This window comes from Azohydromonas australica DSM 1124 (assembly GCF_000430725.1).
Lineage (GTDB): Bacteria > Pseudomonadota > Gammaproteobacteria > Burkholderiales > Burkholderiaceae_C > Azohydromonas > Azohydromonas australica.
In genome coordinates, this window is sequence record NZ_KE387208.1 from 262,614 (window position 1) to 308,183 (window position 45,570).

Consider the following 45,570-nt stretch of genomic DNA (forward strand, 5'->3'; position numbering starts at 1 on the left):
GGCAGCAGCGAGGTGGCCGCGGCGAGCTTGTTCTGCACCTGCACCTGCGCGATGTCGGCGTTGGTGCCGGCCTGGAAGGTCAGCGTGATGGCCACGTTGCCCTGCGAGTCGCTGGTCGAGGACATGTAGGTCAGGCCATCGAGCCCCTTCATGCGCTGCTCGATGATCTGCGTGACCGTGTCCTCCAGCGTCTTGGCCGAGGCGCCGGGGTAGGTCGCGTTGATGGTGATCTGCGGCGGCGCGATCGGCGGGTACTGCTCGATGGCCAGCGTGCGGATGGCCAGCGCGCCGGCCAGCATGATGATGATGGCGATCACCCACGCGAAGATGGGCCGATCGATGAAGAAGCGTGACATGGGGAAGCGCCTCGCGTGATCAGTTGGCGGCGGTCGGCGCGACGCCGGAGGCCGAGGAGGCGGCGGGCGCCACGGCGGCGCCACCGGCCGGGGCCGAGGCGGAAGCCGCCGCGCCGGCCGGCGCGCCCGGAACGCCCGGGGCCGGCGCCGAGGCCGACACGGGCACCGGCATCACGGTCGCGCCGGGGCGCACCTTCTGCAGCCCGTCCACGATCAGCTGGTCGCCGGGCTTGAGGCCCTCGCTGACCAGCCACTGGCCGTCCACCACGCGGTCCACCTTGAGCGGGCGCGGCGTGACCTTGTTGCCTTCGCCCAGCACCATCGCCAGCGCGTTGCCCTTGGGGTCGCGCGTGACGGCGCGCTGCGGCACCAGGATGGCCTGCTGCGTCGAGCCCTCGTCCAGCAGCGCGCGCACGTACATGCCCGGCAGCAGCGTGCCCTTGGGGTTGGGGAACACGGCGCGCAGCGTGACGTTGCCGGTGCTCGGGTCCACGGTTGCCTCGGCGAACTTGAGCGTGCCTTCCACCGCGTAGTCGCTGCCGTCCTCGAGCTGCAGCTTCACGCGGGCGCGGCCGGCGTCGATGCGCTGCAGCTTGCCGGCGGCGAAGGCCTTCTGCAGCTGCAGCAGCTCGGCGCTGGCGCGCTGGATGTCCACGTAGATCGGGTCGAGCTGCTGCACCGTCACCAGCGCCGCGGCCTGGCTGGCCGTGACCAGCGCACCGGGCGTGACGGTGGAGCGGCCGGCGATGCCGGAGATGGGCGCGCTCACGCGGGCGTAGTCCACGCGGATCTGCGCATTGCGCACCGCCGCACCCGCGGTGGCGACGTCGGCGCGGGCCTGCAGCAAGGCGGCCTGCGCGTCGTCGCGCGTCTGCTTGCTCACCGCGTCAATCGTCACCAGCTCGTCGTAGCGGCGGGCGCGCAGCTCGGCCACGGCCAGGTTGGCTTGCGCCTTCGCCAGCGAGGCGCGGACGCTTTCCAGGTCGGCCTGCAGCGTGGCGGGGTCGATCTGGTAGAGCGTCTGCCCGGCCTTGACGAAGCTTCCCTCCTCGAACAGCCGCTTCTGGATGAGCCCGCCCACCTGCGGCCGCACCTCCGCCACCAGGTAGGGCGAGGTCCGACCCGCCAGCTCGGTGCGCAGCGTCAGCGGCTGCGCCTGCACCGTCAGCACGCCCACCTGCGCGGGCGGCGGCGCGGCCGGCGCCTGCTGGCCCTGTTCCTTGGAACAGCCCGCCAGCATGAACGTGGCGCAGGCCAGCGCCAGCAAGGTGGTGGAGAAGGTGAGGCGGTAAGGCGGGCGCAGCAGTGGCATGGGAGGAAGCAGGCGGGAGGAACGCCTGGTAACGTTTACTGAATGAACGTTCATTCTACGGGTTTTTCCGGAATGCTGCGTCGCAGCAGCACGGCCCGAGACGAAGCCGCGGAAAAGCCTTCCGCCGGCCCGCGCAAGCGGGCAGGGGTGCGGCGGGGACGCCCGGCGCGCGCAGCAAGCGGGCGGCCTTGCCGGCCCGCCCTCAGGGCGCGGGCGCGTCGAAGACCTGGCGCAGGTAGGCCAGGAAGGTGGTGTCGTCCACCAGCGTCTTGCCCGGCGAGTCGGAAAGCTTGGCCACCGGCTGCCCGTTGCAGTGCACCAGCTTCATGACGATGTTCAGCGGCGCCAGGCCCAGGTCGTTGGTCAGGTTCGTGCCGATGCCGAAACCGCACTGCGTGCGGTCGGCGAAGTGGTGGTAGAGCGCCAGCGCCTTGTCCACGTTGAGCGCGTCGGAGAACACCAGCCGCTTGGTGTGCGCGTCGATGCGCAGCTTCTCGTAGTGCGCCAGCGCCAGCTCGCCCCACCAGATCGGGTCGCCCGAGTCGTGGCGCAGGCCGTCGAAGAGCTTGGCGAAGTAGAGGTCGAAGTCGGCCAGGAAGGCGCGCATGCCCACCACGTCCGTCAGCGCCGTGCCCAGGTCGCCGCGGTACTCCTGCACCCAGTCCTCCAGCGCCGCCTTCTGGTGGTCGCGCAGACGCACGCCGCCGACCGCCTGGTACATCTGCAGGTACTCGTGGGCCATGGTGCCGATGGGCACCAGCCCCAGCTCGGCAGCCAGGAACACGTTGGAGGTGCCCTTGAAGTACTGCGGCAGCGCCTGCCGCAAGCGGTCCACCACCTCGCGCTGCCAGGCGCCGCTGAAGCGGCGGCGGATGCCGAAGTCGAACATCTCGAACGGGTGGCGCCGCCGCGGCCCGGCCTCCAGCGCCTGCAGCCGCGCGATCTTGTCCTGCAGCCGCCGCCGTCCCTCGGCCAGCGCGGGCTCGGCGTCGAAGCGGCGGTAGTGCAGCTCGCTGACGATGGCCAGCACGTAGATCTCGAAGCCCATCACGTGCACCTGCGGCCCCTCGGCCACGACGTGCAGTTCCTCTCCCTCGGCCCAGGCGCGGATGAACTCGCGCTGGAACTGGAAGATGCGCAGGAAGTCGACGAAGTCCGGGCTGATGAAGCGCAGCGAGCGCAGGTAGGCCAGCTCCGGCTTGGTGAAGCGCAGGCCGCACAACGCATCGAGCTCGCGCTCCACGTCCGGCAGCAGCGCGCCCAGGTTCAGCCCCTTGGGATTGCGGCACACGAAGCGGTACTGCGCCTGCGTGCGCGGATGCCGGTGCAGCATCGCCTGCCACATCGTGAACTTGTAGAGATCGGTCTCCAGAAGGCTGTGGATGACGGGGGGCATGTCGTGAAGCTCCTGCGAGGCCGGACGGCGCGTGGTCAAGGTCATGGATGAAGCGGCAAGCGGAAGGCCATCAGGACGTTTTCAATTTTACATAACCTTCATTGACGAGCAATGCAAGGCCGACAGCCTCCTGATGGCCCGCATGAGTTGGGCTGACGTCAATCGATGCCGCATGATGCAACGAACCGTTTCAAGGAGCCCACCATGCCGCTGCCGGCCGAGCTGTTGATCATCGACGCGCAGAACGATTTCTGCGACCTGCCGCCGTCGCATCGGCCACTGGACCCGCTGACGGGCCAGGCCCTGGAGCCCGCACTGCCCGTGCCGGGCGCGCACGCCGACTTGCAGCGGCTGGCCGGCTTCATCCGGGCGGCGGGCGCGGGGCTGACCGGCATCACCGCCACGCTGGACTCGCACCACCGCGTGGACATCGCGCACCCGACGTTCTGGGTACACGGCGACGGCGAGGCGGTGGCGCCGTTCACGGAGATCACGGCGGCGCAAGTGCGCAGCGGCGCCTACCGGCCGCGCGACGCGCAGGTGCTGCCGCGGGCGCTGGCCTACCTGGACGAACTGGAGGCTCGGGGCCGCTACAAGCTGATGGTGTGGCCGGTGCACTGCGAGATCGGCACCTGGGGCCACAACCTGCACGCCGACGTGCAGGCGGCCTGCGCCGCGTGGGAGGAGCGCACGCTGCAGGCGGTGCGCTACGCCATCAAGGGCACCAACCCGTGGACCGAGCACTACAGCGCGCTGCAGGCCGAGGTGCCCGATCCGCAGGACCCCGAGACCGGGCTGAACGAGCCGCTGCTGCGGCACCTGGACCGCGACGGCGCCTTGCTGATCGCCGGCCAGGCCTCCAGCCACTGCGTGCGGGCGACGACGGAGCACCTGGTCCAGCACATGAGCCGGCGGCGGCCGGAAGACATCGTGCTGCTGTCCGACTGCATGAGCCCGGTGAACGGGTTCGCGGCGCAGCAGCAGGCCTTCTTCGACGCGATGCGGGCGCGCGGGGTGCAGGTGGCGCGATCGACCGAATTGCTCTGAGTCTGCCGGGCCGGCAGGCCGGGCTCACAAATGCGCCAGCGCCTCCACGATCGGCTTGCGCACCGTGCGCCGGGCCACCCAGGCCGAGGCCAGCGTGGCCAGCAGCGCCATCAGCAGCACGGTGTGGAGCACGGGCAGGAAGTCCAGGTCGATCTGCAGCGGGTAGCCCACGCTGCGCCCGGGCGGCGGCGGCATCTGCACCGGGAACACCTTCAGCAGCCCTGACACCGTCATCGCCGCCACCGCGCCCAGCAGCGCGCCGCCGCCGCCCAGGATGAAACCTTCCAGCGCCAGCGCGCGCAGCAGTTGCCCGGGCAGCGTGCCCAGCGCGCGCAGCGTGCCGATCTCGCGCGTGCGCTCCACCACCGCCGAGGCCATGGCGCTGGCGACCACCACGACCACGATCACGCCGATCACCAGCCCCATCACGCCGAAGATGCGGTGGTAGAGCGCGCGCACGCTCTCGTAGAAGCCGGCCTGCGCCTCCCAGGTGCGCACCACCAGCCCCGGCAGCTGCGCCTGCAGCCGCGCCTGCGCCGGCGCCACGTCGTCCATGCCGTCCAGGAACACCTGCAGCGTGGACACGCGCTCGCTGCCCAGCAGCCGCTGCGCGCCGCGCAGGTCGGTGTAGAGCTGGCGCCGGTCCAGCTCTGGCACGCCGGTGGAGATGACGCCCCGCACCCGCACCGGCAGCGTGCGCAGCGCGCCGCGGGTATCGGTGGCCAGCAGCGTCAGCCGGCTGCCGGGCGAGGCCTTGAGGCTGCGCGCCAGGTCCGCGCCCAGCAGCACCCAGGCACCCTCGCCGCTGGCCTCGCTCGTGGCGCCGGCCGGCATCGCACCCTCGGTCAGGTTCAGGAACGGCCCCTTGGCCCGCAACTCGGCCGCGGCGTCGATGCCCAGCGCCATCATCGCGGTCGACTTCTCGCCGTTGCTCACCAGGCCGCTGAACTCCACGCGCGACAGCACGTGGCGCACGGCGGGGTCGGCGGCCAGCCGCGCCTGCAGCGCCGCCGCGTCGTCCAGGCCGTGCTGCAGCGGCACGTCCTCGTCCTGCTCGAAATGCTGGCGCGTCCCGACCACGAGGTGCCCGCTGTCGCGCACGGTGACGCGCTCCAGCGCGTCGTAGGTGTAGAGCGCGAAGCCCCCGGCCAGCAGCAACGCGGCGGTGCCCAGCGCGGTGATGAAGACCGCCACCAGCGAGCGGCGGCGGTTGCGCATCACGTTGAGCGCGGCGAACTTCAGCCACCTCATGCGGCGCTCCGGGCGGAGGCGGCCACCGCGGCGGGCACCGTCGCCGCGGGCGGCGCGGCCGGTGCGCCTTCGACGCGCCCATCGCGCAGGCGCACGACGCGGTCGCAGCGGCTGCTCAGGCGCTCGTCGTGGGTGGCGAAGACGAAGGTGACGCCCTCCTCGCGGCTGCGCTCGCGCATGAGCTCCAGCACGGCCTCGGCCGTCTGAGAGTCCAGGCTGGCGGTGGGCTCGTCGGCGATCACCAGCGCCGGCCGCTTCACCAGCGCCCGCGCGATGGCCACGCGCTGGCGCTGCCCGCCCGAGAGCTCGTCGGGCCGGTGCGCGGCGTGCGAGGCCAGGCCCACGTGCTCCAGCGCCTGCGCCACGCGGCGGCGGCGCTCGGCCGGGGCGACGCCGGCGAGAAACAGCGGGTATTCCACGTTCTCCGCCGCCGTCATCACCGGCACCAGGTTGAACTGCTGGAACACGAAGCCCAGCGCGTCGCGGCGCAGCCGCGTGCGGTGGCGCTCATCGAGCCGGTGCACGGGCTCGCCGCGCAGCAGGATCGCGCCGGCATCGGGCACGTCGATGAGCCCGCACAGGTTCAGCAGCGTGGTCTTGCCGCTGCCCGAGGGGCCGGCCAGCGCCAGCATCTCGCCGGCGCGCACGTCCAGGTCCACGCCCTGCAGGGCGGGCACGGCGTGGCGGCCCAGGCGGTAGCTCTTGCGCACGCCGCGCAACGTCATCACCAAAGGTGCAGTCAATGGCGGTCCTTCCTCGTGGCGTTACCCTGGCGGGCCCAGGGCAGTCGTCTTGCCCAGACCACCTTGTACCCCCGCACGCCGATGCTTCCGAACGCCGCCATCGTCCTGTTCACCGTCGTCGCCATGGAGGCCGTGGCCTGGCTGGTGCACAAGTACCTGATGCACGGCCCGGGCTGGGGCTGGCATGCCTCTCACCATGCGCCGCGCCAAGGATGGTTCGAGAAGAACGACCTCTATGCGCTGGTGTCGGCGAGCGTGTCGATCCTGCTGATCTGGCTCGGCCTGAACGGTCATCCGCCGCTGCTGTGGATCGGCATCGGCATGACGGTGTACGGCGTGCTGTATTTCATCGCCCACGACGGGCTGGTGCACCAGCGCTGGCCGCTGCGCATCACGCCGCGCAGCGGCTACCTCAAGCGGCTGTACCAGGCGCACCGGCTGCACCACGCGGTGCACGGGCGCGACGGGGCGGTGTCCTTCGGCTTCCTGTGGGCGCCTTCGCCGCAGAAGCTGCGGGAGGAGCTTCAGCGGCTGCGGGCGCAGCGGGATGCCGAGGGGGATGCGGCTGCCGCGCGCCGCGCCGGGCCGCGCTGAAACATCGAAACAGGGCCGTCAGCCCTTCCTGCCTGTCCCCTCACCCCACCTGCGGCCGCTGCCACAGCCCCGCCGCGCGCGGGCGCGCCGGCAGGGCCCGGGCGGCCAGCGCCACCGCCATGCCGCGCGCCACCAGCCAGGCCTTCTCGGCGCCGCTGGTGCGCGTGCGCGTGTCCCAGGCCTGCGCGCCGCGCTGGTGCACCTTGCGGCCGATCTCGCGGTAGACGCCGCGCGCCGTCGCCACCGACCATGCCGAGCGCACCGGCAGCGCCGCGATGCCGGACAGCGCCGAGGCGTAGTACGGGTCGGCCGCGGCCACGACGCGCGCCGCCACCTGCGCCAGCGCGGCGCGGTGCCGCGGCTCGGCCACCTCGTGCGCCGGGATGCCGGCCGTGTGCAGCCACTGCAGCGGCACGTAGATGCGGCCGACGCAGGCGTCCTCCACGATGTCGCGCGCGATGTTGGTGAGCTGGAAGGCCAGCCCCAGGTCGCAGGCGCGGTCCAGCACCGCCGGGTCGCGCGCACCCATCACGCGCGCCATCATCAGCCCCACCACCCCGGCGACGCGGTAGCAGTAGAGCAGCGTGTCGGCCAGCGTCTCGTAGCGCGTCTCCTCCACGTCCATGCGGAAGCCGCTCAGGTGCTCCAGCGGCAGGCTGGTCGGGATGGCGTGGCGGCGCACCACCTCGGCCAGCCCGTCGAAGGCCACGTGCTGGCAGGGCTGGCCGGCGCAGGCACGCCAGGTCAGCGCCTCCAGCTCGGCCAGGCGTCGCAGGCTGTCCTCGCGCCGGCTCGCGCGCTGGCCGTGGCCCAGCTCCTGGCCGTCGATCACGTCGTCGCAGTGGCGGCACCAGGCGTAGAGCATCACGGTGCTGCGGCGCGTCTCGGCGTCGAAGAGCCGGGCCGCGGCGGCGAAGCTGCTGGAGCCGGCCTGGATGGTCTCGCTGCCGTGGCGGGCGGCCTCGGCCTCGGCTTCGGCGCGCGCCCGGGAGCCGCCCGTCAGGCGCAGCAGCGCCCGGCGGGCTCGGGCCGCGGTGGCCGTATCTCGGATCACACTCATCGCAGGTCCTCCAGCATCAGCCGCGCAGTGGCCTTGGCCGACCCCACCACGCCCGGCACCCCAGCGCCCGGATGCGTGCCCGCTCCGGCGATGTAGAGGTTGGGAATGACGGCGTCGCGGTTGTGCGGCCGGAACCACGCGCTTTGGGTCAACACCGGCTCCAGCGAGAAGGCCGAGCCGAGATGGGCGCCGAGCTCGTCGCGAAAGTCGGCGGGCGTGAACAGTCTGCAAGTCACGAGGTCCGCGCGCAGTGACGGGATGTGCCGCGCCTCCAGGTACTCCAGGATGCGGTCGCGCAGCCGCGGCCCCTCCACGCTCCAGTCCACCGGCGCGTGGCCCAGGTGCGGCACCGGCGCCAGCACGTAGTGGCTGCCGCAGCCCGGCGGCGCCAGCGAGGGGTCCGTGACGCAGGGCGAGTGCAGGTAGAGCGAGAAGTCCTGCGGCAGCGGGCCGGCGAAGATTTCATTGATCAGCTCCCGGTAGCGCTGCCCGAAGCACACCATGTGGTGGCGCAGGTGCGCGTGCTGCCGGCGCAGCCCGAAATGGATCACCAGCAGCGACATGCTGAAGCGCTTGGCCTTGAGCGCCCTCGCCTGCGCCTCGCCGCGCGCCGAGTGGCCCAGCAGCCGCTCGTAGGTGTGGACCACGTCGGCGTTGGAGGCCACGCGGTCCGCCTCCAGCCGCTCGCCCCCGCGCAGCGTCACGCCGCAGGCGCGGCCGTCCCGCAGCTCGATGCGCTCCACCGGCGCGTTCAGCCGCAGCGTGCCGCCCAGGTCCTGGAACAGCTTCACCAGCGCCCGCACCAGCGCGCCCGTGCCCCCGCGCGGAAACCACACGCCCCACTGCCGCTCCAGCGCGTGGATCAGCGCGTAGATGGACGAGGTGGCGAAGGGGTTGCCGCCCACCAGCAGCGAGTGGAAGGAGAAGGCCTGGCGCAGCTGCTCGTCGCGGATGAAGCGCGAGACCATGGCGTACACGCTGCGCCAGGCCTGCAGCCGCGCCAGCTGCGGCCCCGCCGCCACCATGCTGCGGAAGGAGAGGAAGGGCACCGTGCCGAGCTTGAGGTAGCCCTCCTCGAACACCGCGCGCGAGTAGCGCAGGAAGCGCTGGTAGCCCTCCACGTCCTCCGGGCAGCGCGCGCGGATCTGCCGGTCCAGCAGCGCCTGGTCGTTGTCGTAGTCGAAGACGGAACCGTCCTCCCAGCACAGCCGGTAAAAAGGTGACACCGGCAGCAGCTCCACGTAGTCGGCCATGCGCCGCCCGCTGAGCGCGAAGAGCTCTTCCAGCGCGCTGGGGTCGGTGATGACGGTCGGCCCGGCGTCGAAAGTGAAGCCCTGGTCCTCGTAGACGTAGGCGCGGCCGCCGGGCTTGTCGCGCGCTTCCACCAGCGTGGTGGCGATACCGGCGGACTGCAGCCGGATCGCCAGCGCGATGCCGCCAAAGCCGGCACCGACGACGACGGCGCGGCGCTCGGCGCTCATCGAGGGGCCTCCGTGCTCGAGGCCGGCCGGTCCAGCACGGCGCGCAGCGCCGCGCCCAGCGGCACGGGCGGCTTGCCCGAGACGATGCGCAGCTTGTCCAGCGGCCCTAGCCGCGCGGCATAGAAGCGGGCGATCAGCCCCTCGGGCAGTCCGTAGAAGCGTTGCATGACCTTCCAGCGCAGGTGGGGTGGAGCGGATCGGAACAGCATCCGGTTGAGCAATCTGAAGAAGCCCCGCGCCTGCCAGCGCTCGATGGCGTGGCGGCGGATGGCCTCGAACAGCGCGGTGGCGGAGAGATCGGGTTGCGCTGCCACCAGTTCCGCCAGCGCCACGGCATCGGGCAGGGAATAACCCGTGGTCGGATGGAACAGCCCGGCCGACAGGCCCGACGCCGGCACGCCGCCGGCCTCGCGCCAGAAGCCTTCGACGTCGCCGGAGAGCACGATGGGCAGCACGCCCTGCTCCTCGCGCAGCACGCGGCGCACGCGCCAGCCGCGCGCCGCCGCGTACTGCGCGATGCGCCCGCGCAGCGCCTCGGCGTCGAGGTCGCCGGCGTCGGCGTAGTAGGTGTCCTCCACCAGCAGCGTGTCGGCGCTGAAGGGCAGCACGTAGACGAAGCGGTAGCCGTCGAGCTGGTCCACGGTGGCGTCCATCAGCAGCGGCGCGTCCAGGCCGTGCGGGGCGTCGAGCTGCAGCTCCTGGCCGAGAAACTTCTGGTGGCCCAGCGCCAGGTGGGCGCTGCGGCGCAGGCCGCGGCCGTCGATCACCGCCCTCGCCCGCAGCACGCGGCCATCGTCCAGCCGCACCTGCGTGGGCATGACGGACTGCACCCCCACGCCGCAGCGCGCGCGCGGGCCCAGCAGCGCGGACAGCAGCGCGTGGAAGCGCTCGGAGGTGAGGCTGGCGTAGCCGCCGCGCAGGCGCCGCTGCCGCTGCGCGAAGCGCACCTCGTGGCCGGACCAGCGGTGCGCCACCAGCGGCGCGAGCCACGCGTGCTGCGCCTCGCTCAGGTCCGTGGGATGGAAGGACCAGGTGTGGTTGCCGCCCAGCGTGGGGCCGGCCTCCAGCAGCAGCAGCCGCAGCGCCGGGCGCTCGGCGGCCAAGCACCAGGCGATCAGGCCGTTGGCCAGCCCGCCGCCGACCAGGATCAGGTCGGCGTCCAGGGCGCCGTCGCCGGGCGGGGACGCGTCGGCGGCATGCGTCACGGGCACGGCCGCGTGAACAGAGAAGAACCGATCTTCACGACTGCCATCGGATGTAGTCCTCGTCCTTGGGGTTGGAGGCGAAACGCGTCGCCGGAACCGGGGGAGGCAAACGGCTCGCCACGTGCTGTGCAGCGCTGCCATTCCCGAATCAACTCTAGGCGGTGGCCGAACCGGGCCTGGGAATGTGGCGCAACCCACGTTGAAGGCCCGGGGACTTTCGTCCGCCCGCCACCGTCCGTCATGAAGACCTCGCCCAATGCACCGATGGAAGCCATGGCCCACCTGACCCTCCTGGAGGCGGACCCGGCGCTGGCCGGTCTGCGCGCACGTTTCGAAGACCACCTGGCCGCGGTGCTGCCGCAGCCGCTGGACGACGCCGACGTGGTCGTGGTCGCGCTGCGCGAGGCGGCGCTGTCGCCGGGCAAGCGCGTGCGTCCGCTGCTGCTGCTGGGTGCGGCGCGCTCGCTGGGCTGCCCGGAGCGGGCGGTGCTGGACGCGGCCTGCGCGCTGGAGCTGCTGCACGCGGCCTCGCTGGTGATGGACGACTTGCCGTGCATGGACGACGCGAGCCTGCGCCGCGGCCGGCCGACGCTGCACCGGCAGTTCGGCGAGGACGTGGCGGCACTGGCCGTCATCGCGCTGATGAGCCAGGCCTTCCGGCTGGCGGCAGCGTCCGGGCCGCTGGGGGCGGCTGCGCGCGCGCGCATCACGGTGACGCTGGCCGACGCGGTGGGCTGCCGCGGGCTGGTGGGCGGCCAGCTGCGCGACCTGCGCTCGGCGCACGGCACCGCCGAGGACGCGGCCAGCGTGAACGGCTGCAAGACGGGCGCGCTGTTCCGCGCCGCGCTGGAGATCGCCGCGCTGGCCGCCGGCGCCGGCGAGGCGATGCGCGAGCGGCTGGGCTGCTGCGGCGACGAGATCGGGCAGGCGTTCCAGCTGCTGGACGACCTCAAGGACAGCGGCGAGCTCGCGCCCACGGGCAAGGACCTGCACCAGGACGCGGGCAAGACCACGCTGCTTTCGCTGCTGGGCCATGAGCCGGCGCGGCGGCGGCTGCAGGCGCACCTGCGGCGGGTGGAGGGGCTGCTGCGGGAGGCGTTCCCGCAGGACGACCTGGTGCTGCGGCTGTTGCGGCAGGCGTGCGGGTTTCAGGCGATAGGGCCGCCGACGCCGCAGAGCGCGCGCAAGGCCGCCCCATCCAAGCTCACGCTCCGCTGACGCCCTCCGGCCCCACCGTCCCCGCCTCGATCGCCGCCACCGCGCGCGCCAGCGCCACACCCGCCGCCTCGTCCGCTTCCGCCCGCTCCGTCAGGTGCTGCGGCAGTTGCCGCGCGGGCTTGATGCCCAGCTCCTTGAGCATCTCGGCCTGGCGAATGACGTTGCCGCGCCCGCTGGCGAGCTTCTTCTCGGCATCGTCGAAGCACCGCTGCGCCGCGCGCAGCGCCTCGCCCGCGCGCTTGAGCTCCGTGGCGAAGCCGCACAGGCGGTCGTAGAGCTCGGCGCCGCGGCGCGCGATCTCCTGCGCATTGCGGTTCTGCGCCTCCTGGCGCCACAGGTGCGACACCGTGCGCAGCACGAACAGCAGCGTGGACGGGCTCACCAGCAGCACGTTGCGCCGCCACGCATCCATGAACAGCTCGCCGTCGTGCGTCACGGCCAGCATGAAGGCCGGCTCCACCGGCATGAACATCAGCACGAAGTCCAGCGACTGCAGCCCGTAGAGGTGCTGGTAGTGCTTGTCCGACAGGCCGCGCAGGTGGGCGCGCACCGAGTCCAGGTGCTGGCGCAGGGCGGCCGAGCGCCCGGCTTCGCCGTCGGCGTTGGCATAGCGCTCGTAGGCCACCAGCGACACCTTGGCGTCCACCACCAGCCGCCGCTCCTCGGGCAGGTGGATCACCACGTCGGGCTGCAGGCGCTGGCCGTCGGCGCCGATGCGGCTGTCCTGCGTCACGTACTCGTGCCCCTTGCGCAGCCCGGCGGCCTCCAGCACGCGCTCCAGGACCAGCTCGCCCCAGTTGCCCTGGCTCTTGGCCGAGCCCTTGAGCGCGGAGGTGAGGTTCTTCGCCTCCTCGCTCAGCACCTGGTTCAGCTCGGCGAGTTGGCGCACCTGCTGCGCCAGCGCCGAGCGCTCCTTGCCCTCGGTGACGTAGACCTCCTCCACCTTGCGCTGGAACTCCGCCAGCCGCGTGCGCAGCGGGTCCAGAAGCTGGCCGAGGTTCACCTGGTTCTGCTCGGCGAAGCGCCTGGACTTCTCTTCCAGGATGTCGGCCGCCAGCGCCTTGAACTGGTCCGTCAGCGCCTCGCGCGCGGAGGTGAGCAGCGCCAGCTTCTCGGCCGTGCCGCGGCGCTCGGCATCGAGCTGCTCGGCCAGGCCACGCGCGTCAGCGGCGCAGCGGCGGGCCTCGGCGTCGGCACGCTCGTGGGCGGCCTTGGTTTCCTGGAGCTGCGCGTCGAGCTGCAGCGCGCGCTGCGCCTGCTCGGCCTCGGCGGCGGCCAGGCGCTGGCGGGTGTCCTGCTCGTCCTGGAGCTGCAGGCGCAGGTCCTGCAGGTCTGCCTCCAGCCGCTCCACGCGCATGGCGCGCTCGCGCAGTTGCGCGGCCTCGCCACGGAGCTGGTCGAGCACGCCCTGCAGCGCATCGGCGCGGGCTCGCAACACGCGCAGCTCTTCGCCCTGCTGGCGCTGCGCGCCCTCGGCATGCTCGGCGCGGGCGGTGAGCGCGGTGAGCTGCGCCTGGGCCTCGGCGCGGGCATGCGCCAGCGCCAGCTCCACCGCGGCGTGCTGGCGCGAGCGCATCAGCAGCCACGCCCCTAGGGCGCCGGCGAGCACGCCCGCCAACAGCATCGCCAGCTCCATCCCCGACTCCCGTGTTTTGGAGGGCGGGATTATCGCGAGGGCTCTCGGGGCTCCGGCCATGCCGCGCCACACCATGCCGCGCGGGTGGGCACACCGTGGGACCGAGAGACGGGAATGGCAGCAGGTTCTGAGCCGCTGGGCCACTTCGGTACCGCCTGCACCAGCCTGCTACCTCGGCGCTCGCCGTCGAGCCTTGGGAAGACCTGAAGCCGGATCTGCAGGGGGTAGTTCCTTCTTCGTGAATTCGCCCCCCAGACAGCGGCAGGCGCGGCGGAAGACTGAAACGATGCACCAGTCATGTGCGAAATGCGAACACAGCGGGCCTACAAGCACGCTTTCGGTGCTCACACTGGAAGACCGTGACTTATCACTCTCTAAAATGCCCCAGCCAGGTGCTTGACTGCACCCGCGATGTGCACCTTCCGGGTGCGTTGTCTGTTCCCTGCCGCGGAGACGCTGTTGAAATTCCCGACCCTTTCCGACTTCCTGGGTGCCGTGAAGGCACGCGACCCCCATCAGCCCGAGTTCCTGCAAGCGGTCAAGGAAGTCTTGGCGAGCCTGTGGCCGTTCATCGAGAAGCATCCGCAGTACGCCAGCCAGGCGCTGCTGGAGCGCCTGGTGGAGCCCGACCGCGTCATCCAGTTCCGCGTGTCGTGGGTGGACGACCGGGGTGAAGTGCAGGTCAACCGGGCCTGGCGCGTGCAGCACAGCAACGCCATCGGCCCGTACAAGGGCGGCATGCGCTTCCACCCGTCGGTGAACCTGTCCATCCTGAAGTTCCTGGGCTTCGAGCAGACCTTCAAGAACGCGCTGACCACGCTGCCCATGGGCGGCGGCAAGGGCGGCTCGGACTTCGACCCCAAGGGCAAGAGCGACGGCGAGGTGATGCGCTTCTGCCAGGCGCTGATCTTCGAGCTGTTCCGCCACATCGGCCCGGACACCGACGTGCCCGCCGGCGACATCGGCGTGGGCGCGCGCGAAGTCGGCTTCATGGCCGGCATGATGAAGCGGCTGAGCAACGACGCCTCGTGCGTGTTCACCGGCAAGGGCGTGGCCTACGGCGGCAGCGCCATGCGCCCGGAGGCCACCGGCTACGGCACGGTCTACTTCGCCCAGGAGATGCTGCGCCGCCAGCACCGCGATTTCGACGGCCTGCGGGTGTCCATCTCCGGCTCGGGCAACGTGGCGCAGTTCGCGGCCGAGAAGGCGCTGGAGCTGGGCGCGCGCGTCGTCACGCTCTCGGACTCCGAAGGCACGCTGGTGGTGGACGAGGGCCTGCGCGCGGAACAGCTGGCCGACGTGATGCAGTGGAAGAACGTGCAGCGCGGCCGCCTCTCGGCCTTCGCCGCCCAGCACGGGCTGCATTTCGAAGCCGGCCGCCGGCCCTGGCACGTGCCCGTGGACGTGGCGCTGCCCTGTGCCACCCAGAACGAGCTCGACGCCAATGACGCGCAGCAGCTGGTGAACAACGGCGTGCTGTGCGTGGCCGAAGGCGCCAACATGCCTTCGACGCTGGAGGCGGTGGACGTGTTCCTGGCGGCGCGCACGCTGTACGCGCCGGGCAAGGCCAGCAACGCCGGCGGCGTGGCCACCTCGGGCTTGGAGATGACGCAGAACTCGCAGCGCCTGGCCTGGCTGCCGGCCGAGGTGGACGAGCGCCTGCACTCGATCATGAAAGACATCCACGCCAACTGCGTGCGCCACGGCACGCGCCCGGACGGCTCGGTGAACTACGTGGACGGCGCCAACGTCGCCGGCTTCGTCAAGGTCGCCGACGCCATGCTGGCCCAGGGCGTGGTCTGACGCGCCGCCTCGGGGCTGCCCGGCCCGGAGCCGGGCGCCCTGGGGCCATGCATCGATGAGTGCACGCCGTCCCTCCCCGGGACGGCCATGCACCCGAGGCGGATCACTTCACGATCAGCCCGGGCTGCAGCGAGCGGATGCGGCGGTCCTCGTAGTAGCCGCCGTACTCCGTGTAGCGCAGGAAGCCGTGGCCGCAGTGGCGGCAGCGCCAGACCTCGCAACGGTTGGCCGGGAAGTACGCCAGCGCGATGGGCGCATCGGGCGACCAGTAATCCGTGCCCCCGGGGTGGTGCTCGTCCAGCGTGGGCTCGTCCTCCTCGCCCGCGAGCCACAGCGCCCCGGCCTTCTCCAGCCCCGCGTCGCTCTTGTCGCCGGGAAAGGACTCCCAGCCGCGGAAGGCCAGCGGCGCGCATTCGGCGCAAGGCTCGGGTTGCTCGCGCGCGATGCGCTCGACCTCGTCGGGGCTGAGTTTCAGGGTCACGGCCATGCGGTATGGAAGCTCAAGGGCGCGCCAGTATCCGCGGCCGCGGCAAGCCGCCTTCCCGCGGCATGGGACGCGTGGCGCGGCGCCGCGTTGCCGCTGGCGCCCGGCGGATTTCCCGCCCGGTCACGCTGCGCGAAAAGACCCCTCCAACCGCTTCCCAAGGCGGTTTGCAGCTTGAGCCATGTCAGGAGCCTGCATGGGTTGCGGGCGCAGACTAGGGTTAACGCCAACAAATCACGGCTTCTTAAAGCCGGCTTACAGGAGACTTCGTTGCTCGCCGCTTACATCACCCACCCCGACTGCGTTCGCCACGAAATGGGACCCGGCCACCCCGAATGCCCGGAGCGCCTGGGCGCCATCCAGGACCAGCTGCTCATCAAGGGCCTGCTGGACTACATGGTTCCGTATGACGCGCCGCTGGCCACCGACGAGCAGCTGTGCCGCGCACACTCGTCGCTGCACGTGCGCGGGATCGTGGACAACGCACCCACCGAGGGCTACCACCACGTCGACCCCGACACCAACATGAACCCGTTCACGCTGCAGGCCGCGCGCCGTGCCGCCGGGGCGGCGGTGCACGCGACCGACCTGGTGCTGGACGGCAAGGTGAGCTCGGCCTTCTGCGCGGTGCGCCCGCCCGGCCACCACGCCGAGCACGACGCGGCGATGGGCTTCTGCTTCTTCAACAACGTGGCCGTGGGCATCCGCCACGCGCTGGACGTGCACGGGCTGGAGCGCGTGGCGCTGATCGACTTCGACGTGCACCACGGCAACGGCAGCGAAAACATCTTCAAGGACGACGACCGCGTGCTGATGTGCTCGATCTTCGAGCGCGGCCTCTATCCCTTCCCCGAGGAGACGGGCCACACCACCACCATGGTCAACGTCGGGCTGCCCACGCGCTCGGGCGGCAAGGAGTTCCGCGAGGCGGTGACGCAGCACTGGATCCCCGCGCTGGACGAGTTCAAGCCCCAGCTCATCTACATCTCCGCCGGCTTCGACGCGCACCGCGAGGACGACATGGGCAACCTGGCCCTGGTCGAGGCCGACTACGAATGGGTGACGCAACAGCTCATGGCCGTGGCCAACCGCCATTGCAAGGGCCGCGTCGTCTCCTGCCTGGAGGGCGGCTACGTGCTCAGCCCCCTGGCGCGCAGCGCCACCGCGCATGTGAAGGTGCTCATCGGCGCCGATTAAGAGAAACCGGGCCGGGCCCGACCCCGCCGGCCCGGCTCAACAAAGCTCATGGACAAGCACTACCTCACCCCCCTCTTCGCCCCGCGCTCGATCATCGCCTTCGTCGGCGACCCCGAGGCCCCGGACACCTGGACCGACCACGCCCGCACGGTGCACGCCGCGCTGACGGCCGAGCCCTTCAAGGGCGAGCTCAAGTTCGTGGACATCCGCGGCAGCGCGACGCTGGCGGACCTGGCGCAGGCGCGGGCCGACCTGGCCCTGATCGCCCTGCCGGGCCCGGACGTGGCGGCGGCGCTGGAGGTGGCCGGGCGCATGCGCTGCCGCGCGGCGATGGTGCTCACCGGGGGGCTGGACGCCGCGGAAGCCGCGGAGCTGCACCGCATCGCGCGGCGCGAGCGCATCCAGCTGCTGGGCCCCAACTGCCTGGGCTTCCTGCGACCGCACCACAAGCTCAACGCCAGCGCGCTGGGCATGCCGGCGCGCCCGGGCCCGCTGGCGCTGGTGTCGCAGTCGGGGTCGCTGACGGCCTCGATGCTGGACTGGGCCGACCGCAACGGCGTGGGCTTCTCCACCGTCGTCTCGCTGGGCCCGCACACCTCGCTGGGCATCGCCGACGTGCTGGACTTCCTGGCCAACGACGCGCAGACGCACTCCATCGTGGTGTACCTGGAGGGCATCTCGGACGCGCGCCGCTTCATGAGCGCGCTGCGCACCGCGGCCAACGCCAAGCCGGTGGTGGTGCTCAAGTCCGGGCGCAAGCTCGCGGGCAACCTGGCGGCGCAGACGCACAGCAGCTCCATCGTCGGCAGCGACGAGGTGTTCGACGCCGCGCTGCGCCGCGCCGGCGCGGTGCGGGTGCGCTCCTTTGTGGAGCTGTTCTCGGCCGCCAAGTGCCTGGCCTCGCGCTACCGCCCGGTGGGCAAGCGCCTGGCCATCGTCACCAATGGCGGCGGCCCCGGCGTGCTGGCGGCGGACTGGATCGGCGAGATCGGGCTGCTGCTGGGCCGCCTGTCCAACGCCAGCAAGTCGGCGCTGGCGCCGCAGCTGCTGCCGCACGCCTCGCTGTCGGACCTGATCGACCTGGGCGAGCACGCCAGCCCGGCGCATTTCCGTGCCGCGATCCAGGCCGCGGACAAGGACCGCGAGATCGACGGCGTGCTCGCCATCTTCTCGCCCAAGGCCGGCACCAATCCCGAGGACATCGCCAAGGCGCTGGTGGACATCAAGCGCCAGATGGCCAAGCCGCTGCTGGCCTGCTGGATGGGTGACGCCTCGGTGGGCCAGGCGCGCGAGCTGCTCGGCACGGTGGCCATCCCGAGCTTCCGCACGCCCGAGGCGGCGGTGGGGGCCTTCGGCAACATCGCCAGCTTCTATCAGAACCAGATGCTGCTGCAGCAGACGCCGGCGCCGCTGTCCTCGCTGGCCAAGCCTGACATCGAGGGCGCGCGGCTGGTGATCGAGAGCGTGCTGGCCGAGCGGCGCAAGGTGCTCACCGAGATGGAGAGCAAGACGCTGCTGTCGGCCTTCCACATCGGCGTGACCGAGACGGTGCTGGCCCGCAGCGCGCACGAGGCGATGATGATCGCCACGCAGATGGGCTTCCCGGTGGCGCTGAAGATCGACTCGCCGGACATCACGCACAAGTCGGACGTGCACGGCGTGGCGCTGGGCATCATGACCGCCACCGCGGCGCGCGACACCTACAACGACATGGTCGAGCGCGTGCGCCGCATGGAGCCCGACGCGCGCATCAACGGCGTGACGGTGCAGCGTATGGCGCGCGCGCGGCGCGGGCGCGAGATCCACGTCGGGCTGATGACGGACGAGCCCTTCGGCCGCGTGATCGTCTTCGGCGGCGGCGGCACGATGGTGGAGCTGATCAACGACCGGGCGATGGAGCTGCCCCCGCTCAACCGCTTCCTGGCGCGGCGGCTGATCGAGCGCTCGCGCGTGGCCGAGACGCTGGGCGAGTGGCACGGTGCCGAGGCGGTGGACTTCGACGCGCTGGAGCAGGTGCTGCTGCGGGTGTCGGAGATGGTGTGCGCCCTGCCGCAGCTGCGCGAGATGGACATCAACCCGATCATCGTGGACGCCAGCGGCGCGGTGGCGGTGGACGCGCGCATCGTGATCGACAACGCGCCCAGCCCGTCCACGGGCGGGCGCGGCGGCGACTACCCGCACCTCTGCATCTCGCCCTACCCGGCGCGCTACGAGCAGGTGTGGCCGCTGCGCGGCGGCGGCGAATACCTGGTGCGGCCGATCCGCCCGGACGACGCCCAGAAACTGCAGGACCTGGTGCACAGCGTCTCGGCCGAGAGCCGGTATTTCCGTTTCGTCTCGTCGATGACGGAATTGCCGCCCTCGATGCTGGCGCGGCTGACCATGATCGACTACGACCGCGAAATGGCGCTGGTGGCGGTGGTGAAGCAGCGCAACGCCAATACGGAAGGCGACATGGTGGAAACCGAGCGCGTGATCGGCGTGTCGCGCTACATCACGAACCCGGACCAGTCGAGCTGCGAGTTCTCGCTGCTGGTGGCGGACGATTTCGCTGGCAAGGGCATCGGCTCGCGCATGATGGAAAGCATCATGGAAGTCGCACGCGACAAGGGGCTGGCGGAAATCGACGGCCTGGTGCTCGCCAACAATCCCAACATGCTGAAACTCATGCGCAGCCTGGGATTCACCGTCAAGGCCTTTGACGAGGACCCGGATTTCAAGCTGGTGACGCACGTGTTGTGAGACGTGATGGGAGGATCGGCATAAAAGCCGATTCCTCGAATATTCACGACCCTTGAAGGCCTGGATGCGACTCCGCATCCAGGCTTTTTTGCGATTGATACGGATCTCAATTCCATGGCTTCCCCATAAGAAGCATCGACCTGCCTCTACTCGCCTGCCAATTTCGCCTGCCTTTTTCTCCTCGCACGGTCTCCCGAACAGATCCCAATCCAGACAAAAATTGCGTATGCCGCAAAAAAGGGCGCCAGAATGATCCCAAGCCCTGATGTTCCCAGGACGAAGGGAATCCATATCATCAATGCTGCCAATAGAGCAGCAACAAGCATGCAAGGCATACCCTCAAGTCCGGAACGCAGCCCAAAAAATCTGCCCAGCATGAATCCAATGACATAGGCTCCCGGCCCGATCTTTCCGACAAAGATGGCAAGCAAAAAGATGCTTCCAGCAAACACCTGAAAGCCTCGCTTGATATTGACTGGAGTTTTCACAAATTCCCCGCCATCAATGGAATATTCTATTTATGTTCAAACCGTTCGCCGCGTGCGTTTCGTTGCGAGCCAAGCACCTTCAGCAGCCCTTTGTGCCTGATCGGCACGTTGACGGTTTTCTTGAACCCAGCGAGCCAGCGCGGCAACGGTCGATGCACGGCCCGGGCTGTCCCTGTCACCGCCCCTTCACACGCCCCACTCAAAGTACCCACTCCAATTCATTCATCGAGAGGGAGCAGGAACATGAGAACGACCCGCAAAGCCGCCGCCCTGGCGCTGGCCCTGTGCGTTACCGCCCAGGTTGCCCTGGCCGGACCGCAGCCTGAAGTGGAAGGCCGCGAATACAAGCTGATGCTGGACCCGGCCCAGTTCAGCGGCAGCGGCAGCACGCTGCAGACCAAGGTCAGCAATTACTGGAACGCGCTCAGGGCCGTCATCCAGGCTGCGCCGCTGTCGCGCACGCCCTCGGGCAGCATGGCCTTCGACCAGCAGCGCACGGTGATGTTCTACGACGTGCCCAGCACCTGCGAGCTGAACAATTCGGGCTACATCCTGCGCGAGCGCGTCAACGCCGGCGGCACGCGCGAGCTGACCCTGAAATACCGCTCGGTGGACCGCTACGTTGCCGGCGCCAAGAACGTGGCGGGCAACCAGGCGGGCGCGGAAACCAAGTTCGAGGACGACATCACCGCGCCGTTCAAGGCCGTTTTCTCCCATTCGTCCAAGCAGGCCATTTCCGCCGGCAAGAACATCAATCTCGTGCAGGACATCATCGATCTGTACCCGGGATTCAGCGCCGAGGGTTTCTGGAACCAGCTTCCGCTGGCGAAGGTCGGCAACCTCACGGTGTACGAGAAAACCTACAAAGGCGGCCTGGTGGACCTGGGCAGCAAGAACGGCGAGTTCTCGTTGACGCTCTGGTACACGGCCTCGGCCTCCATCACGCCGACACTGGTGGAAGTTTCGTTCTCCTACGGTGACAGTGACGAGCAGTACACCGGCAAGGTGGCCGGCAATGCCAAGCTGCTGCTGGAGAAAATGTCGGCCATGCCGACTTGGCCGCAGCCCAATGGGGCCACCAAGACCGCCTGGGCCTATGCGTACCAGCCGGGGTTCTGCCAGTAAGAACCACGCGCAACCGGCTGTCGGGTCGTGGCTTCAGCGACCCAGCAGGCCCCTGAGCCACGCCCGCCAGCGGCCTGCCGGCGGTTTCTCGTTGTCTTCCTGGAGCTGAGCCTGGACCGGGACATGCTCGCCAGGCTCGTGGATTCCAGCAGCCCAGCCTTCCAGCCAATCCCGGGCGGGCGGGGAGCCCGCCGGGTAGGGACAACGGCTGTTCAGCGATTTTCCCGCTTCGAACCCTTCCTTCCAGAATTTGCTGTTGCCGTCATTGGAATCCATGTCGTCCAAGGCAGAAAAAACATGCATACCAAATGCCCAGCATTGAAATGGACGGAGAAAGCGGCACGAATTCCTCGCCCAGCCGTCGCAAGAGCGGCCTGGGCTGAAAATACACAAAGCCATGACGATTCGGCGGACGGCAAGGGCCAGCAACCCATTCGTGAAATGGAGCCGTTATTCCTCGGACGTTCTTTCAATGCTTATCGGCTTTCGGTAGCCGCATTGAAGGACCGAATCTTTTTTGTTTGTAACCACTTCCATCACTGCTGCAGCATCCGCGTCCTGCGTGTCGCGCAGCCCGCGCCTGGGCCGCCTTGAACCTTTGGGAGCCTTTGCTTCACACAATGGGAACCCCTGCACCGGCCTTGACCCACGTCCGTTGCCGACAATGCAGCTCTGTTACAAGCTGCATCCCACCCGCACCGTTCAAGCACCCGCCTCGACGCCATGGCACGACATCCACTCACCCGCACCCGGCCGCTTCTCGCCACGCTGGGCACGGCGGCGCTGCTCGCCGCCTGCGCCACCAGCACGTCACCTGGCGCCGTGGGCATCCAGCGCCAGCAACTGCTCATGGTCCCTGCCGCCACCGTCAACGCCGAGGCGGCCAAGGGCTTCAACCAGCTCTCCTCGGCGGCCAGCAGCAAGGGCAAGCTCAACAGCGATCCCGCCATCACCAAGCGCGTGCGCGACGTCGGCTTTCGGCTGATCAAGGAAGTGCCGGTATTCCGACCCGATGCGCAGAAGTGGGCCTGGGAGATCAACGTCTTCGACTCCGAGGAGGTCAACGCCTTCTGCGCGCCGGGCGGGAAGATCGGGGTCTACACCGGCATCGTGCGCAAGCTGGAACTCAGCGACGACGAGCTCGCCGCGGTGATGGGCCACGAGATCGCCCACGCATTGCGCGAGCACTCGCGCGAGCAGGTGTCGCAGCAGGCGCTCTCGGGCGCCGTGGTGCAGGGCATCGCGGCCTCCAGCCATTCCAGCGCCGCCGGCGCGCTGGCCGCAGCGGGGGCGCAGTTCTTCCTGCACCTGCCCTTCTCGCGCGACATGGAACTCGAAGCCGACGTGATGGGCCTGGAGCTCATGGCACGCGCCGGCTACGACCCGCGCCATGCCCCGGACGTCTGGCGCAAGATGCAGCGCCTGTCCGGCGGCAAGGAGCCGGTGCAGTTCTTCAGCACCCACCCCAACAGCGCCAGCCGCATCGCTGCGCTGGAGGCGGCGGTGCCCAAGGTGATGCCGCTGTACCAGGCGCGCGCCGCCGTCAACCCGGTGCGCTGAAGCCGCCCGGATCCCACCCATCCATCAACCAGCCAGGAGGAACCTGATGCTGAAACTCGTGGGCATGCTCGACTCGCCCTACGTCCGCCGCGTGGCGGTGTCGCTGCAGATGCTGGGGCTGCGCTTCGAGCACCTGCCGCTGTCGGTGTTCAGGCACATGGAGCAGTTCAGGCAGATCAACCCCGTGGTGCGCGTGCCCACGCTGGTGAGCGAGGACGGCATCGTGCTCGCCGACTCCACGTTGATCCTCGATTACGCCGAGCGCCTGGCGTGTCCGCGCAGCCTCATGCCCGCCGACCCGCTGGCCTACCAGCAGGCGCTGCACGTGCTGGGCCTGGCGCTGTCGGCCGCCGACAAGAGCGTGGCGCTGTTCTACGAGCGCAACCTGCGCCCAGCCGAGAAGCAGCACGCGCCCTGGGCCGGGCGCATCGAGGAGCAGGTGCGCTCGGCCTACGCCGCGCTGGACGCCGAGTTCGCGAAGCGCCCGCCCGCCATCGAGGGCGACACGCTGGCGCAGCCGGCGCTCAGCACCGCCGTGTTCTGGCACTTCACCCAGCGCGCCCTGCCGGGCCTGGTGGCGCCGGAGCAGCACCCCGCGCTGGCGGCACTGTCCGCGCACGCCGAAGCGCTGCCGGCGTTCCGGGCCGCGCCGCACGGGGAAGAGGCCTGCAGGCTGGACTGAAGCGGACCCGATTCATGCCTTCCACCATGCCCACCCCCATCCAGTACGCCGACCTCAGCGACGCCTTCGAATTCGCCAGCGCCACCGTTCCCTTCGGCCCCTTCGAACAGGCCGCCTTCATCGCGCTGGACAGCGGCAAGGTCGTGTACCGCTCCGAGGCCCACGACGACGTGCTGCCGCCGGACCTGGACGACCGCGGCCGCTACCTGCCCGTGCCGACCCGGCAGGACCTGAGCCTCGGCAGCCGCCTCGCATTCCTGTTCACCGAGCGCTTCCTGCCTCAGGACCACGAGACCGTGCACGACTACTTCACCGAGCACGGTGCCTACGCCCGCTTCAAGGAGCTGCTGCTGCTGCGCGGCCTGCTCGAAGCCTGGTACGACTTCGAGGCCAGCGAAACCAGGCAGGCCCTGCGCGCCTGGGCCGAGGAGCAGGGCCTGCAGGTGCGTTGAGGGCCGGGGCGACGTGCCGGCCGGCCCAGCCAGTCTCAGTACGCGCCCGCCACCACCATCGCCTCGCGCCCGTCCCAGACCAGCCGTGTCTGCAGGTCGCGGGTGGCCGCCAGCCGGTCGTTGACGAAGACGTTGGTCTTCAGCGCATAGACGCCTTGCGGGGCGCTCTGCGGCAGCGTGACTTCGAAGCTGTTCTCGAAGCGGCCGGCGGACGCGGCCGTGAAGAGCTTGCCGCCACTCTTGATGGGCTGGCCGTCCTGGCTGAAGACCACGATTTCCTCCCGTACCGAGCTCACCGGCTGCACGCTGCCGTTGACCAGCTCCAGCGTGGAATTCACCCGCACCGGCCGCCCGCGCTGCACCACCGGCGGCGACACCGCGGGCATGTAGGACACGAGCTGCGGCTGCTCGGGCAGGCGGCCGCGCGTGCGCTCGTACTCGCGGTCCACCTGCGTGGCGGGCTTGGTCTGGCGCGATTGGACGTTGACCGCCACGCACAGCAGCGCGCCGGCCGCGCCGCCGATCACCGCGCCTTTCGCGGCCGTCCTGCGGTCGCCCGTCATGGCCCCGATGAGCGCACCGACGGCGGCGCCGGCCACGGCCCCGGTACCGACGCTGCAGGGATCCTCATTCCCGCCCTGGCCCGGGCCGGGTCCGTCGGCGGGTGAGGCGCACCCCGCCAGCAGCGATGCGACGACGGCGCCGGTGAGCACCTGCTGAACGACTCGAAGGCTGGTCATGGAACGAGGCTCCTGATGCGAAAAGGCGTACGGAAAGCGCCGACGAGACAGCGGCCGGCCACGGCAAAGCTCAGCGGATGGTGGTTTCCTCGCGCAGCACCTGCAGCTCGCGCTCCTGGATGCGGCGCAGCAGGCTGCCCGCCTGGGCGTTGGACGGGTCGATGCGCAGTGCGCTGTCGACGTAGGTGCGTGCCGCATCGAAGCGGGACTGGGCCAGCGCCCGCTCGGCCTGGCGCAGGAAGTCCTGTACCAGCAACGGCGGGGTGGCGGGCGTGGAGCCGGGCGGCGGTTGCACGACCGGGCGGGGCGCGGGCGGCACCGGGGCTGGCGCCGGCCGCTGCGCGGCCAGGGCCGCTCGCACCTCTGCCCGCAGGGCCGGCAGCTCGGCGTGTTCGCGGTTCTGGCCCTGCAGCCGGTCGAGGCTTGCCTGCGCGCCGCGCGTGTCGCCCAGCACCAGCTGCTTGCGCACGCTGTCCGCGCTGCTGTCGGCCGCGCGTTGCGCCTGCTCCAGGCGCTGGCGCAGGACGGCGGCGCCGTCGGAGCGGGTGCAACGCGCATCCAGGCCGTCGAGCTGCTTGCGGGCGCTGAGCAGCCGCTGCGTGTCCAGCTGCGAAGCCACGCCCTGCAGCGCGCGCTCGCACGCGGCCTGCACCGCCAGCGCCTGGTCGGCCTGGCCCTGCAGCACGCGCGCCTTCGCGGCGTCATCGCCGCTGCAGGCTCCCAGCGCCAGCACGGCCTGGCGCCGTCCCCCGGCGGCGTCGCCCTGCGACAGTGCCCGTGCCGACGCGCTCAGCGCCTCCCGGCACGGCCCATGGTCCACGCCGCGGAACTGCCAGTAACCGGCCCAGCCCAGCCCGGCCAGCGCCAGCAGCACCCAGGGCGTGCGCCTGGTGCGACGGGCCTGTCGCACCGGCGCCGGCGGCGCCGTATCCGCTGTGGCCGCCTTGGTTGCCGTACCCGCCGGGGTGGCCGGTGCAGGCGCCGCGGACTCCGCAGCGGCCTTGGTGGCGTCGGCGGACGGTGCTGAAGCGGGAACCGGCGCGGGTGGCGGCGCCGGCACGCCCGCGGCCGGGGCCTGCGGCGTGCGAGGCGGTACCGAGGGCGGCACAGCCGCGGGCGGGCTCGTCCCCGTGTTCGGCGCATCGGGGACGGGGCCCGGCTGGCGCTCCGGCGCGTCCGGGCCGCGCCCGCTCGGCCGCGCCGTGGCGGTGGCGGCCACGCGGCCGTCCGCATCCGCGGTGGCCGCGCCGCAATAGGGGCAGAAGGCCACCGTGCTGAACAACCGCTCCGCGCACTGGGCGCAGGACTGCTCGGACTCGTTCCGGCGCACGGCGGCTCAGCTCAGCGGCGGGGGCATCGACGGCGGCTGCGTCGGGCCGCCGCTCGGCAGCAGGGCCGCAAGCTCCGGCAGCTGTGCCAGCTCCACCCAGGCCGGCAGCCCCTGGCGCCACACCTTGGTGCCCATGGCGGCCACCTGCCCGGCCTGCACCATCTGGATGACCTGCGCCGTGCCGAAGGGACCGTACTGCTGGCCGTTGACGCCCAGGAAGTACTGGTGCTGCGGCGCCAGCAGGGGCGGTGCGCCCGGCAGCGGCGGCGGCATCGCGCCGACCCCTACTCCCGGCCCGACGCCAGCCACGGACACCGTGGCGGCCGGCTGCACCAGCGCCGCCAGCATGCCGGGCTGCAGCATTTCCGGGCGCAGCACGTGCTTCAGGCGCGGCTCGCCGCCCGGATCGGGCGCGCGCACTTCCCACTCGAAGGCGTCGGCGTCGGAGTCGGGCACCGGCAGCGTCCATTCCTTCAGCCGGGCGTGCAGCGCATGCGCCAGGGGCTCGAACTCGCGTTCGGCCAGGCCCTTGCGGCGGGCGCGCTCGCGCAGATCGAGCTTCAGCTCGGCTGCGATCGCGCTGGCGAAGCCCTTGCGCACCTGCTCGACGCCGGTGGCGTCGGCCACGAGCCTGGGCGTGTAGACGGCGCTCTCGGTGTAGTCGCACAGCGTGGCCAGGGCGGCGATCTGCACAGCATCGGCCTCGGCCAGGTGCTCCTGCACGCGCGCGACGATGGCCTCCCGGTAGGCCGGCGGCAGTCCGTTCTGGCGGATCGCACGCTCGTTGCCGATGCGCCGCAGGTCGCCGCGCGCGACCGCGAACTGGTACTGCCCCGGCGGCACGATGCGCTGCGCCGAGCGCGTGAGCACGCCCAGCATCACGGCCAGCAGGAACTGCTTGAAGTCCTCCGCCAGCCGGCCGATCTCCTCGGTGCTCGGGGCGATGGGGTGGCTGAACTGCGTCACGTCGATGTGAGCATGCGTCGGGATGCGCTCGGCCTCCTTGCGGTAGCTCGCGCGCCAGCCTTCGAGCCCGCGCAGCACCGTCATCGGAAGGCCCGAGAGCTCGCAGTAGCACACGGCACGGCCGGGTTGGCCGGTCTCCACCACCGAGAGCTGCGCCGCCGTGATGCCCGCCACGGTCGGCATGCAGGTGTCAAGCTCGGCGCGGTACGCGCGCTCGAAGGCCTGGGCGTCGGCCACGCCCAGGAAGCACTTGTACTGGTCGGCGCGCACCGCGACGTCGCCGCCGAGGTTGGCATCGACCCACGGCATCGCGCACGCCAGCAGCCGGCGGAACAGGCCCTGGCGCCGGGCCGGGTCCATGCCGGCCAGCGCCTCGGCCAGCGGGTCGGCCGCGGCGCCCGGGCTGTGCTCCAGCCCGGCGCGCACCAGCTGGCGTTCGGCCATGCGCTGCACCTTGGACAGCAGCGCCTGCCGCCGGGCCGGGTCCTGCAGCAGCGGAAACAGCACCTGCGAGCCCCCCAGGTCCTTGAAGGCCTCGTCCGCCCACTGGCGCAGCTGCACCGCGCCGGGCAGGCGCACCTCGGGCTCGGCGGCCTCCACCGGGATCAGCGTGGCGTGCTCCTGCCCCAGGTCGCGCTGCAGGATGGTGTCGGCGCGGCGCAGCTGCGCCAGCATCGCCACCACCGCCTCGCGCCCGGCCTGCAGCTCGCCCATGAGGCCGCTCCAGACGGCGCGCCCCTGCGCGTCCACGCCGCCCTTGCGGCCCAGCCATTCCGACACCTCGCCCATGAGCAGCGCGGCCTCGTCGGCCGCCTTGGCGCGCAGGTGGAACCTCACGGCATTGGCCATCTCCTGGCGCAGGTGGTCCATCACGGCCACCGCCTGCTTCTCGCCGCCGCCGAAGAGCCGGCCCTGGGTCTGCTCCAGGTTGTTGAGCAGCCGCTCGAACTCGCGGCTGCGCACCGCCTCCTTGATCTCGCGGTAGCGCTCGGCGTTGGTGCGCAGCGCGGCGATGAGCCCGCTGCCCGGCGCTTCGAGCCGGTCCTTGACCTGTTCCACCAGCGACAGCACGTACTCCAGCCCGCCGTAGTCCTTGTTGTCGAGGTAGGCGTAGAGCTGGTCGCGCACAGCGGCCTGGATCTTGAGCAGCTGCTCGCGGCGGCGCCGCGCCACGCGGTCCTCGGTGGTGTCGGCGGTGGAGTCCTGGTCGCGCACCGCGTCGCGTTCGAGCTGCCGCGCTGCGTCGCGCACCTGCGCGGGCCACTCCTTGCGGTCGAAGCCGCTGCGGATCTCGTCCATGCGCTGGTTCACGCGCTGCTCCACGCCGGCGACCAGCGGGCCATGGCGGTCCTGCAGCAGCTCCTCGACCACGAAGTAGTCCATGAACTCGCCGCTGGAGCGCTTGAGCTCGATCTCGGGATCCGAGAACTGCGGGAAGGCGCCGAAGGGCATGGGCCGCAGCGCCAGGTAGGTCGCCATGAAGTCGTCGCGCTGCCGGTCCGTGGCGCGGTGCGCGAGGGCGTCGGCCGCGCCCACGCCGAAGAAGGCCTGCAGCATGCCCGCGGCCCAGCGGTGCGCCTGGTGCTCGCGCCGCGCCGCCTGCCGCGTGTCGAGCACCGCCTGGCCGAAGGCGGAGTAGCGCATCGAGAACGACAGCCGCATATCGCCGAAGCGGTTGTGCGGCAGCCGGGCGTCGTGGAGCTGGTTCTTGTGCTGCGCCTGGTTCACGCCCACCGAGCGCTTGCGCCGCGCGAAGTCGCCCGAGAGGAAGTCCTCGAACAGCGCGTCGGCCAGCATGAAGTGCACGTCCGACACGTGCTTGGTGTGCTGCCGCGCCAGGTTGCCGGTGTCCACCAGGTACACCTCGTTGTAGGGCTCGGGCGGCAGCTCGGGCTGGTCGTAGGGGTCCCAGCGCCCGACCTGGGCTCGGTTGCCGCGCATGGCCGATTCCAGCTCCATCAGCGCGGCATAGCTGTTGGCCTCGGTGCGGTCCTTGTTGGCGCCGGCGTAGCCGGTGGGCAGCAGCAGCATCAGCTCCACGTCGGCCGCCCCCACCTCCGCGCGCGCCAGCCAGCGCACCAGCCAGCCCATGTCGAGGAAGGCCCCCGAGCCCGTGCCGCCGGCCACCGAGGCGACCACCACGACGCGGAACTTGCTGCTCTCCATGTTGAGCCCCAGCCGCGCGAGCTGCCGCTCGTGCGACAGCCCGGCCTTGAGGTCCTTGAGCTTCAGGCGCACCTTGTCGCGCGTCTTGGCGTACTTGTCGAAGAAGTACAGCCGCGAGAGGCAGCGCACCTGGCCCGTGCCGCGCTCGGGATCGATGCCCAGCTCGCGCATCTTGCGCGGGGTCAGCGGCAGCCACTCCTTGACGTTGGGGTACTTCTCCAGCGCGTCGTCGTCGCGGCTGTACTTCTGGATGTCCAGCGGCTCGACCACCTTCTCGTCATCGCTGAAGCGCACCAGCTCGTACTGCAGGTCGTCGGCCTGCGCCCGGCCGTGCTCGATGACGGCGCCGGTGTCCAGGTCGAAATGCAGGAACTGCGCCACCGGAAACTCCGCCAGGCTTTCCACCCGCAGCCGCGCGCCGGCCGGGCCCCACAGCGCATTGAGGATGCGCCGGCGCAGCCGCAGCAGCACCTCCATGCCGGTGCCGCCCACGCCGATGAACAGCGTGGGCCGCACGTCGATGCTGGTGTCGGCACGGCGCCCGGTGCCGGGCGCGGTTTCGGTTTCGTTGCCACCGTCGTTCGTCGCCATGTGCATGCCTCCCTTTGCACGGCCCGGCTACCGGCGGCCGTTGAACACCATCAGCCCCAGCGACAGCAGCGCCACGGCGCCCAGCGGGACCAGGATCAGCGGCGTCATGAAGCGCGCGGCGTTCACCGCGCTGAGCACCACCGCCGTGCCGATGCTGGCCAGCGCCACGAACAGCCCCCAGCCCGCCGCATTGGCCTTCACCGGCGGCACGCGCCGCGCCACCAGCGCGTTGGCGTAGCCGTTCTTGGCGAAGAAGAAGCCGATGAAGAGCACCAGCAGGATCGCGCCGCCGACGAGCAGGTCGCGCGAGGTGGTGTCGGCCAGGGGCGGCAGCGGCATCGCCTCGCCGCCCGGCATCGCCGTCGTGGCCGTCCCGCTGGGCACCGAGGCCTCGCCGCCGGGCGGCGGCAGGCTGAAGCCACTGCTGCTGTTGGACAAGTCTCCCTGCGCCATCGCGATCTCCTTTTGCCTCTTTGCGTGCCCGGGATCGCGCAGGGACCCCGTTCAGCGGCCGGTGAAGGCCAGCGTGTGCCCCTGCGCCGTCGAAACCACCCGCGGCCGGCCCCAGCCGCGCCGCACTTCGCCCACCACCTGCCCCTCGGGGTCCCGCACCGACAGCCGGCTGAAGCGCTTGAGCACGACGGCGCGCTGCAGCCCGTCCACCGCCAGCTCGTAGCGCCGGCTGCGCGAGGCGGCCACCGCCGCGCCCGCCCCGCCCGCCACCAGCGCCAGCACGCCGCCCAGCAACGCCACCACCGGCGCCAGCGGGTACTGCACGCGCAACAGCAGCGGCACGCGTGCCCGCGACACGCGCGCGCTCTCGGGCGGGGTGAACGCCTCCGGTAGCGGATCGCCGGGAAACAGCGCCGCCATCTGCTCGGCAAAGGCCGGCGAAACCCCCAGCCGCTGCCCGGCCAGGCCGATCTCCACCGTCATCGGCAGCAGCACCTGCTTGCCCATGGCCGCCAGCGCCTGCGCCGACCAGGCCGAGGGCACCTGCGCCATGGGCAGCGCCAGCCGCACCTCGACCGGCTGGCGCGCGCCGGGCTGCAGCGCCTGCACCCGCGCCGGGGTCACCTGCACCGGCAGCTGCTGCCCGGCGGCGTCCAGCCGCGCGTGCACTTCGGCTTCGCGGATGGCGTAGGGATAGAACAGGTTCTGCAGCGAGGCCTGCAGCACCACTTCGGGCCGCAGATCGCCGGACTGCGCATCGAGCACGATGGTGCGCTGGTCGCTGCCCAGGCTTGCGCGCAGCTGGCGGGCGTTCGCCACCGCCTCGGGGACGATGCGCACGGCCTCCTGGTCCAGCGGCTTCAGGCGTGCCGGCGCTTGCGTCAGCACCCGGGACAGGGCGCCCTTGGCCAGGGTGTTCTCCAGGGCCTGCGAGGCGCTCTGGCCATAGGCCAGCGCATAGACCATCAGCCCGCGCGCGCTGTAGAGCCGGCCCTGCACCGGCATGCTCAGCGGGAACGCCAGCGTGCGGGTGATGGAGGGCTCCAGGTGCAGCAGCCGGTAGAAGTCGCGGTTGCGCTCGGCCGTGCGCGGGTCGTTGCCGGGGCTGTTGCGGTTGTTGGTGAAAATCCACAGCACCCCTGGCGCGGCGCCGAAGGGGCCGGTGATGGTCTTGGTGATGGCCTCCTGGAAGTCGGTGTCCGCCAGCGCCGGCCCGGCACCCTTGCGCGCCACCTGCAGCGCCCCCAGGTGGCGCGCCACCTCGCCCGCGCCCTGGGCCTTGGATAGCAGCCGCGGCGACTCGTTGGCCGCGCTGCTCTGGCTGAAGGCCAGGGTGTAGACCGTGTCCTGCGGCTCGACCGCCGCCTGCGCCACCGCTGCCACCAGCGCCTTGAAGGGCGAGGCCGGGTCGGCGTAGAAGGGCTCCATCCAGCCCGAGTTCTGGACCAGGAAGGCGTGCTGCATGGCCGCTGCCGGCACCGGCAGCGCCGCGGCGAGCACGACGATGGCGGCGACCTGGCAGCGCGGCGGGGTCACTGCGCCAGCCTCCAGCCGGGAATGGCGTCGAGTTCCGGGTGGCAGGCCCACAGGTGGCCGTCGTGCACGAACAGCCGCGTGCGCCAGGGCTCGGACACGCCCGACAGGTCGAGCAGGACCTGCTCGCCGTCCAGCGGGTCATCGAACAACAGCACGCAGGGCTTGCGCGCGGGGGGCTCGAACACGGCCCGCAGCCCGCGCAGCACGGGCACGCGCAAGCCCACCACGGCGCCGGTCTCGGCGCTCTCCAGCAAGGGCAGCATCACCCGGGGCTCGCGGCCGTCGTCGGCATGCAGGGGCTCCTCCCAAGGCAGGTCGCGGTCGCGCACCGCGGAGCGGAAGCTGGCGCGGCCCGAGCACGAGCGTGGCGAGGACAGCTCCTGGCGCTCGGCGTGGTCCTCTCCGAGCTGGAGGTAGAGAAACTGCCCCTCGGCCCGCTCGTCCTCGCACAGCTGCCACACCTTGCCGGTGGGGGCCAGGTACGGGCAGCCGAAGTCGAACACCGGGTTCAGCCCCTCGGGCCAGGACATGAAGTCGGCCTCGAAAGCGTCGTCGCGGCGGCGCAGCCGCAACTGGCCCGCGGCGCAGGGCCACACCGCCCACTGCGCCGTGGACACCGGCGCCTGCAGCGGCCCGGCCACCGCAGCGCGGGGGCCGCCGGCCAGCGGCAGCTGCACCAGCGTGTTGTGAGCGTCGAGGCCCGCGAGCTGCACACCGCCGTCTGTACCGCGCAGCGGCAGCCACACTTGGCGGCCGAACTGGATCGGACTGCCCAGGGCCGGCGCCTCGCCCACGTCTTCCAGGTCGAAGCGCAGTGCCGGCACATCGGGCAGCAGCCGCACGAGGCCGGCCTGCGTGGGCAGCAGCAGCCGGCAGCCCTTGCGGCCCTGCGCGACTTCGCAGCGCCAGGACGCGCGCGGCAATCCCGAAAGCGCAGGCAGCCGGTCCTGCGGATGCGCCAGCGGTTCCCAGCGTCGGCTGTGCGGCAGGTACGCCAGGGGCACGCCCTGGTCGGGGTCCAGCGCCAGCAGCACGGGCGCCGCGGTGGCCGCACGCAGCGAGAAAAACTCGTAGTGCCCGGGCGGGACTTGCGCCAGCCGCGCATCCGCCGGCGCCGGTTCCTCACGCACGGCCCGCGGGGCCGCCAGCCGCAGCGGCTGCACGCACCGCAGCAGGCCGCGGGCGTGGACCGGCGCGGTCGCCGCCACGGGCGGCACGCCAAAGGGCGCGATCCACGGCTTGGCCTCGGCAGGTCTCTCCAGCGCCCGCCCGTCCACCGGGCTGAAGAGGAATTCGGGCGGGTACAGCGGCCCGTCGGCCGGGGCTTGGAACAGCGCGCGCAGGTCCGCGGCCGGCAACCCCTCGGACGGCTCGTGCCCCAGCGCCGTGGCCAGCAGCCTGTAGCCGGCGCGAGCCGCGCTGCCGGCGCGCCAGGTGCCGGAAGCCAAGGGCCAGGTTCCGTCCGTCGCGCCGCGGGTCGCCATCGCCCCTCAGGCCTCTTGCCGCTCGTCCAGGCAGCGCCGCACCTCGGCGTACAGCTCCTCGGTCTGGAAGGGCTTGCGCAGCAGCCGCGCGCCGGGCACGGCGGTCCACAGCAGCTCGCGGTCGGCGTGGCCGCTGACGAAGACGATGGGCAGCAGCGGCGACAGCTGGCGCAGCCGCCGCGCCACCTCGATGCCGCTGAGCCCCCCCGGCAGACCCAGGTCCAGCAGCAGCACCTGCGGCGAGAAGTCCGCGTAGGCCGACAGCGCCGCGCCGCCGTCGGCGGCGCTGAGCACCTCGTAGCCGTTGTCGCGCAGCAGCTCGGCCATGGTGCGGCGGATGTCGGGCTCGTCGTCGATCACCAGCACCCGCTCGCCGCGCCCGGCCAGGTTGCGCGGCAGCGTGCGCTCCTCCAAGGGCGAGAGTTCCGCGCCGCTGCCCGCGGCCAGCCACAGCGACACCTGCGTCCCCTGCCCCGGCTCGCTGGCGATGCGCGCGCCGCCCCGCGACAGCCGCGCCACGTTGGCCACCTGCGCCAGCCCCAGGCCCGTGCCGCGGCCCACGGGCTTGGTGGTGAAGAAGGGGTCGAAGGCCTTGCCCGCCACTTCCGGCGTCATGCCGGTACCGGTGTCCGTGACGGTGATGACGACGTAGGCGCCGGGCAGCAGCTCCCCTTCGGGCTCGGCCAGCTGCTGCGCGCGGGCCTCGATGCTGATGTTGCCGCCCTGGGGCATGGCGTCCTTGGCGTTGAGCACGAGGTTGAGGATCGCCAGCTCCAGCTGGTTGGCGTCGGTCACGGCCACCAGCTCGGCGCCGTCGGACAGCTCGATGTCCAGCGCGATGGCGCTCTCCACCGCCTGGCGCAGCCAGTCGCGCAGGCCCAGCAGCAGCGTGCGCACGTCGGTGGGGCCGGTGACCAGGTCGTTGCTGCGCGAGAAGGCCAGCAGCCGCAGCGTGAGCTGCTTGCCGCGCTCGGCCGCGGCCAGCGCCTTGTCCAGCAGCGCACTGAGCTTCGGGTCGCCCGACAGGCGCTGCACCAGGTGGATGTAGCCCACCATCGACGCCAGGATGTTGTTGAAGTCGTGCGCCATCGAGCCGGTGAGCTGGCCGACGGCCTCCATCTTCTGCGACTGCACCAGCACCGCCTCGGCGCGCTCGCGCTGCGCGATCTGCTCGATGAGCCGGATGTTGGCCTGGTGCAGCGCGCGGGTGCGCTCCTCGATGCGCCGCTCCAGGCTCTCGTTGAGCGAGCGCGTGCCGCTCTCGGCCGCATGCAGCCGCAGCAGCGCGCGCACGGCGGCGACGAGCTCGTCGGGGTCGATGGGCTGGATCAGGTAGGCGTCGGCGCCGCCCTCCAGCCCGCGCGTGCGGTCCGCGGCGCTGGTGAAGGTGGCCGAGGTCTGCAGCACCATGGTGGTGGGCCAGCGCAGCTTGATCTGCTTGCACACCTCGATGCCGCTGATGTCGGGCAGCCGCACGTCCAGCAGCACCAGCGCCGGGCGCAGCGTCTCCATCTGCGCCAGCGCCTCGCGGCCCGAGACAGCGTCCACCACCTCGAAGCCCGCGTGGCGCAGGGTGCGGTTCTTCGCGTAGCGCGCGGGCTCGGTGTCGTCGACGTTGAGGATGGTCGCCGCGCCGTTGCCCTGGGCACCGTCCGCGCCGGCGCTGCCCTCGTTGATGCTGCTGCTGCCGCTCATGCAGTCCCTCGCCCTTGATTGATCACGGAGTGGATGAGTGTGGTGAGCCCGTCGCGCGAGATGTCGTGCTTGGGCACGATGGCGTAGGCGGCGGCCAGGGCGCGCTTCTGGTCCAGCGACAGCGCCTGCGACGTGCACACCACCACCGGCACCGTGCGCAGCTGCGCGTCGGCCGCCAGCGCCTGCAGCACGGCGAAGCCGTCCAGGCGCGGCATGTGCAGATCCAGGATCACCACGTCCGGACGGCTTTGCCGCACCAGCGCCAGCCCGGCCTCGCCGTCCTCCGCCTCCAGCACGCGCAGCCCCGCATCCTGCGCGATGTGGCGGATGACGTAGCGGAAGGCCTCCTCGTCATCGATCACCACGAGCTGTGCGGCATCCGGCGTGCCTTCGCCGGGTTCCGGGACCTCGGCGAAACTCCCGTAACGAAGGGGGAGGTACAGCTCGAAGGTGGAGCCCATCTCCGGGGTGCTGCGCACCGTGATGTCGCCGCCCATGAGCTGCGCCAGCCGCCGCGACAGCGACAGCCCCAGCCCCGTGCCGCCGCGCTGCAGCGCGCCCTGCACCTGCGTGAACTCCTCGAAGATGGTCTGCAGGTGCTCCGGCGCGATGCCGATGCCCGTGTCCTCCACCGTGAACGCCATGCGGGCGCTGCCCGCGTCGTGGCGGGCGCCCACGCGCACGTGGCCGCGCTGCGTGAACTTCAGCGCGTTGGAGATCAGGTTGCGCAGCACCTGCGTCACCTTCTGCTCGTCGGCGTAGAGCTCGGGCAGCCCCGTGGGCTCGTCGAAGACCAGCTCCACTGCCGGGTTCACCAGCAGCGGCTTGAGCGAGCCGCGCAGCCCGGCGAAGAGCGCGTCCACGCTGAAGGCCTCGGGCCGGATGTCCAGCCGCCCGGCCTCCACCTTGGCTAGGTCCAGCAGGTCATTGACCATGTCCAGCAGCCCCTGCGCCGAGCGGCGGACGTACTCCACCTGGCGCTGCTGCTCGTGGTTGAGGTCGCCGTCCACGCCGTCGGCCAGCAGCCGCGTCAGCGCCAGGATCGAGTTCAGCGGCGTGCGGAACTCGTGGCTCATGTGCGACAGGAACTTCGACTTCATGTCGCTGGCACTGCGCAGCTGCTCGGCCTTCTGGTCCAGCTCCGAGTACAGCGCCACCACGCCGCGGTTGGTTTCCTCCAGCTCGCGGTTCAGGCGCTCCGCCTCGGTCTGGCGTTCCTGCAGGTCTGCCAGGCTCTGGATCAGCTCGCGGTCCTGCTCGTGCAGCGCCGCCATTGGATCGGGCCGCGCCCCGGCCAGCGCGGCGCCCAGGGCCTGCAACGCTGCCGGCGCCAGCCGCGCCGCGGCCGCCTTGGGGATGCGCTGCCACAGCCGCACCGTGGTGCCGGCGGGCGCGGACTCGATCTCGAAGCGGTCCACCAGGCGCCGCGCGCTGGGCAGCCCGGTGCCGCGCCCGGGCTGGAAGGTCTTCTGCCCGTTGAGCACGGCCTGCAGCTCGGCGATGCCCGGGCCGCGGTCGCGCACCGTCACGCACAGGTGCTGCGGCTGCGCCGGCGCGTCCACCGCCAGCTCGACCTCGCCGCCGCGCGCGTGCGTGAAGGCGTTGCGCGCCATCTCCGACACGGCGGTGGCGATGCGCGTCTGCGCCTGGCGGTCCAGCCCCAGGCGCTCGGCCAGGCGGTGCGCGTTCTGCCGCGCCGCGACCACGTCGGCCGCGGTGGCCAGCGGCAGCCGGGCCAGCACCTGGTTCATGGCGCCTCCGTGCGCGCGGCCACCACGGTGGCGTCGTCGCGCCCGCGCGCGAAGTCGCGGTAGAGCACGCCGGCCACCAGCAGCGGGTGCATGCGCTGCAGGCCCGGGTAGGCGTCCAGCGACCAGCCGGAGGACAGCCCGTCGGAGTGCATCACCAGCAGCGCGCCGGGGCCGCAGGGGTAGTCGAAGGCCTGGATCTTTCGCGCGTTGTGCCCGGCGGTGCCGTTGTGCGAGACCATGCGCCGCACCGTGCCGCCGCCCACCACCGCCGCGGCGATGTTGCCCAGGCCCACGAAGGAGACCGTCGCGCTGCCCGGGTCGATGCGCGCCACCGCCACCGCGCCGCCGCGGGTGTGGCGCAGCGCCTGGTGCACCGCGTGCACGATCTGCGTCGGCGGCTCGTGGCGGCTGCGCTGGAACTGCGCCACCGCCTCGTTGGCCGCCACCGCGGCCTCGGTGCCGTGGCCCAGGCCGTCGACCATGAACACGGTGCGCACGGGCCCGTCCGCATGCGTGGCCCAGGCGTCGCCGCAGGCGCGCTCGCCGGGCTTGGCGATGCTCACCCCGCCCAGCGCCTCGTCATGGGCCGGCTCGCAGGCCGCCTCGCCCCTGCGCGACAGGCAGGCCTGCACCGCCGTGCCCTTGCCCGGCCAGGACGCGACGTGGAAGGACTGCGCCAGGCGCCGCACGGCGCCCAGGCCGTTGCCCGCGGTGCCGGCGGAGGAGTAGCCGTCGGCCATGCAGGCGGCGACGTCGGTCATGCCGGGGCCCTTGTCCAGCGCCAGCAGCTCGATGCGGTCGCTGCCGCAGCCCACCAGCAGCCGCCCGCCCCCACCGCCGTGCTTGAGCAGGTTCGTGCCCAGCTCGGTGGCGACGATGGCGAGCTGCCCGGCGCGCACCTCGTCGAAACCCAGCGCCGCGGCGGCGGCCACCGCGCGGCGCCGCGCCTCGGCCACGGCGCTGGAATCGTTGACCATCACTTCGAACATGGACTGCCGCTCCCGTGGTGGTCGTTCACTTGAAACGCGCGATCGTGATGCGCGTGCCCTGCCCCGGCGTGGAGTCGATGGCGAACTCGCTGGACAGCCGCTTGGCGCCGCCCAGGCCCAGGCCCAGGCCGCCACCCGTGGTGAAGCCGTCGCGCAGCGCGGCGGCGATGTCGGGGATGCCCGGGCCCTGGTCCTCGAACTGCATGCGCACGCCGCGCCGCGGACCGGCCACGAGCTCGATGCGCACCGTGCCGCCGCCGCCGTAGTCCAGCGTGTTGCGCGCCAGCTCGCTGGCGGCGGTGACGATCTTGGTCTGGTCCACCAGGCTCAGCCCGGCCTCCACCGCCACGGCGCGCACGCGCTGGCGCACCCGCACCACGTCCTCGGAGCTTCGGATTTCCAGGACGTCACTCACCGTAGGCGCCGTCCTCATCGTCGGAGGCCACGGCGTTGCGCCAGGCGTGGCGCGCGGAGCCGGCGATCAGCGCCAGGCCCTTGTCCACGTCGAGCGCGGTCTTCACGCCGTGCAGCGACAGGCCCAGCTCCACCAGCGTGATGGCCACCGCCGGGCGCATGCCCACCACCACCGTGTCGGCGTCGAGGATGCGCGACACCGCGGCGATGTTGTCCAGCATGCGGCCCATGAAGCTGTCCACGATCTCCAGCGCGGAGATGTCGATGAGCACGCCGCGCGCGCCCACCGCGACGATGCGCTGGGTGAGGTCCTCCTCCAGCGCCGAGGCCAGCTCGTCGTGCATGTCCACCTGGATCGTCACCAGCAGCACGTTGCCCAGCTTGAGGATGGGAATGCGGTCCATGGGCTCAGGCCTGCGGTGCGTGGCCGCCGGAAAGCGCGTCGGTGCGGCGCCTCATGACGCCGCGGCCCTGCCGGGCCAGCGCCAGCGCGAAGGCGTCGGCCAGCGTGGCCTTGGACACCACGTCCAGCTCCACGCCCAGGTGCACCATGGTCTGCGCGATCTGCGGGCGGATGCCGCTGATGATGCAGTCCGCGCCCATGAGCCGCGCCGCGGCCACGGTCTTGAGCAGGTGCTGCGCGGTGAGCGTGTCCACCGTGGGCACGCCGGTGATGTCGATGATGGCGATGCCCGCGCTCTGCTGGACGATGGACTCCAGCAGGTTCTCCATCACCACCTGCGTGCGCTGGCTGTCCAGCGTGCCGATGAGCGGCAGCGCCAGGATGCCGTCCCACAGCTTGATCACGGGCGTGGAGAGCTCGGCGATCTCCTGCTGCTGGCGCACGATCAGCTCCTCGCGCGTGCGCTGGTAGGCCTCCATGGTGTAGAGGCCCAGCCGGTCCAGCAGCAGCCCCATGCTCCAGTTGGCGGCCATCATGACGGTCTGGTCGGCCACCGCGTGGCGGCCGAACACGTCGAACAGCGGCTGCTTGAGCGAGAAGATGAAGAGCGTGGTCTCGCGCGGGCTGAAGCCCTGCGTGGCACGCGAGGCCGAGACGTCGCTCAGCATCTCGCGCACCGGGGCGAAGGCGGGAGCGTCGATGTCCTGCGTGCCGGCGCCGAGCGCTTCGCGCAGCAGGCGCAGGAACTGGCTGCACTGGGTCTGCAGCTCGCCCTCGCGGATGCGGCCGCTGTGCAGCGCCCCGTCTTCCTTGAGCTGCTGCAACCACTGCTGCAGCACCTCTGCTTCGTGGGCGTTGAGCAGCTCCGAGGTGACCTGCGTACCAGCCTGTGCCATGTGTGAATCGCTCCTTTGGGGGTATCGGACCCATCATAGTCGGCGCCGCAGGGGCTCCAGGCGGTGAGTCGCAGCCCTTGGGACAGACCCGGATTCAGGCCGGTCTAAGGGTTGCTCTCTAGATTCTTCGAATCGCGGCGCTTCCCGCCGTGACCGCCACAGGAGACAGCTGATGAACGCAGAGGAAAGACTCCGGGTCGTGCGCCTGGTCACGCGCCTGTCGCGCGCGCCCGAGGCGCCCCAGGACGAGGACGCCGCGCTGGAGCTGGCCGCGCTGCTGAAGGTGCGGCCCGACGCGCCCTACCTGCTGCTGCAGCGCGCGCTGATGCTGGAGCTGGCGCTGGAACAGGCCCAGGCCGAGCTGCGGCAGCTGCGCCAGGGACAGGCGCCGCGCCAGCCGGCCCAGGGCTACGCCCCGCCGCAGTCCGCGGGCACGGCGCAGTCGCCGTCGCGCTGGGGTGGCCTCTTCCAGCGCGGCGCGCCCGCCGGGGCGAACCCCGGCTATCCCGGATCGGGTCCGGGGTACGGGCCGGGCGCGGCGGCGTCGGCGTCGGCCGGCGGCGGTTTCCTGCGCAACGCCGCGGCGGTGGGCGCGGGGGTGCTGGGCGGCAGCCTGCTCTTCCACGGGCTGGATGCGCTGTTCCATGAGCACGACCACCCCGGCGCCGGCGGCGCCGGCGGTGCCGGGCAGGGCCTGTTGTCGGGCGACATGCAGTCGCCGCTGGACGCCATCAGCGGCAACGAGTTCGTGGACCCCGGCCAGGACCCGGGCAACGACCCGTTCAGCGGCGACATGCTGGGCGACGGCGGGGAGTTCGACGGGGGCGGGGACGACTGGACCTGAGCACCGGCTCCGGGCCCCAGGCGGCGGTGCATGATGCGCGCCGCTTTCGGTTCAAGGAGGGACGACGGGCATGCGCCTGCTGCTGGTGGAAGACGACACGATGATCGGCGAGGCCGTGCTGGACCTGCTGCGCGCGGAGCACTACGCCGTGGACTGGGTCAAGGACGGCGAGATGGCCGAGACGGCGCTGCACACGCAGGCCTACGACCTGCTGCTGCTGGACCTGGGTCTGCCCCGGCGCGACGGGCTGGAGGTGCTGCGCTCGCTGCGCGCGCGCAAGGACCGCACGCCCGTGCTCGTCACCACCGCGCGCGACGCCGTGGCCCAGCGCATCGAGGGCCTGGACGCCGGCGCCGACGACTACGTGCTCAAGCCCTACGACCTCGACGAGCTGCTGGCGCGCATCCGCGCCCTGCTGCGCCGCGCCGCCGGGCGCGCCGAGCCCGTGTACGAGCACCGGGGCGTCTCGCTCAACCCGGCCACGCGCGAGGCCAGCGTGGGCAGCCAGCCGGTGGTGCTGTCGGCACGCGAGTGGGCCGTGCTGGAGCCGCTGATCGCGCGCCCGGGCATGGTGCTGTCACGCTCGCAACTGGAGGAGAAGCTCTACGGCTGGCGCGACGGCATCAGCTCCAACGCCGTGGAGGTCTACATCCACGGGCTGCGCAAGAAACTGGGGGCGGACACCATCCTCAACGTGCGCGGCCTGGGCTACATGGTGCCCAAGGGCTGACGCAGGACGCGGGAGGACCCCATGCGGATTCGACTGCCGCAATCCCTGCGCGCGCGGCTGCTGTGGCTGCTGCTGGCGGCCATCGTGCTCACCGCGCTGGCGCAGGGCATCGCCGCCTACGGCACCGCGCGCGCCGAGGCCGACCAGATCTTCGACTACCACATGCAGCAGATGGCGCTGGCGCTGCGCCCCGGGCTGACCTCGCGCGGCGGGCTGCCCGATGCGGCCGAGGCCGAGAACTTCGAGTTCGTGGTGCAGGTCTGGACCGCCGACGGGCTGCGCGTGTTCCAGTCCGCCGCGCGCGCGGCGCTGCCGCAGCGCGCGGTGCTGGGCTTCTCCGACGTGCAGGCGCACGGCAGCACCTACCGCGTGTTCTCGCTGCAGACGCGCACGCAGGTGATCCAGGTGGCGCAGGACATGGCGGCGCGGCGCGAGATGGCGCGCACGCTGGCGCTGCGCACCGTGGCGCCCATCGGCGTGCTGGCGCCGCTGCTGATGCTGCTGGCCTGGGCCGTGGTCAGCAGCTCGCTGGCGCCGGTGCAGCGGCTGCAGCGCCAGGTGGCCTCGCGCCAGGCCGAGAACCTGGGCGCGGTGCACGGGCGCGACCTGCCCGAGGAGATCCAGCCGCTGGCCGACGAGCTCAACCTGCTGTTCGTGCGGGTGCGCCAGGCCTTCGAGGCGCAGAAGAGCTTCGTCGCCGACGCCGCGCACGAGCTGCGCTCGCCGCTGGCGGCGCTGAAGCTGCAGGTGCAGGGCCTGCAGCGTGCGCCGGACGAGGCCACGCGCGAGCGCGCCATCCAGCGCCTGACGGCCGGCATCGACCGGGCCACGCGGCTGGTGGAGCAGCTGCTGGTGCTGGCGCGCCACCAGGCCGGCTCCGCCTCGGCGACGCCGGCGGTGCCGGTGGCGCTGGCCGAGGTGGCGCGCCTGGCGGTGGCCGACGCCGTGCCGCAGGCGCAGGCGCGCGGCATCGACCTGGGCGTGCCGCAAGCCGAGCCTGGGCAGGTGCAAGGGCACGCCGAGGCGCTGCGCATCCTCATGCGCAACCTGCTGGACAACGCGCTGAAGTACACGCCCGAAGGCGGCACGGTGGACCTGTCGGTGCAGCGCGAGGGCGCGTCGATGCGGCTGGTGGTGGAGGACAGCGGCCCCGGCATCCCGGAAGCGGAGCGCGAGCGCGTGCTGGACCGCTTCCACCGCGTCCCCGGCACCGAGGCGCCGGGCAGCGGCCTGGGGCTGGCGATCGTCAAGGCCATCGCCGAGCTGCACGGCGCGGCGCTGCGGCTGGAGAAGTCGCAGCGGCTGGGCGGGCTGCGGGTGGACGTGCGCTTCGACGCGCGTGGCTGAAGCCGCTCAGGCGTGACGACGCGAGGCCCGGCGGCTGACGCCGAGCGCCCCGAGCAGGCCCAGGCTCGCCAGCGCCAGGCTGCCCGGCTCGGGCACGGCTTCCTCCGCCATCTCCGGTGCCATGAACTGCGTGGCCATGAACATCTCGCCCATGGGCGAGGCGAAGCCGCCGTCGCTGCCCTGGCGCACGTAGATGCTCATGTGCGAGAGGGCTTGGCGGATGCCTTGCTTGTTGAACGAGGCCGTGAGCCAGTCGCCGCCGGCGGACCCGTCGAACAGCACGTCCTGGAAGTAGTACATCGCGAACTTGGTGCTGGATTTCAGCACCGCCACCATGTCCAGGTGCAGCGGATCGCCAGTGGACAGGTCGCCGCCGGTGCCGATGAGCGTCCAGGTGCCCGAGCTGCTCTTGGCGCCGGCGTCCACGCTGAACTTGATGCCGTTGACGGTGTTGCTCTCGTCGTCGCTGCTGCCGGTGTTGTCCTTGGCCGCCAGCGTCCAGCCGCCGCCCCAGTTCACCGGCAGCTTGTTGATGTTGACCTTCTTGTTGCCGTCGCGGTCGGTGTCGTTGCCCTTGACCACGCCGTAGAAGCCCGCGGCCTCGCTGGCGCCCAGAGGGTCCGCGCCGTAGGTGACGCTGCCCACGATCTCCGCCTGCGCGGCCATCGCGCCGCAGGCCAGCAGCGCCGTACCAATGGCTTTCGTGAACGTCATGAGCTTCGACTGCTGGACCATGGCTTGCTGCCTTCCTGTGGTGTTGAGCTGCTTGCACCAGCCGGTCGGCTGCTGCATGGCGCCATGGTCCGCAAAAGGTCCGCGCCGATCGTGAAGCCTTTGTGAACCGGGCCGCGAACCTTGTCCGAAGTGTGTCGGCGCCAAAGTGCCCCACCCTGGCCCTGTTTTTTAAGAGCCGTCTAAGTGACCGACTGCACATTGGCGGCATGTCCAATGACAACTCTCGCCAAGGAGGCCCCTTCATGAGCACCCTGTCGATGTCCCCTGCCCGGCTGACCCTGGCCCTGCTGGCGGCCGGCGTGATCGGTGGCGCCGGCGCCACCTTCGTCAGCAGCCACCACGCCGGCGCGGCCGTGCCGGCCACCGGTGACGCCGCCGCCACGGCCAACGCACCCGTGGCAGCGGTTGCGGGCGCACCCGACTTCTCGCTGATCACGGAGCGCCACGGCCCGGCGGTGGTCAACATCGCCGTCAGCGGCATGCGCGCGGTGAGCAACGACGAGGGCAACGAGGACGAGGAGCAGGCCACGCCGCGCGGTGCGCCCCCGGGCATGAGCCCCAACGACCCGTTCTACGAGTTCTTCCGCCGCTTCGGCCCGCCGGGATTCGCGGTTCCCAATCCGCGCGGCGGGCAGCAGCAGCAGCCCGTGCGCGGCCAGGGCTCGGGCTTCATCATCAGCGCCGACGGCGTGATCCTGACCAACGCGCACGTCGTGCACGGCGCCAAGGAGGTGACGGTCAAGCTCACCGACCGGCGCGAGTTCCAGGCCAAGGTGCTGGGCGAGGATCCCAAGACCGACGTGGCCGTGATCAAGATCGACGCCAAGGGCCTGCCCACGGTGCCGCTGGGCAGCACGCGCGACCTGCGCCCGGGCGAGTGGGTAGCGGCCATCGGCTCGCCCTTCGGGTTCGAGAACAGCGTCACCGTGGGCGTGGTCAGCGCCAAGGGCCGCTCGCTGCCCGACGACGGCTACGTGCCCTTCCTGCAGACCGACGTGGCGATCAACCCCGGCAACTCCGGCGGCCCGCTGTTCAACGCGCGCGGCGAGGTGGTGGGCATCAACTCGCAGATCTACAGCCGCTCCGGCGGCTACATGGGGCTGTCGTTCGCGATCCCCATCGAGCTGGCGACCAAGGTCAAGGACCAGATCGTGGCCACGGGCAAGGCCAGCCACGCGCGGCTGGGCGTGGCGATCCAGGAGGTCAACCAGACGCTGGCCGACTCCTTCAAGCTCGACAAGCCCGAGGGCGCGCTGGTGGCCAGCGTGGACGCCGGCGGCCCGGCTGCCAAGGCGGGGCTGCAGGTGGGCGACGTGATCCGCAAGGTCAACGGCCAGCCCATCGTCTCCTCGGGCGACCTGCCCGCGCTCATCGGTCAATCCAGCCCCGGCGAGCAGGTGGCACTGGAGGTCTGGCGCCACGGCAAACGCGAGGAGATCAGCGCCCGGCTGGGCGACGCGGCCGACCGCTCGGCCAAGGTGGCGCAGGCCGACGACAGCGTCGCGCCGGGCCAGCAGGCCAAGCTGGGCCTGGCGCTGCGCCCGCTGCAGCCTCAGGAGCGCCGTGGCGCGGGCGTGGACGCCGGCCTGGTGGTGGAAAACGCCACCGGCCCCTCGGCGCGCGCGGGCGTGCAGCCCGGCGACGTGCTGGTGGCCGTCAACGGCACGCCAGTCAGGAGCATCGAGCAGGTGCGCGAGGTGGTGTCCAAGTCCGACAAGTCGGTGGCGCTGCTGATCCAGCGCGGGGACAGCCGGATTTTCGTGCCGGTGCGCATCGTCGGATAAGGCACCGCGTCCTGCCGCGGCACCCGCCGCCGCCATCTATCCAAGCAGGATTCCAGGGTCGACTTCAAGTCGACCCTTATTTTTTTCCAAATAGTTCACGAACCGGGCGAGCGCAATAACCTCCGCTGACATTCCTGAAGCCCGGCGCGTAAAATTTTTTTCTTTCGAAGCAAAGAACCTGACGGCACAAAACGAACTCATCTGCGCGCCTTGTATTTGGATGCGTGTAGCGCCTGAGACCCTGGGCTGTGCAGCTTGACGCGTTTCCATGTCTTCAATGGGCAGCAACCTTAGTCTGAATTCCAGCCATAACGTTTCGGCACGCCGCCTGACTTTGTTCCTTCTGGTCGGCGGGTTTGCCACGGGCCTGCATTACCTGCTGATCTTGATATTCACGCTGGGCCTGGGATGGCCGCTGCTGCAGGCCTCGGGTGTTGGTTTTCTCCTCAGTGCCTTGGTGAATTATGGGCTCAATGCCCGACTGACCTTCCAGAGCCGGGAATCCCATTTCACCACGCTGCCGCGCTTTGCCGTGACGGCAGGCGCCGGGCTGGCCATCAATCATAGGACTTACGCAACGAGCACCATCCGCACCGCCGGGCTGCGCAGCTCGGCTCTTAGATAGTTGGACAGCATCTCGCGTTTGAGCTGATAGAGTGTTTTCCCGACCTGTCGCGCCTGAGCTGCCAAGCAATCCCAAACCAGCACGGCACAAGCAATATGGTTGCGCTGCATCCGGCCGCGCCGGCACTGGCATTTTTCCGCTCCAGTGAGCTGCTTGAATTCGCGATGAAACTGCTCAATCTTCCAACGCGTGCCGCACGCTTCTTGTGTTGCATCCGTGGAATCCTGAGATAGATCGTTGGTCACGATCCAATCGATGC

The 45,570-nt window shown here is 71.3% G+C and carries 40 protein-coding genes and 1 pseudogene (1 of these 41 cut by a window edge); 16 read left to right on the plus strand and 25 right to left on the minus strand.

The genetic code is table 11. The annotated features are described in order from the left end of the window. From H537_RS0130215 to pncB, 3 genes are all read right to left on the minus strand, one after another. On the minus strand, window positions 1-356 hold the 5' portion of the coding sequence (locus H537_RS0130215) for an efflux RND transporter permease subunit (RefSeq protein ID WP_029000866.1). The gene continues 2,809 nt to the left of window position 1, outside the view; only the first 356 of its 3,165 coding nucleotides appear in the window; its start codon is at window positions 354-356; its stop codon lies beyond the left edge, outside the window. Window positions 357-375: 19 nt separating this feature from the next. Beyond that, window positions 376-1,668 carry an efflux RND transporter periplasmic adaptor subunit gene (locus tag H537_RS0130220; protein WP_051243633.1) on the minus strand — a complete coding sequence of 431 codons (1,293 nt, stop codon included), beginning with the start codon at window positions 1,666-1,668 and terminating at the stop codon, window positions 376-378. Window positions 1,669-1,870: 202 nt separating this feature from the next. Further along, the gene (gene pncB, locus H537_RS0130225) at window positions 1,871-3,064 is read right to left on the minus strand and encodes a nicotinate phosphoribosyltransferase (protein ID WP_029000868.1); all 1,194 of its coding nucleotides are present in this window, start codon (window positions 3,062-3,064) and stop codon (window positions 1,871-1,873) included. A gap of 204 nt (window positions 3,065-3,268) precedes the next feature. Between pncB and H537_RS0130230 the strand changes: the two genes are divergently transcribed. Next, a complete protein-coding gene (locus tag H537_RS0130230) occupies window positions 3,269-4,111 on the plus strand; it encodes a cysteine hydrolase family protein (protein ID WP_029000869.1) in 843 nt (280 codons plus the stop codon). A gap of 24 nt (window positions 4,112-4,135) precedes the next feature. Here the strand turns inward: H537_RS0130230 and H537_RS0130235 are convergent, their stop codons facing one another. After that, a complete protein-coding gene (locus H537_RS0130235) occupies window positions 4,136-5,362 on the minus strand; it encodes an ABC transporter permease (protein WP_029000870.1) in 1,227 nt (408 codons plus the stop codon). Then, window positions 5,359-6,105, minus strand: a complete 747-nt coding sequence (locus H537_RS0130240) for an ABC transporter ATP-binding protein (RefSeq protein WP_029000871.1) — start codon at window positions 6,103-6,105, stop codon at window positions 5,359-5,361. Before H537_RS0130240 ends, H537_RS0130235 begins: the two co-directional genes overlap by 4 nt. Before the next feature lie 63 nt (window positions 6,106-6,168). On the opposite strand from H537_RS0130240, the gene H537_RS0130245 reads away from it, so the two are divergent. Continuing rightward, window positions 6,169-6,699, plus strand: a complete 531-nt coding sequence (locus tag H537_RS0130245; protein WP_238446849.1) for a sterol desaturase family protein — start codon at window positions 6,169-6,171, stop codon at window positions 6,697-6,699. A gap of 40 nt (window positions 6,700-6,739) precedes the next feature. Here H537_RS0130245 and H537_RS46340 read toward each other — a convergent pair whose 3' ends face one another. From H537_RS46340 to crtY, 3 genes are read right to left on the minus strand one after another with little or no spacing between them, the layout of a single operon-like run. Beyond that, window positions 6,740-7,759 (minus strand): phytoene/squalene synthase family protein, encoded by a 1,020-nt coding sequence (locus H537_RS46340; RefSeq protein ID WP_084151036.1) that lies wholly within the window; start codon window positions 7,757-7,759, stop codon window positions 6,740-6,742. After that, the gene (locus tag H537_RS0130255) at window positions 7,756-9,240 is read right to left on the minus strand and encodes a phytoene desaturase (RefSeq protein ID WP_029000873.1); all 1,485 of its coding nucleotides are present in this window, start codon (window positions 9,238-9,240) and stop codon (window positions 7,756-7,758) included. The genes H537_RS46340 and H537_RS0130255 overlap by 4 nt, the downstream gene beginning before the upstream one ends. Next, window positions 9,237-10,445, minus strand: coding sequence for a lycopene beta-cyclase CrtY (gene crtY / locus H537_RS0130260; protein ID WP_238446850.1), 1,209 nt, complete (start codon window positions 10,443-10,445; stop codon window positions 9,237-9,239). The genes H537_RS0130255 and crtY overlap by 4 nt, the downstream gene beginning before the upstream one ends. Window positions 10,446-10,718: 273 nt before the next feature. Between crtY and H537_RS46345 the strand changes: the two genes are divergently transcribed. Beyond that, window positions 10,719-11,663, plus strand: coding sequence for a polyprenyl synthetase family protein (locus H537_RS46345; RefSeq protein WP_169517116.1), 945 nt, complete (start codon window positions 10,719-10,721; stop codon window positions 11,661-11,663). Here H537_RS46345 and H537_RS46350 read toward each other — a convergent pair. Next, a complete protein-coding gene (locus H537_RS46350; RefSeq protein WP_084151038.1) occupies window positions 11,650-13,299 on the minus strand; it encodes a DNA recombination protein RmuC in 1,650 nt (549 codons plus the stop codon). The genes H537_RS46345 and H537_RS46350 overlap by 14 nt on opposite strands. 411 nt (window positions 13,300-13,710) lie before the next feature. Between H537_RS46350 and gdhA the strand changes: the two genes are divergently transcribed. Then, window positions 13,711-15,102, plus strand: a complete 1,392-nt coding sequence (gene gdhA, locus H537_RS0130275; RefSeq protein WP_051243638.1) for an NADP-specific glutamate dehydrogenase — start codon at window positions 13,711-13,713, stop codon at window positions 15,100-15,102. A gap of 103 nt (window positions 15,103-15,205) precedes the next feature. Here gdhA and H537_RS0130280 read toward each other — a convergent pair whose 3' ends face one another. After that, a complete protein-coding gene (locus tag H537_RS0130280) occupies window positions 15,206-15,589 on the minus strand; it encodes a hypothetical protein (RefSeq protein ID WP_029000876.1) in 384 nt (127 codons plus the stop codon). Window positions 15,590-15,856: 267 nt separating this feature from the next. Between H537_RS0130280 and H537_RS0130285 the strand changes: the two genes are divergently transcribed. Next, window positions 15,857-16,783 (plus strand): histone deacetylase family protein, encoded by a 927-nt coding sequence (locus H537_RS0130285; protein ID WP_029000877.1) that lies wholly within the window; start codon window positions 15,857-15,859, stop codon window positions 16,781-16,783. Window positions 16,784-16,831: 48 nt separating this feature from the next. Then, a complete protein-coding gene (locus H537_RS0130290; RefSeq protein ID WP_029000878.1) occupies window positions 16,832-19,525 on the plus strand; it encodes a bifunctional acetate--CoA ligase family protein/GNAT family N-acetyltransferase in 2,694 nt (897 codons plus the stop codon). A gap of 146 nt (window positions 19,526-19,671) precedes the next feature. Here the strand turns inward: H537_RS0130290 and H537_RS53545 are convergent, their stop codons facing one another. Beyond that, window positions 19,672-20,013: a hypothetical protein gene (locus tag H537_RS53545; protein ID WP_156902010.1), complete on the minus strand. Its 342-nt coding sequence runs from the start codon at window positions 20,011-20,013 to the stop codon at window positions 19,672-19,674. A 243-nt stretch (window positions 20,014-20,256) separates the two neighbouring features. On the opposite strand from H537_RS53545, the gene H537_RS0130295 reads away from it, so the two are divergent. The 5 genes from H537_RS0130295 (at window position 20,257) to H537_RS0130310 (ending at window position 23,832) form a co-directional block, all read left to right on the plus strand. Next, complete coding sequence (locus H537_RS0130295; protein WP_051243643.1) at window positions 20,257-21,138, plus strand: hypothetical protein; 882 nt, start codon at window positions 20,257-20,259, stop codon at window positions 21,136-21,138. Window positions 21,139-21,261: 123 nt separating this feature from the next. After that, complete coding sequence (locus H537_RS53550; RefSeq protein WP_156902011.1) at window positions 21,262-21,732, plus strand: hypothetical protein; 471 nt, start codon at window positions 21,262-21,264, stop codon at window positions 21,730-21,732. Window positions 21,733-21,861: 129 nt separating this feature from the next. After that, entirely contained in the window at window positions 21,862-22,698 is an 837-nt protein-coding gene (locus tag H537_RS0130300) for a M48 family metallopeptidase (protein ID WP_043460624.1), read from the plus strand. Between the two features lie 46 nt (window positions 22,699-22,744). Next, window positions 22,745-23,380 (plus strand): glutathione S-transferase family protein, encoded by a 636-nt coding sequence (locus H537_RS0130305; RefSeq protein ID WP_310733036.1) that lies wholly within the window; start codon window positions 22,745-22,747, stop codon window positions 23,378-23,380. Window positions 23,381-23,394: 14 nt separating this feature from the next. Further along, window positions 23,395-23,832, plus strand: a complete 438-nt coding sequence (locus H537_RS0130310) for a hypothetical protein (RefSeq protein ID WP_029000882.1) — start codon at window positions 23,395-23,397, stop codon at window positions 23,830-23,832. A 35-nt stretch (window positions 23,833-23,867) separates the two neighbouring features. On the opposite strand, the gene H537_RS46355 is transcribed toward H537_RS0130310, so the two are convergent. The 12 genes from H537_RS46355 to H537_RS0130370 all read right to left on the minus strand — a co-directional run bounded on the left by H537_RS46355 (window position 23,868) and on the right by H537_RS0130370 (window position 39,246). Continuing rightward, complete coding sequence (locus H537_RS46355) at window positions 23,868-24,572, minus strand: YMGG-like glycine zipper-containing protein (RefSeq protein WP_029000883.1); 705 nt, start codon at window positions 24,570-24,572, stop codon at window positions 23,868-23,870. A 70-nt stretch (window positions 24,573-24,642) separates the two neighbouring features. Next, window positions 24,643-25,902 (minus strand): hypothetical protein, encoded by a 1,260-nt coding sequence (locus tag H537_RS0130320; RefSeq protein WP_156902012.1) that lies wholly within the window; start codon window positions 25,900-25,902, stop codon window positions 24,643-24,645. A 6-nt stretch (window positions 25,903-25,908) separates the two neighbouring features. Next, the gene (locus tag H537_RS0130325) at window positions 25,909-29,625 is read right to left on the minus strand and encodes a tubulin-like doman-containing protein (RefSeq protein WP_029000885.1); all 3,717 of its coding nucleotides are present in this window, start codon (window positions 29,623-29,625) and stop codon (window positions 25,909-25,911) included. Between the two features lie 27 nt (window positions 29,626-29,652). Next, window positions 29,653-30,078 carry a hypothetical protein gene (locus tag H537_RS0130330; protein ID WP_029000886.1) on the minus strand — a complete coding sequence of 142 codons (426 nt, stop codon included), beginning with the start codon at window positions 30,076-30,078 and terminating at the stop codon, window positions 29,653-29,655. Between the two features lie 51 nt (window positions 30,079-30,129). After that, a complete protein-coding gene (locus H537_RS0130335) occupies window positions 30,130-31,614 on the minus strand; it encodes a hypothetical protein (protein ID WP_029000887.1) in 1,485 nt (494 codons plus the stop codon). After that, the gene (locus H537_RS0130340) at window positions 31,611-33,062 is read right to left on the minus strand and encodes a hypothetical protein (protein WP_156902013.1); all 1,452 of its coding nucleotides are present in this window, start codon (window positions 33,060-33,062) and stop codon (window positions 31,611-31,613) included. Before H537_RS0130340 ends, H537_RS0130335 begins: the two co-directional genes overlap by 4 nt. 42 nt (window positions 33,063-33,104) lie before the next feature. Next, a complete protein-coding gene (locus H537_RS0130345; protein ID WP_051243646.1) occupies window positions 33,105-34,793 on the minus strand; it encodes a response regulator in 1,689 nt (562 codons plus the stop codon). Next, a complete protein-coding gene (locus tag H537_RS0130350; protein ID WP_029000890.1) occupies window positions 34,790-36,544 on the minus strand; it encodes an ATP-binding response regulator in 1,755 nt (584 codons plus the stop codon). Before H537_RS0130350 ends, H537_RS0130345 begins: the two co-directional genes overlap by 4 nt. Next, window positions 36,541-37,533 carry a SpoIIE family protein phosphatase gene (locus tag H537_RS0130355; protein ID WP_029000891.1) on the minus strand — a complete coding sequence of 331 codons (993 nt, stop codon included), beginning with the start codon at window positions 37,531-37,533 and terminating at the stop codon, window positions 36,541-36,543. Before H537_RS0130355 ends, H537_RS0130350 begins: the two co-directional genes overlap by 4 nt. Before the next feature lie 25 nt (window positions 37,534-37,558). Then, window positions 37,559-37,966 (minus strand): anti-sigma regulatory factor, encoded by a 408-nt coding sequence (locus tag H537_RS0130360; RefSeq protein WP_029000892.1) that lies wholly within the window; start codon window positions 37,964-37,966, stop codon window positions 37,559-37,561. Beyond that, window positions 37,941-38,351 (minus strand): STAS domain-containing protein, encoded by a 411-nt coding sequence (locus H537_RS0130365; protein WP_029000893.1) that lies wholly within the window; start codon window positions 38,349-38,351, stop codon window positions 37,941-37,943. The genes H537_RS0130360 and H537_RS0130365 overlap by 26 nt, the downstream gene beginning before the upstream one ends. Window positions 38,352-38,355: 4 nt before the next feature. Further along, on the minus strand, window positions 38,356-39,246 hold the full coding sequence (locus H537_RS0130370) for an STAS domain-containing protein (RefSeq protein WP_029000894.1): 891 nt from the start codon (window positions 39,244-39,246) through the stop codon (window positions 38,356-38,358). Window positions 39,247-39,418: 172 nt separating this feature from the next. On the opposite strand from H537_RS0130370, the gene H537_RS0130375 reads away from it, so the two are divergent. The 3 genes from H537_RS0130375 (at window position 39,419) to H537_RS0130385 (ending at window position 42,167) form a co-directional block, all read left to right on the plus strand. Then, the gene (locus H537_RS0130375; RefSeq protein ID WP_084151039.1) at window positions 39,419-40,090 is read left to right on the plus strand and encodes a DUF2076 family protein; all 672 of its coding nucleotides are present in this window, start codon (window positions 39,419-39,421) and stop codon (window positions 40,088-40,090) included. Window positions 40,091-40,160: 70 nt separating this feature from the next. Continuing rightward, window positions 40,161-40,820, plus strand: a complete 660-nt coding sequence (locus H537_RS0130380) for a response regulator (RefSeq protein ID WP_029000896.1) — start codon at window positions 40,161-40,163, stop codon at window positions 40,818-40,820. A 21-nt stretch (window positions 40,821-40,841) separates the two neighbouring features. Beyond that, complete coding sequence (locus tag H537_RS0130385) at window positions 40,842-42,167, plus strand: ATP-binding protein (protein ID WP_029000897.1); 1,326 nt, start codon at window positions 40,842-40,844, stop codon at window positions 42,165-42,167. Window positions 42,168-42,173: 6 nt separating this feature from the next. Here the strand turns inward: H537_RS0130385 and H537_RS0130390 are convergent, their stop codons facing one another. Continuing rightward, window positions 42,174-42,881: a PEP-CTERM sorting domain-containing protein gene (locus tag H537_RS0130390; RefSeq protein WP_169517117.1), complete on the minus strand. Its 708-nt coding sequence runs from the start codon at window positions 42,879-42,881 to the stop codon at window positions 42,174-42,176. A 263-nt stretch (window positions 42,882-43,144) separates the two neighbouring features. Here H537_RS0130390 and H537_RS0130395 point away from each other — a divergent pair, with 263 nt between their 5' ends. Both H537_RS0130395 and H537_RS46360 read left to right on the plus strand, forming a co-directional pair. Beyond that, window positions 43,145-44,686, plus strand: a complete 1,542-nt coding sequence (locus H537_RS0130395) for a DegQ family serine endoprotease (RefSeq protein WP_029000899.1) — start codon at window positions 43,145-43,147, stop codon at window positions 44,684-44,686. A 268-nt stretch (window positions 44,687-44,954) separates the two neighbouring features. Beyond that, complete coding sequence (locus H537_RS46360) at window positions 44,955-45,311, plus strand: GtrA family protein (RefSeq protein ID WP_084151040.1); 357 nt, start codon at window positions 44,955-44,957, stop codon at window positions 45,309-45,311. On the opposite strand, the pseudogene H537_RS53555 reads toward H537_RS46360, so the two are convergent. Further along, window positions 45,257-45,570, minus strand: a pseudogene (locus H537_RS53555) (IS701 family transposase); the annotation flags it as partial. The gene H537_RS46360 and the pseudogene H537_RS53555 overlap by 55 nt on opposite strands.

Coding starts and splice junctions, on each gene's coding strand:
- H537_RS0130220 (WP_051243633.1), bottom strand. CDS start 1,668: ATGCCACTGCTGCGCCCGCCTTACCGCCTCACCTTCTCCACCACCTTG.
- pncB (WP_029000868.1), bottom strand. CDS start 3,064: ATGCCCCCCGTCATCCACAGCCTTCTGGAGACCGATCTCTACAAGTTC.
- H537_RS0130230 (WP_029000869.1), top strand. CDS start 3,269: ATGCCGCTGCCGGCCGAGCTGTTGATCATCGACGCGCAGAACGATTTC.
- H537_RS0130235 (WP_029000870.1), bottom strand. CDS start 5,362: ATGAGGTGGCTGAAGTTCGCCGCGCTCAACGTGATGCGCAACCGCCGC.
- H537_RS46340 (WP_084151036.1), bottom strand. CDS start 7,759: ATGAGTGTGATCCGAGATACGGCCACCGCGGCCCGAGCCCGCCGGGCG.
- H537_RS0130255 (WP_029000873.1), bottom strand. CDS start 9,240: ATGAGCGCCGAGCGCCGCGCCGTCGTCGTCGGTGCCGGCTTTGGCGGC.
- H537_RS46345 (WP_169517116.1), top strand. CDS start 10,719: ATGGCCCACCTGACCCTCCTGGAGGCGGACCCGGCGCTGGCCGGTCTG.
- H537_RS46350 (WP_084151038.1), bottom strand. CDS start 13,299: ATGGAGCTGGCGATGCTGTTGGCGGGCGTGCTCGCCGGCGCCCTAGGG.
- gdhA (WP_051243638.1), top strand. CDS start 13,711: ATGTGCACCTTCCGGGTGCGTTGTCTGTTCCCTGCCGCGGAGACGCTG.
- H537_RS0130280 (WP_029000876.1), bottom strand. CDS start 15,589: ATGGCCGTGACCCTGAAACTCAGCCCCGACGAGGTCGAGCGCATCGCG.
- H537_RS0130290 (WP_029000878.1), top strand. CDS start 16,832: ATGGACAAGCACTACCTCACCCCCCTCTTCGCCCCGCGCTCGATCATC.
- H537_RS0130295 (WP_051243643.1), top strand. CDS start 20,257: ATGAGAACGACCCGCAAAGCCGCCGCCCTGGCGCTGGCCCTGTGCGTT.
- H537_RS53550 (WP_156902011.1), top strand. CDS start 21,262: ATGCTCGCCAGGCTCGTGGATTCCAGCAGCCCAGCCTTCCAGCCAATC.
- H537_RS0130300 (WP_043460624.1), top strand. CDS start 21,862: ATGGCACGACATCCACTCACCCGCACCCGGCCGCTTCTCGCCACGCTG.
- H537_RS0130305 (WP_310733036.1), top strand. CDS start 22,745: ATGCTGAAACTCGTGGGCATGCTCGACTCGCCCTACGTCCGCCGCGTG.
- H537_RS0130310 (WP_029000882.1), top strand. CDS start 23,395: ATGCCTTCCACCATGCCCACCCCCATCCAGTACGCCGACCTCAGCGAC.
- H537_RS46355 (WP_029000883.1), bottom strand. CDS start 24,572: ATGACCAGCCTTCGAGTCGTTCAGCAGGTGCTCACCGGCGCCGTCGTC.
- H537_RS0130325 (WP_029000885.1), bottom strand. CDS start 29,625: ATGGCGACGAACGACGGTGGCAACGAAACCGAAACCGCGCCCGGCACC.
- H537_RS0130330 (WP_029000886.1), bottom strand. CDS start 30,078: ATGGCGCAGGGAGACTTGTCCAACAGCAGCAGTGGCTTCAGCCTGCCG.
- H537_RS0130345 (WP_051243646.1), bottom strand. CDS start 34,793: ATGAGCGGCAGCAGCAGCATCAACGAGGGCAGCGCCGGCGCGGACGGT.
- H537_RS0130350 (WP_029000890.1), bottom strand. CDS start 36,544: ATGAACCAGGTGCTGGCCCGGCTGCCGCTGGCCACCGCGGCCGACGTG.
- H537_RS0130355 (WP_029000891.1), bottom strand. CDS start 37,533: ATGTTCGAAGTGATGGTCAACGATTCCAGCGCCGTGGCCGAGGCGCGG.
- H537_RS0130360 (WP_029000892.1), bottom strand. CDS start 37,966: ATGAGGACGGCGCCTACGGTGAGTGACGTCCTGGAAATCCGAAGCTCC.
- H537_RS0130365 (WP_029000893.1), bottom strand. CDS start 38,351: ATGGACCGCATTCCCATCCTCAAGCTGGGCAACGTGCTGCTGGTGACG.
- H537_RS0130370 (WP_029000894.1), bottom strand. CDS start 39,246: ATGGCACAGGCTGGTACGCAGGTCACCTCGGAGCTGCTCAACGCCCAC.
- H537_RS0130375 (WP_084151039.1), top strand. CDS start 39,419: ATGAACGCAGAGGAAAGACTCCGGGTCGTGCGCCTGGTCACGCGCCTG.
- H537_RS0130380 (WP_029000896.1), top strand. CDS start 40,161: ATGCGCCTGCTGCTGGTGGAAGACGACACGATGATCGGCGAGGCCGTG.
- H537_RS0130385 (WP_029000897.1), top strand. CDS start 40,842: ATGCGGATTCGACTGCCGCAATCCCTGCGCGCGCGGCTGCTGTGGCTG.
- H537_RS0130390 (WP_169517117.1), bottom strand. CDS start 42,881: ATGACGTTCACGAAAGCCATTGGTACGGCGCTGCTGGCCTGCGGCGCG.
- H537_RS0130395 (WP_029000899.1), top strand. CDS start 43,145: ATGAGCACCCTGTCGATGTCCCCTGCCCGGCTGACCCTGGCCCTGCTG.
- H537_RS46360 (WP_084151040.1), top strand. CDS start 44,955: ATGTCTTCAATGGGCAGCAACCTTAGTCTGAATTCCAGCCATAACGTT.